Annotated in this window: 51 protein-coding genes and 1 other RNA gene (2 of these 52 cut by a window edge); 42 read left to right on the forward strand and 10 right to left on the reverse strand. The window is 64.7% G+C overall.

Annotation, left to right across the window (positions count from 1 at the left end; genetic code table 11):
- Positions 1–2,416, reverse strand: the beginning of a protein-coding gene (locus RJ527_11865) for a PAS domain S-box protein (protein WND74737.1). 2,714 nt of this gene lie to the left of the window's left edge; 2,416 of the gene's 5,130 nt are visible here — the first part of the coding sequence; it begins with the start codon at positions 2,414–2,416; its stop codon lies beyond the left edge, outside the window.
- A gap of 280 nt (positions 2,417–2,696) precedes the next feature.
- Between RJ527_11865 and phnC the strand changes: the two genes are divergently transcribed.
- From phnC to RJ527_11885, 4 genes are all read left to right on the forward strand, one after another.
- Positions 2,697–3,563, forward strand: a complete 867-nt coding sequence (gene phnC, locus RJ527_11870) for a phosphonate ABC transporter ATP-binding protein (protein WND74738.1) — start codon at positions 2,697–2,699, stop codon at positions 3,561–3,563.
- Between the two features lie 73 nt (positions 3,564–3,636).
- Positions 3,637–4,659: a phosphonate ABC transporter substrate-binding protein gene (gene phnD / locus RJ527_11875; GenBank protein WND74739.1), complete on the forward strand. Its 1,023-nt coding sequence runs from the start codon at positions 3,637–3,639 to the stop codon at positions 4,657–4,659.
- An 85-nt stretch (positions 4,660–4,744) separates the two neighbouring features.
- The gene (phnE, locus tag RJ527_11880; GenBank protein WND74740.1) at positions 4,745–5,560 is read left to right on the forward strand and encodes a phosphonate ABC transporter, permease protein PhnE; all 816 of its coding nucleotides are present in this window, start codon (positions 4,745–4,747) and stop codon (positions 5,558–5,560) included.
- Between the two features lie 168 nt (positions 5,561–5,728).
- Positions 5,729–6,061 (forward strand): methyl-accepting chemotaxis protein, encoded by a 333-nt coding sequence (locus RJ527_11885; GenBank protein WND74741.1) that lies wholly within the window; start codon positions 5,729–5,731, stop codon positions 6,059–6,061.
- Between the two features lie 78 nt (positions 6,062–6,139).
- Here the strand turns inward: RJ527_11885 and RJ527_11890 are convergent, their stop codons facing one another.
- On the reverse strand, positions 6,140–7,279 hold the full coding sequence (locus tag RJ527_11890; protein WND74742.1) for an alpha-D-ribose 1-methylphosphonate 5-triphosphate diphosphatase: 1,140 nt from the start codon (positions 7,277–7,279) through the stop codon (positions 6,140–6,142).
- A gap of 168 nt (positions 7,280–7,447) precedes the next feature.
- Positions 7,448–8,185 carry a phosphonate metabolism transcriptional regulator PhnF gene (gene phnF, locus RJ527_11895; GenBank protein WND74743.1) on the reverse strand — a complete coding sequence of 246 codons (738 nt, stop codon included), beginning with the start codon at positions 8,183–8,185 and terminating at the stop codon, positions 7,448–7,450.
- Positions 8,186–8,389: 204 nt separating this feature from the next.
- Here phnF and phnG point away from each other — a divergent pair, with 204 nt between their 5' ends.
- From phnG to RJ527_12000, 21 genes are all read left to right on the forward strand, one after another.
- Complete coding sequence (gene phnG / locus RJ527_11900; GenBank protein ID WND74744.1) at positions 8,390–8,893, forward strand: phosphonate C-P lyase system protein PhnG; 504 nt, start codon at positions 8,390–8,392, stop codon at positions 8,891–8,893.
- Positions 8,890–9,519 (forward strand): phosphonate C-P lyase system protein PhnH, encoded by a 630-nt coding sequence (gene phnH, locus RJ527_11905; GenBank protein ID WND74745.1) that lies wholly within the window; start codon positions 8,890–8,892, stop codon positions 9,517–9,519. The genes phnG and phnH overlap by 4 nt, the downstream gene beginning before the upstream one ends.
- A gap of 4 nt (positions 9,520–9,523) precedes the next feature.
- Positions 9,524–10,621 (forward strand): carbon-phosphorus lyase complex subunit PhnI, encoded by a 1,098-nt coding sequence (locus tag RJ527_11910; GenBank protein ID WND74746.1) that lies wholly within the window; start codon positions 9,524–9,526, stop codon positions 10,619–10,621.
- Positions 10,618–11,490 carry an alpha-D-ribose 1-methylphosphonate 5-phosphate C-P-lyase PhnJ gene (locus RJ527_11915; GenBank protein ID WND74747.1) on the forward strand — a complete coding sequence of 291 codons (873 nt, stop codon included), beginning with the start codon at positions 10,618–10,620 and terminating at the stop codon, positions 11,488–11,490. Before RJ527_11910 ends, RJ527_11915 begins: the two co-directional genes overlap by 4 nt.
- On the forward strand, positions 11,487–12,281 hold the full coding sequence (phnK, locus tag RJ527_11920) for a phosphonate C-P lyase system protein PhnK (GenBank protein ID WND74748.1): 795 nt from the start codon (positions 11,487–11,489) through the stop codon (positions 12,279–12,281). The genes RJ527_11915 and phnK overlap by 4 nt, the downstream gene beginning before the upstream one ends.
- The gene (gene phnL, locus RJ527_11925; protein ID WND74749.1) at positions 12,278–12,976 is read left to right on the forward strand and encodes a phosphonate C-P lyase system protein PhnL; all 699 of its coding nucleotides are present in this window, start codon (positions 12,278–12,280) and stop codon (positions 12,974–12,976) included. Before phnK ends, phnL begins: the two co-directional genes overlap by 4 nt.
- Before the next feature lie 21 nt (positions 12,977–12,997).
- Entirely contained in the window at positions 12,998–13,723 is a 726-nt protein-coding gene (locus tag RJ527_11930) for a DUF1045 domain-containing protein (GenBank protein WND74750.1), read from the forward strand.
- Positions 13,724–14,125: 402 nt separating this feature from the next.
- On the forward strand, positions 14,126–15,115 hold the full coding sequence (locus tag RJ527_11935; protein WND74751.1) for a tripartite tricarboxylate transporter substrate binding protein: 990 nt from the start codon (positions 14,126–14,128) through the stop codon (positions 15,113–15,115).
- A 48-nt stretch (positions 15,116–15,163) separates the two neighbouring features.
- Positions 15,164–15,661, forward strand: coding sequence for a tripartite tricarboxylate transporter TctB family protein (locus RJ527_11940; protein ID WND74752.1), 498 nt, complete (start codon positions 15,164–15,166; stop codon positions 15,659–15,661).
- A gap of 135 nt (positions 15,662–15,796) precedes the next feature.
- Positions 15,797–17,314, forward strand: coding sequence for a tripartite tricarboxylate transporter permease (locus tag RJ527_11945; GenBank protein ID WND74753.1), 1,518 nt, complete (start codon positions 15,797–15,799; stop codon positions 17,312–17,314).
- 204 nt (positions 17,315–17,518) lie between these two features.
- Positions 17,519–18,247, forward strand: a complete 729-nt coding sequence (locus RJ527_11950) for a GntR family transcriptional regulator (protein ID WND74754.1) — start codon at positions 17,519–17,521, stop codon at positions 18,245–18,247.
- 86 nt (positions 18,248–18,333) lie between these two features.
- Positions 18,334–20,073, forward strand: a complete 1,740-nt coding sequence (oxc, locus tag RJ527_11955) for an oxalyl-CoA decarboxylase (GenBank protein WND74755.1) — start codon at positions 18,334–18,336, stop codon at positions 20,071–20,073.
- 41 nt (positions 20,074–20,114) lie between these two features.
- Complete coding sequence (gene frc, locus RJ527_11960) at positions 20,115–21,359, forward strand: formyl-CoA transferase (protein ID WND74756.1); 1,245 nt, start codon at positions 20,115–20,117, stop codon at positions 21,357–21,359.
- A gap of 47 nt (positions 21,360–21,406) precedes the next feature.
- Positions 21,407–22,330 carry a methionyl-tRNA formyltransferase gene (locus RJ527_11965; protein ID WND74757.1) on the forward strand — a complete coding sequence of 308 codons (924 nt, stop codon included), beginning with the start codon at positions 21,407–21,409 and terminating at the stop codon, positions 22,328–22,330.
- A 74-nt stretch (positions 22,331–22,404) separates the two neighbouring features.
- Positions 22,405–24,078, forward strand: coding sequence for a formate--tetrahydrofolate ligase (locus RJ527_11970; GenBank protein WND74758.1), 1,674 nt, complete (start codon positions 22,405–22,407; stop codon positions 24,076–24,078).
- A gap of 78 nt (positions 24,079–24,156) precedes the next feature.
- The gene (locus RJ527_11975; protein WND74759.1) at positions 24,157–25,011 is read left to right on the forward strand and encodes a universal stress protein; all 855 of its coding nucleotides are present in this window, start codon (positions 24,157–24,159) and stop codon (positions 25,009–25,011) included.
- 201 nt (positions 25,012–25,212) lie between these two features.
- On the forward strand, positions 25,213–25,986 hold the full coding sequence (locus tag RJ527_11980; GenBank protein WND74760.1) for a fumarylacetoacetate hydrolase family protein: 774 nt from the start codon (positions 25,213–25,215) through the stop codon (positions 25,984–25,986).
- A 110-nt stretch (positions 25,987–26,096) separates the two neighbouring features.
- The gene (locus RJ527_11985; GenBank protein WND74761.1) at positions 26,097–27,116 is read left to right on the forward strand and encodes a 2-dehydropantoate 2-reductase; all 1,020 of its coding nucleotides are present in this window, start codon (positions 26,097–26,099) and stop codon (positions 27,114–27,116) included.
- A 117-nt stretch (positions 27,117–27,233) separates the two neighbouring features.
- Positions 27,234–27,986: a Crp/Fnr family transcriptional regulator gene (locus tag RJ527_11990; GenBank protein ID WND74762.1), complete on the forward strand. Its 753-nt coding sequence runs from the start codon at positions 27,234–27,236 to the stop codon at positions 27,984–27,986.
- A 73-nt stretch (positions 27,987–28,059) separates the two neighbouring features.
- Positions 28,060–28,344 carry a hypothetical protein gene (locus RJ527_11995; protein ID WND74763.1) on the forward strand — a complete coding sequence of 95 codons (285 nt, stop codon included), beginning with the start codon at positions 28,060–28,062 and terminating at the stop codon, positions 28,342–28,344.
- A gap of 53 nt (positions 28,345–28,397) precedes the next feature.
- Positions 28,398–28,706 (forward strand): hypothetical protein, encoded by a 309-nt coding sequence (locus RJ527_12000; GenBank protein WND74764.1) that lies wholly within the window; start codon positions 28,398–28,400, stop codon positions 28,704–28,706.
- A gap of 21 nt (positions 28,707–28,727) precedes the next feature.
- Here the strand turns inward: RJ527_12000 and RJ527_12005 are convergent, their stop codons facing one another.
- The 6 genes from RJ527_12005 to RJ527_12030 form a co-directional block, all read right to left on the reverse strand.
- The gene (locus RJ527_12005; GenBank protein WND74765.1) at positions 28,728–29,720 is read right to left on the reverse strand and encodes a threonine/serine dehydratase; all 993 of its coding nucleotides are present in this window, start codon (positions 29,718–29,720) and stop codon (positions 28,728–28,730) included.
- Positions 29,721–29,780: 60 nt separating this feature from the next.
- Positions 29,781–31,100 (reverse strand): TolC family outer membrane protein, encoded by a 1,320-nt coding sequence (locus RJ527_12010; protein ID WND74766.1) that lies wholly within the window; start codon positions 31,098–31,100, stop codon positions 29,781–29,783.
- Positions 31,101–31,254: 154 nt separating this feature from the next.
- A complete protein-coding gene (locus tag RJ527_12015) occupies positions 31,255–33,552 on the reverse strand; it encodes a TonB-dependent siderophore receptor (GenBank protein ID WND74767.1) in 2,298 nt (765 codons plus the stop codon).
- 286 nt (positions 33,553–33,838) lie between these two features.
- Entirely contained in the window at positions 33,839–34,741 is a 903-nt protein-coding gene (locus RJ527_12020) for a FecR domain-containing protein (GenBank protein ID WND74768.1), read from the reverse strand.
- 201 nt (positions 34,742–34,942) lie between these two features.
- Complete coding sequence (locus RJ527_12025; GenBank protein ID WND74769.1) at positions 34,943–35,461, reverse strand: RNA polymerase sigma factor; 519 nt, start codon at positions 35,459–35,461, stop codon at positions 34,943–34,945.
- Between the two features lie 147 nt (positions 35,462–35,608).
- The gene (locus tag RJ527_12030) at positions 35,609–39,223 is read right to left on the reverse strand and encodes a hydantoinase B/oxoprolinase family protein (GenBank protein WND74770.1); all 3,615 of its coding nucleotides are present in this window, start codon (positions 39,221–39,223) and stop codon (positions 35,609–35,611) included.
- 120 nt (positions 39,224–39,343) lie between these two features.
- On the opposite strand from RJ527_12030, the gene RJ527_12035 reads away from it, so the two are divergent.
- Positions 39,344–40,387, forward strand: a complete 1,044-nt coding sequence (locus tag RJ527_12035; GenBank protein WND74771.1) for a hydroxyacid dehydrogenase — start codon at positions 39,344–39,346, stop codon at positions 40,385–40,387.
- A gap of 21 nt (positions 40,388–40,408) precedes the next feature.
- On the opposite strand, the gene RJ527_12040 is transcribed toward RJ527_12035, so the two are convergent.
- Positions 40,409–41,536, reverse strand: coding sequence for an NAD(P)/FAD-dependent oxidoreductase (locus tag RJ527_12040; protein ID WND74772.1), 1,128 nt, complete (start codon positions 41,534–41,536; stop codon positions 40,409–40,411).
- 116 nt (positions 41,537–41,652) lie between these two features.
- Between RJ527_12040 and RJ527_12045 the strand changes: the two genes are divergently transcribed.
- From RJ527_12045 to murG, 16 genes are all read left to right on the forward strand, one after another.
- Positions 41,653–42,615, forward strand: coding sequence for a hypothetical protein (locus RJ527_12045; protein ID WND74773.1), 963 nt, complete (start codon positions 41,653–41,655; stop codon positions 42,613–42,615).
- Between the two features lie 31 nt (positions 42,616–42,646).
- Positions 42,647–43,396, forward strand: coding sequence for a DUF3750 domain-containing protein (locus RJ527_12050; protein WND74774.1), 750 nt, complete (start codon positions 42,647–42,649; stop codon positions 43,394–43,396).
- Between the two features lie 70 nt (positions 43,397–43,466).
- Positions 43,467–44,225: a TerB family tellurite resistance protein gene (locus tag RJ527_12055; protein ID WND74775.1), complete on the forward strand. Its 759-nt coding sequence runs from the start codon at positions 43,467–43,469 to the stop codon at positions 44,223–44,225.
- A 45-nt stretch (positions 44,226–44,270) separates the two neighbouring features.
- Positions 44,271–44,972, forward strand: a complete 702-nt coding sequence (locus tag RJ527_12060; GenBank protein WND74776.1) for an N-acetylmuramoyl-L-alanine amidase — start codon at positions 44,271–44,273, stop codon at positions 44,970–44,972.
- A gap of 27 nt (positions 44,973–44,999) precedes the next feature.
- An RNA gene (gene rnpB, locus RJ527_12065) (RNase P RNA component class A) lies at positions 45,000–45,396 on the forward strand.
- Positions 45,397–45,444: 48 nt separating this feature from the next.
- Positions 45,445–45,828 (forward strand): hypothetical protein, encoded by a 384-nt coding sequence (locus RJ527_12070; protein ID WND74777.1) that lies wholly within the window; start codon positions 45,445–45,447, stop codon positions 45,826–45,828.
- Between the two features lie 442 nt (positions 45,829–46,270).
- Entirely contained in the window at positions 46,271–46,828 is a 558-nt protein-coding gene (locus tag RJ527_12075; GenBank protein WND74778.1) for a division/cell wall cluster transcriptional repressor MraZ, read from the forward strand.
- Positions 46,821–47,795 carry a 16S rRNA (cytosine(1402)-N(4))-methyltransferase RsmH gene (gene rsmH / locus RJ527_12080; GenBank protein WND74779.1) on the forward strand — a complete coding sequence of 325 codons (975 nt, stop codon included), beginning with the start codon at positions 46,821–46,823 and terminating at the stop codon, positions 47,793–47,795. The genes RJ527_12075 and rsmH overlap by 8 nt, the downstream gene beginning before the upstream one ends.
- Positions 47,796–47,811: 16 nt before the next feature.
- Positions 47,812–48,246, forward strand: coding sequence for a hypothetical protein (locus tag RJ527_12085; protein WND74780.1), 435 nt, complete (start codon positions 47,812–47,814; stop codon positions 48,244–48,246).
- Positions 48,243–50,036 (forward strand): penicillin-binding protein 2, encoded by a 1,794-nt coding sequence (locus RJ527_12090; GenBank protein WND74781.1) that lies wholly within the window; start codon positions 48,243–48,245, stop codon positions 50,034–50,036. The genes RJ527_12085 and RJ527_12090 overlap by 4 nt, the downstream gene beginning before the upstream one ends.
- Positions 50,023–51,486, forward strand: coding sequence for a UDP-N-acetylmuramoyl-L-alanyl-D-glutamate--2,6-diaminopimelate ligase (locus RJ527_12095; protein ID WND74782.1), 1,464 nt, complete (start codon positions 50,023–50,025; stop codon positions 51,484–51,486). Before RJ527_12090 ends, RJ527_12095 begins: the two co-directional genes overlap by 14 nt.
- A 4-nt stretch (positions 51,487–51,490) precedes the next feature.
- Positions 51,491–52,960: a UDP-N-acetylmuramoylalanyl-D-glutamyl-2,6-diaminopimelate--D-alanyl-D-alanine ligase gene (locus RJ527_12100; protein WND74783.1), complete on the forward strand. Its 1,470-nt coding sequence runs from the start codon at positions 51,491–51,493 to the stop codon at positions 52,958–52,960.
- A 10-nt stretch (positions 52,961–52,970) separates the two neighbouring features.
- Positions 52,971–54,059, forward strand: a complete 1,089-nt coding sequence (mraY, locus tag RJ527_12105; GenBank protein ID WND74784.1) for a phospho-N-acetylmuramoyl-pentapeptide-transferase — start codon at positions 52,971–52,973, stop codon at positions 54,057–54,059.
- A 7-nt stretch (positions 54,060–54,066) separates the two neighbouring features.
- Positions 54,067–55,506, forward strand: a complete 1,440-nt coding sequence (gene murD, locus RJ527_12110; protein WND74785.1) for a UDP-N-acetylmuramoyl-L-alanine--D-glutamate ligase — start codon at positions 54,067–54,069, stop codon at positions 55,504–55,506.
- Complete coding sequence (locus RJ527_12115) at positions 55,507–56,631, forward strand: putative peptidoglycan glycosyltransferase FtsW (protein ID WND74786.1); 1,125 nt, start codon at positions 55,507–55,509, stop codon at positions 56,629–56,631. It abuts the gene before it with no gap.
- Positions 56,628–57,671: the 5' portion of an undecaprenyldiphospho-muramoylpentapeptide beta-N-acetylglucosaminyltransferase gene (murG, locus tag RJ527_12120; GenBank protein WND74787.1), read on the forward strand. It continues 96 nt past the right edge of the window; the window shows 1,044 of its 1,140 coding nt (coding positions 1–1,044); it begins with the start codon at positions 56,628–56,630; its stop codon lies beyond the right edge, outside the window. The genes RJ527_12115 and murG overlap by 4 nt, the downstream gene beginning before the upstream one ends.

The following is a 57,671-nucleotide window of genomic DNA, read 5'->3' on the forward strand; positions in this document are numbered from 1 at the left end:
CGTCGGCGTCGAAAAGGGCGAACCCTTCTTGCAGGCTTTCCAGGGCGCCGCGCAGTCTGGTCTCGCTCTCCTGCACCGCCAGTTCGGCGCGCCGGCGTTCCTCGACCTCGCGGGTCAGTTCCTGGGTGCGCTCCTCGACCCGCTTTTCCAGATCGTCACGGGCCTGACGCAGGGCGTTTTCCGTCCGCAGCCGCTCGCTGATGTCGCGGGAGTAGGCAAAGATGTATTCGTGACCGTCATGGTCGATGAAGGTCGAGGTGGTTTCGACGGGAAAGACCGTGCCGTCCTTGCGGCGGTGCTCGCCGAACGACACGCGGTGACCGTGGACCTTCAGATAATCCCAGCGTTCCCGCCATTTGCTGCCGGCGCGGGCCGGATTGATGTCGGACACGGTCATGGTCAACATCTCTTCGCGGCCATAGCCGAGAGCACGGCAGGACGCATCGTTGACGTAGATGAACCGTCCGTCCCGGTCGACGGCGAAGAAGGGGTCGTTGGCCTCCTGCATCGCCGATTCCAGAAGATAGAGCTGCTGCATCGCGTTGCGGCTTTTGGTCACGTCGAACAGCACGGTGCAGACCGCCGGCCCGTCGCCCCAGTCGATCAGGAACGATCGGTTGTTCAGCCAGACCTCGGTCCCGTCCTTGCGGATGCCCCGGTAGATATAGTCGCTTGGCGCGTTCTGGCCCTGCATGCGGGCCAGATCATAGCCGCGGATGCGGGCGACTTCCTCGGGCGCCAGGGTGATTTCCAGGCTGCCTTGCTGCAGGAATTCGTTATGGCTTTCGAAGCCGAAGATGTGAAGGAACGCGGGGTTGACGTAAAGCGGATAAAACCCGCGGTGAACGACGATCCCCTGGTTGGCCTCTTCGGTCAGGGTGCGGAACCGGCGTTCGCTTTCGATCAGCGCCTGTTCACGGGCCAGACGGCGGGAAATGTCCTGGGCGAAGGCGAACAGGAATTCCTCGCCGGCGTACTCCATGACCGTCGCCCGCACTTCGACCGGCACGGCGGAACCGTCCTTGCGCCGATGGCGGGTGTCGAAGCGGATCTGGCCGCCGCGTTTCAGTTCTTCCCAGAAGGTGTCCCAATCCTTGTCCGGCGGCGGGCCGTCGCTGAAATCGGCAAACGACATGCGCAGCAGTTCCTTCTGGGTATAGCCCAGGTGCCTGCAAGTGGCGTCGTTGACATACAGAATGCGTTGGTCGCGGCGCAGCCAGAACAGGGACTCGCCCGAGTGGGACAGGGAAAATTCCGTGAACTTCAGGGTTTCCTGCGCCGCTTCCTTGTCGGCGATTTCCCGTTGCAGTTCGTAAGTCCGCTCTTCGACCCGTTGTTCAAGCTCCGACTGGTGGCGTTCCAGGGCCTGCTCGAAGGCCGCCCGCTCGGTCAGAAGGTCGTTGATCTCGCGGCTGACCAGCGCGAATTCGTCCTGGCCGCTGGCCGGGATCGTCTTGGTCAGGTCGCCGGAGGCGCGAATGTCCAAAAGTTCGCGCTTCAGATTGGCAAAAGGATGCACGATCAACCGGCGCATCAGGAAAAGGATCACGGCGATGACGACCAATGACGCCAGAATTGCCATGATGCTTGCGGTGCGCACCGTGTCGGCGCCCAGCCCATGGATGGTCGACCACGCGGTGATGGAGTAAAGCGCGGCCGGGTATCCGAATAGGTCGCGTTGCACCAGAAGCGCGTTCCATGACCCGTCGGCCGATCGCTCGATGACCGGCTCATCCAGGGCGAGAATGTGGTTGACCGTCTCGCGTTGACCGGAGGACAGCCCCTGGGTGATCGGTGTCATTTCCAGGGCGTTGTTCATCTGCCCGGAAATACGCGACACCGCCGCCTTGTCCATCAGGCGCCCGATGATCACCGTGCCCGCCGCGGGCGGCGCGCCACGTTTGCCCAACAGCGGGGCGGCGGTCGTTAAAATCGGACCGTTATCCGTGGCGATGGTGCCGCGGATATGACCGACGCCCCGGTTATGGGCGAGCAGCGGATGGTCTTCGGGGAACTCGCTGTATTCCAGATTGTCCACATGGATGGCGCCGCCTGTCTGGCGGTTGCGGAAACGGCTTAACACCACCCGGCCGTGGCGGTCGACGACGATCACCATGTCGAGGGCGAGGGTGTCGAGAACGCTGTTCGACAGTTTCTGCTCGGCAAAGGCGGGGACGCCGGTCTGGGCAAACTCGGCAAGGTCGTCCCATTGCGCCCAGTTCGACGCGACGGGGTCCAGGCTTTTTACTTCGTCATCGACGATCGCCATGGTGCGCCCGATCTCGCGCCGGGTTTCTTGATTTTCAAGTTTGCGGAAACCTTCGAGAACGACACGGTCGAGCACGACCAAGTCGCCGAGCAATAACCCGCCCAGCACCACCACCAGAACAGTAATTATCTTGGTCTGGATCGACATTTTAGCGGCCTCTGAACCTTCTCCCTTCGGCCGGCCGCCGCTTCTGCGATGGCTTGCGACATTTTGGCATGAATTGGTGGAAGATCACAAACGCCGTGGGCGGCGGCGGTCACCAAACCGTCATAAATCCGCAAGAATTGGGTCACCGGCGGCCCCTTAGATACATACCAGATACGCACCGCTTGTCGTGCGGGCGCCCCCATTGTCGCGGCCCGGCGGGCTGACCCGCCTTGGCCGGCATTGGCAACCGCAGATCACAGTCGCAAAGACAGGGATGACCATGACGTTTGTAACCAAGCCCGCGATCCGTGTTCACAATCTATCGAAAACCTTCCGCAAGGGGTTCCAGATCACCCGGGCGCTCGACAACGTCAGCCTGACCATCGACGCCGGAGAAATGGTCGCCTTGATCGGCGCCTCGGGCTCGGGAAAGTCGACCCTGATGCGTCATATCTCGGGCCTCATGCTTGCGGACCGTGCCGGCGACGGCATGATCGAAGTGCTGGGGTATCCGGTTCAGGAAAACGGCCGTTTGGCGCGCGGGGTGCGCGCCGTGCGGGGCCGTGTCGGTGTTATCTTTCAGCAATTTAATCTGGTCGACCGGCTGTCCCTTCTGACAAATGTCGTGCTTGGCGTGCTGGGCCAGATCCCGGCCTGGCGCGGTTGGTTCGGCCTGTTTACCCGTGAGGAAAGGCTGCGCGCCCTGGAAGCGCTCCGGCGTGTCGGCATCGATCAATATGCGACGCAGCGCGCATCGACCTTGTCCGGCGGTCAGCAGCAGCGCGCCGCCATCGCCCGCGCCCTGGTCCAGCGGGCGGAGATCGTGTTGGCCGACGAACCCATCGCATCCCTCGATCCGGAATCGGCGCGCCGCGTGATGGAGAATTTGGCCCGCATCAACCGCGAGGACGGCATCACGGTCGTCGTGTCGCTGCATCAGGTCGATTTCGCGACCCGCTATTGCGCGCGCACGGTGGCGCTGCGCGACGGCGTGGTCGTCTATGACGGGCCCAGCGAAGCCCTGACCCATGATTTCCTGCGTGAACTTTACGGCGCCGCCGGGGAGGAGTTGATCCTGCCGGGTCCCATCACGGCCGGTCCCCGGCGAACGGCTGCCGCCCTACAGTTGCGCCCGGCTTCCGTGTAAGCGGCAGCGTCTTTCGTTTGTCCCGTCCAATCCCGCATTCCATACGTCCACTCAACTCAGGAGGAAGTCGAAAATGTTTAAAAAGGCCATGATCGCCGGCATCGCGCTGGCGGCCTTTGCTACGGTTCACGTTGCGTCGATCGGCGCGGCCCGGGCCGACATGCCGAACCCGCTGACCTTCGGCATCATTTCCACGGAATCGTCACAGGGTCTGAAGAAAAGCTTCACCCCGTTCCTGGAAGACATGGGCAAGCAGCTTGGCGTCGAGGTGAAGGCGTTCTTCGCATCCGATTACGCCGGGGTGATCGAGGCCATGCGTTTCAAGAAAGTCGACGTTGCCTGGTTCGGCAACAAATCGGCCATGGAAGCCGTCGACCGCGCCGACGGCGAAGTCTTCGTGCAGACGGTCGACGTCACCGGCAACCCGGGGTACTGGTCGCTGCTGCTGACGCAGAAGGATAACGACAAGCTCAACAAGCTTGAGGACGTCCTGAAGTGCGACAAGTCGCTGACCTTCGGCAACGGCGATCCGAATTCCACGTCCGGGTTCCTGGTGCCCAGCTTCTACGTGTTCGCCAAGAACGATGTCGATCCCAAGAAGTGCTACAAGTCGGTGCGCAACGCCAGCCACGAAACCAATGCGCTGTCCGTGGCCAACGGCCAGGTGGATTTCGCCACCAACAACACGGAATCCCTGTCGCGGCTGCAGAAGAACCACCCCGATGCCTATGCCAAGATCAAGGCGATCTGGAAATCTCCCCTGATCCCCAATGACCCCATCGTGTGGCGGTCCGACCTGGACAAGGGCACCAAGAGCCTCATCAAGGGCTTCTTCCTGTCCTACGGCCGTCTTGGGCCGAACGCCGAGGCGGAACGCAAGATCCTGTCCGGCGTCAGCTCGGGCTGGGCGCCCTTCGAGGATTCGTCGAACGCGCAGCTTTATCCGATCCGCCAACTTCAGCTGTTCAAGGACAAGCGCAAGCTGGCCGGTGACGAGCGCATGGACGCGGCCGAGAAGGCCAAGAAGATCGCCGAAATCGACCGCAAGCTCGATGTGCTGAAGGTTCTCAGCGAAAACCAGCTGGCCCTGCGTTAGGCCCGGCCTTTTCAGGGCGCCGCGTCCATCCCGGGCGCGGCGCCCCCCTTATTTCCCTCAACCCGCCTACAGGAACCGACGTCCCATGACCGTGATCGACAACACCGGCGCCGCCGCCCAACCGCTGACGTTGCCAGCAAGGGACGTCAAGCGTTCGACCATGAACATGCTGGGCTGGATGGTCGTCCTGGCGATCCTGGCCTGGGCCTGGGAAGGGTCGGAGATGAACCCCCTGGCCCTGGTCCAGTACGCCGACAACATGGCCGAGTTCGCCTCCGGGTTCTTTCCCCCGAACTTCCATGAATGGCCGACCATGCTGCGCGAGATGCTGATCACCGTGCAGGTCGCCATCTGGGGCACGGTGCTCGCGGTCGTCTGCTCGGTGCCTTTGGGCATTCTGTCGTCCCAGAACTTGGTGCCCTGGTGGGTCTACCAGCCGACACGCCGGCTCATGGACGCGGCCCGCGCCATCAATGAATTCGTGTTCGCCATGCTGTTTGTGGTCGCCGTTGGTCTGGGCCCCTTCGCGGGCGTCCTGGCCTTGTGGGTCCATACCACGGGCGTCCTGGCCAAGTTGTTCTCCGAAGCGGTCGAGGCCATCGACCCCAACCCGGTCGAAGGCATCCGTGCCACCGGCGCCGATGCCATTCACGAGGTCATCTTCGGCGTTATTCCGCAGGTCTTGCCGCTCTGGATTTCCTTCTCGCTTTATCGGTTCGAGAGCAATCTGCGCTCGGCGACGGTGATCGGTATTGTCGGCGCCGGCGGCATCGGCATGGTGCTGTGGGAATTCATCCGCGGGTTCTACTACGCGGAGACCGCGGCGGTAATGCTCATCATCATCGGCACGGTGACCCTGCTCGACATCGTTTCCCAGATCCTGCGCCAGCGTTTTACGTGATCTCTCATGCGGGGTGACCGCCTTGTGCATGCCCCCCATTACCCGCTTGGCCGGTTCGTGCGAATCGGCTACGGTTCCGGCCTGGGCCTCTTGGGGGGGCTGCCGCGCGGCCTGCGGGCCGGGCGGACATTCGATCGAGGACACAACAACAATGCGTAGGACGCAGGTATGAGCACCGAAGTTGCCACCGCCGCTGGGACGGCCGTGACAGGCGATGACCGCAACGCGGAAATTCGCGACGAAATCTCCAGCCTTCAAACGGAAATCGCCCAGGTCGGGAAGGTCGCCGAACAGATCGACGCCATCGCCAAGCAGACCAACCTGCTGGCTTTGAACGCGACCATCGAGGCCGCCCGTGCCGGCGATGCCGGCAAGGGTTTCGCCGTCGTCGCGGGCGAGGTCAAGAACCTGTCGGCGCAGACCGCGCGGGCGACCGCCGAAGTCGGCGAGGTTCTGGAAAACCTCCGCCGCCGCGTCGACCATCTGGCCAGCCTTCTCTAAAGCGAATTATCGGTTGCCCGATGCCCACCTGCTCAAAGCCGGGCGGGTGGCGTCGGCCGTTCTTGCCGGGGTGTCGGCTTAGGCGACCTGACGGCCGTGCCGCCATACCCCCATGATCGCCGGCAGGTCCCGGTAGGACTTCACCCGGACCAGATCGGCGGACTTGCCGGGGGCGATCTCGCCGCGGTCGGTCAGGCCGACCATGGCGGCAGGTTCGGCCGTCACCATGGCGACGGCGTCGGGCAGGGCGATCCCGTGGTCTTCGACCAGGATGAAGACCGAATGGATCATGGAAATCGGCACGTAGTCGGACGCCAAACCGTCCAATAGACCGGCCTCGGCCAACGCCGCGGCGGCGACGTTGCCCGAATGCGATCCGCCCTTCACGATATTGGGGCTGCCCATGATCGTTTTCATGCCGTGGGCATGGGCGGCGCGGGCGGCGTCCAGGGTGGTCGGAAATTCTGAAATCAGGATGCCTTCCTGGTGGCCCTGGGCCACGTGTTCGGCCGTGGTGTCGTCGTGGCTGGCCAGCGGAATGCCGCGCGCGCGGCATTCCTCGATGACCGCCTGGCGGTTCTGGGCGCTGTAGTTCTTCTGCCGTTCGATCAGGCCGTCGATCTGGGCGTCCAGTTCCGCCGAGGTGTAGACGCGGCTGTATACCTTTTTCCACTTGTCCAGGTCGCGCCATTGGCGCTGGCCCGGAGTGTGATCCATGACCGACACCAGGGCGACCAGGGGATGGTCGATGATGTCGGCAAGTTCGTTCATCACCGTGTCGGAGGCGACCTCGGCACGGATGTGCAGACGGTGATCGGCCTTCATCAGGTCGTCGGCGATCGAGTTCGTGAGGACGTCCTTGGCCAGTTCCAAAGCTCCCTGGCGGCCCGGTTTTCCCAGGTGCATGTCGCCGACGACCAGGGAATCGAAGACCGTCGTGACGCCGGCGGTGGCCAGCATGCGGTCGTGAACCTGAAAGGCCGCCAAACCCGGCCATCTCACGCCGGGGCGCGGTTCCAGGTGTTTTTCCAGATTGTCCGTGTGGATGTCGACCAGGCCGGGGATCAGGTAGTCGCCCTCGCAATCGACGGCATGGGGCAGGCCGCTGCGTCCCTCATCGACGTCGCGGATCACGCCGCCCGTGACCCGCAGCGTGCCGGTGAAGGCGCGTTCGCGGGTAACCACCGTGGCATTGGTGAAAATCAGTTCCGAAGCCATGGAACGACTATTTACCACGATGTTCATCATCCCGCGCACCTCTGTTCGTCGGCGGCATTGGGGCCGCCCGCCGGTATCGTTCCGATCCTCTTAGAGGCGGGGCGTGTCCGGACGGTGACCCTGGGATGACGTATGGATGACAGCGCGTCCCGCGGGGACCGGAAGGTCTCAGGTCGAGGGTTCGAACAGCAACTGCACGCGGTCGCCGGCGAACCGGGTCAGGCCGTATTCGATGGGCTTGCCGTCCGTGTCCACGTTGATGCTTTCGGCGACCAGTACCGGCCGGTTGGGCGGCTGGCTGAGAAGCTGAATCTCGTCGGCATCGGGCATGCGGGTGGTGACGCGGGTGATCTTGCGGAAGAAGTCGGTGACGCCGAACTGGGCAAGAACCTTGGAAATCGACCGTGATTCCTCGAACCCCTCGATCATGCTGGGGAAGCGCGTGGCGCAAAAATAATGGTCGGCGACGCTGATCGGCCGGCCGTCGGCCTCCCCGATCGTGCGGATCAGGGACACCAGCGCCCCTTCCTCAAGATCGAGGGCTTCGGCGACATCACCCGTGGCCTTGACCCGTTCGCTCAGCACGACCCATCCGCCGGGCTGGCGGCGCTGGGCCATGATGTTTTCCGTGAACCGGGTGCGGCGGCGCACGGGGTAGTCGATGACGTGCTCATGAACGAAGGTGCCGCGGCCCTGTTCAATGCGGATCAGGCCTTCCTGCTCCAACGCCTTCATGGCGCGGCGCACGGTATGGCGGTTGACGTTGAAGCGTTCGGCCAGATCGTGTTCCGTCGGCAGGCGGGACCCGGGTGCGATCATGCCGCTGGCGATGTCGTCGGAAATCTGTTCCTCGATCTGGCGCCACAGGGATACGCCCGATCCGCGTTTCACTCTCGTTGGGTCCATGACTTGGCCTCATTCCGTCCCATGATGATCCGCCGCCGGCGTGTCATCGAATCGTCACGACTTGCCGATTTACTTGCCGGGCAGGTCGGGTCATATTATCACGAAAGAAATAGACGTCTAGACAAATATTCAGTTTGTCTACTCATGCGACAAGGGCCGGCGCAGGTTCTGTGGCGCACAAGATCGGCGGAGATCTGAACGAAAATGAACCGTTTTTCCAAGCCCGAGGCCTCTGGCGAGATGACCGGCCCCGATGGCCGCGCGGAATGGATGGGCCTGCTGGCGCGCGCATCCGAAGCCGACCTGGAAGCCGCCTGGCGGGCGCAGGCGCCGGAACTGGCGGCCGTGGGATACGACGTCTTGCGGGCGCCGCAACAGGGCTTGGCGATGGTGCGGGGACGTGCTGGTGGTGACGGTCAGACCTTTAACCTGGGCGAAATGACGGTCACCCGCTGTTCCCTGCGCCTGGACGACGGCACTGTCGGGCATGGCTATGTCGCCGGCCGCTCGGCCCGGCATGCGGAACTGGCGGCCCTGTTCGACGGCCTGTTGCAGACGGACGTCTGGGCGGACCGGATCAGGGAACGTGTCATCGCGCCGCTGCGGGCATCGCGGGCCATGGCGCGGGCACGCACGGCGGCAAAGACCGCCGCGACCAGGGTCGAATTCTTCACCCTGGTCCGCGAACAAGCGGCGGGCCCCGAATGACCGCCCCGGCAAACATGGCGGCCGGCGGCCTGGCCGCCGGGCTTCCCGATCCCGTGCATGACGCGCAGGGGGTGTTCCGGGACGTCCTGCGCGCGATGTCACGACCGGGCGAGGTGCGGGAGACGGCGGTTCAAATCGATCCGCCGTTCCCCCTGACACCGGCGGCGGCGGCGGTGTGCCTGGCACTTTTGGATTTCGAAACGCCGTTGTGGATCGACGGCGGTGGCCGGGACACGGACGCGGCGGCGGCGTTTCTTGCCTTCCACACGGGTGCTCCCCGCGCGGCCGGCCCTGATCAGGCTGATTTCGTCCTGATCGCCGACGGACTGACCCTGCCCGCGCTCGACGGGTTTCGCCAAGGCACGGACGAGGCGCCGGAAAATTCGGCGACCCTAATCGTTCAAGTCGCGGACCTGGCGGCCGGGTTGCCCGGCGGCGAGGGCGTGTGGCGGCTCACCGGCCCCGGCATCGACGGCGATGCCGGGCTCCGCATCGCGGGCCTGCCCGAAGGGATCGTCGAACAGTTGGGCCGCAACGCGGACCGCTTTCCCCGTGGCGTCGATCTGATCCTTTGCGGGGGTCGGCGGATCGCGGCCCTGCCGCGCACGACGCGGGTGGAGGGCTGAGGCCATGTACGTCGCGGTCAAGGGCGGGGAAAAGGCCATCGACAATGCCCATGCGCTGCTGGCCGAGGAACGGCGCGGCGATCCGGGCGTGCCCGAGCTGACGCTGGACCAGATCAAGCAACAGATGTCGCTCGCCGTCGACCGGGTGATGGGCGAGGGCTCTCTCTACGATCCTGATCTGGCGGCGCTGGCCATCAAGCAGGCGCAGGGCGATCTGGTCGAGGCGGTGTTTCTTCTGCGCGCCTTCCGCACCACCTTGCCGCGTCTGGCCGTCACCACGCCGGTCGACACGGCGGCGATGACGGTCCGGCGGCGAATCTCGGCGACCTTCAAGGACCTGCCGGGCGGCCAGGTGCTGGGCCCGACCTACGACTACACCCACCGCCTGCTCGACTTCGCCCTGGCGGCGGGGGGCGAGGTGCCGCCCGCGCCCGAAGGCGAGCCGACGGCGATGGCGGACGCCATGCCCCGGGTCACGGATATTCTCGCCCATCAAGGCCTGATCGAACCGGATGCGGGGGACGGCGGGGACGACGGCAAGGTCGCCGACCTGACCCGCGAGCCGCTCGCCTTTCCCGCCGGGCGCGACCTGCGCCTGCAAAATCTGGCCCGCGCCGATGAGGGGTTTCTCCTGGCCTTGGGGTATTCGACGCAGCGCGGCTATGGCCGCACTCATCCGTTCGCCGGGGAAATCCGCATGGGCGAGGTCGCGGTCGAGATCGTGCCCGAGGAACTGGGCTTCGCGGTCGAGATCGGCGACATCACCGTCACGGAATGTCAGATGATCAATCAGTTCGCGGGCTCGGCGACGGAGCCGCCTCAGTTCACCCGAGGCTACGGCCTGGTGTTCGGCCGGTCCGAGCGCAAGGCCATGTCCATGGCCCTGGTCGACCGCAGCCTGCGCGCCCGCGAACTGGGCGAAGAGATCGAGGCTCCGGCCCAGGACGAGGAATTCGTGCTCTACCATTCCGACAACGTGGAGGCCCAGGGTTTCGTGCAGCACCTGAAGCTGCCCCATTACGTGGATTTCCAGAGCGAGCTGGTCCTGGTCCGCGCCCTCAGGCGCGAGGCCGAGGCCCGGCGCAACGAGGCCGCCGAATGACCCAGGCGCAGACATCGATTGAGGGCGGTTACAACTTCGCCTATCTGGACGAACAGACCAAACGCATGATCCGCCGCGCGATCCTCAAGGCCGTGGCGATTCCGGGCCATCAGGTGCCTTTCGGGTCGCGCGAAATGCCGCTGCCCTACGGTTGGGGCACCGGCGGTATTCAGGTCACGGCCTCGATCATCGGGCTGGCGGACGTATTGAAGGTGATCGACCAGGGGGCCGACGACACCACCAACGCCGTGTCCATCCGCCGTTTCTTCGCGCGTACGGCGGGGGTCGCCACGACCGAGGCGACGGCGGACGCCACGATCATCCAAACCCGCCACCGCATACCCGAAACGGTGCTCAGCGGCGACCAGATCATCGTCTATCAGGTGCCGATCCCGGAACCCTTGCGCTGGCTCGAGCCGCGCGAGGCCGAAACCCGCAAGATGCACGGGCTTGCCGATTACGGCGTCATGCATGTGAAGTTGTACGAGGACATCGCCACCTATGGCCATATCGAGACGTCCTACGATTACCCGGTACTGGTCAACGGCCGCTACCTGACCGCGCCGTCGCCGATTCCCAAGTTCGACAACCCCAAGATGCACGAAATGGCCGCCTTGCAGTTGTTCGGCGCCGGGCGGGAAAAGCGCATCTATGCGATCCCGCCCTATACCCGGGTCGAAAGCCTGGATTTCGAGGACCATCCTTTCGCGGTCCAGACATGGGAGGCCCGTTGCGCCATCTGCGGCGCCGGGGACAGTTTCCTCGACGAGGTCATCACCGACGATCACGGCGGGTCCATGTTCGTCTGTTCCGACACGGATCATTGCGGACGCCGCGTCGCCGACGGTCACCGGGGAGACGGCGAATGACGGACGCCGCCGCCTTTCAGGACGCCCCGCTGCTCAGCGCGCGGGAGATCACCCATTCCTACGGCGAGCGCATCGGCTGCCGCGACGTTACCTTCGACCTGTGGCCGGGCGAGGTGTTGGGCGTGGTCGGCGAAAGCGGATCCGGGAAGACGACGCTGTTGAACTGCCTGTCGGCGCAGATGATGCCGTCGTCGGGCAGTCTGACATACCGCCTGCGCGGGGGGGATCAGGCGGCTGTCTATGCCTTGACCGAGGCCGAGCGCCGCATGCTCATGCGCACGGACTGGGGCTTCGTGCATCAGAACCCGCGCGATGGCCTGCGCATGGGGGTCAGCGCCGGCGCCAACGTGGGCGAACGCCTGATGGCCGTGGGGGCGCGCCACTACGGCGCCATCCGCGCGCAGGTCACGGATTGGCTCGGCCGGGTGGAAATGGATATGGATCGCATCGACGACCTGCCGTCACGGTTTTCCGGCGGCATGCAGCAACGCGTTCAGATCGCGCGCAATCTGGTGTCGGGGCCACGCCTTGTGTTCATGGACGAACCCACGGGCGGGCTTGACGTTTCGGTGCAGGCGCGCCTGCTCGACCTGCTGCGCGGCCTGACCAACGACCTGGGCTTGTCCGCGGTGATCGTCACCCACGACCTGGCCGTGGCGCGCCTGTTGTCGCACCGCCTGATGGTCATGCGCCGGGGCGAGGTGGTGGAGCAGGGCCTGACCGATCAGGTTCTGGACGATCCGCAGCATGCTTATACCCAGCTTCTCGTATCCTCGGTGTTGCAGACATGAGCACGCTGGTGATCCGCATCGAGGGTCTGTCCAAGTCCTTTGTCCTGCACAATCAGGGCGGGGTCGAACTGCCCGTGTTCCGGAATATCGGCCTGGAGGTCTTCGCCGGCGAATGCCTGGCCCTGCACGGGCCGTCGGGCACGGGAAAAAGTTCGCTGATCCGCCTGATCTACGGCAACTATCTGTGCCCCCAGGGGCGCATCCTGGTCCGCCACGACGGACGCGTCACGGATGTCGCCCACGCCCAGCCGCATGAGATTCTCGAGCTGCGGCGCCGCACCATGGGTTACGTCAGTCAGTTTCTACGCGTCATTCCCCGGGTGCCGGCCTTGCAGGTGGTGGCCGAGCCGCTGCGCGCCCAGGGGATCGATGCGGCGGCGGCCGAGCAGGCGGCGGGCGCCATGCTGGCCCGCTTCAACATTCCCGAACGCCTGTGGCATTTGGCGCCGGCGACGTTTTCCGGCGGCGAGCAGCAGCGCGTCAACCTGGCCCGCGGTTTCATCGCCGACTACCCGATTCTGCTGGTCGACGAGCCGACGGCGTCTCTCGACAAGGCCAATCGCGACGTGGTGGTCGATGTGATCCGTCAAGCGACGGCGCGCGGTGCGGCGGTGGTCGGTATTTTCCATGACGCGCAGATGCGAGACGCCGTGGCGACCCGCGTCCTCGCCCTTGCCCCCGCCGGGGCGGCCTAGGTGTCCGGCGCCGGCGGCCCCATGAGCCAAACCGCGGAACGCTACGCTGTCTACTTCGTCCCCGGCCCGGATACGAGCCTATGGCAGACGGGCTGTCGTTGGCTTGGGCGGAATCCGGATGGAACCACGGGGGACGCGCCCCTGCCGCCGCAAGCGGCCGATGCGGGCATTTCCACAGAGGAGTGGGCGGAAGTGACGGCCGAGCCCCGGCGCTATGGTTTCCACGCGACCCTGAAGCCGCCCTTCCATCTGGCCGAGGGCTGCGACCTCGCGGACCTGGACGGGGCGCTGGCGCGTTTCGCCGCCGGGCGCGGGGCCTTTCGGACGACGGCGTTGTCGGTCACGCATCTTGCCGGATTTATCGCCCTTTGCCCCTCCGGGCCGGCGGCGGATCTGGCGGCCCTGGAGGCCCTGGCGGCCGATTGCCTGCGGGCCTTTGAGCCGTTCCGGCGCCCATCGGACGCGGCAACCCTGGCGCGGCGGCGGGCGCGGGGGCTCACGCCCCGGCAGGATGCTCTGCTGGAAACCTGGGGCTATCCCTTCGTGCTGGAGGAATTCCGCTTTCACATGACCTTGACGGGACGCCTTTCGGACGAGGCGGCGGCCCGCTATCTGCCGTTGCTGGACGGACTGTTCGCGGCGGCCTTGGCGGCCCCGCTTGCCGTGGACGGCGTCGCCCTGTTCCGCGAGCCGGCGCCCGGCGCCCCTTTCGAAACCGTCCGTCGATATCTTTTTTCCGCGCGGTAATGCGGGTCGGCTGAACGGCTGCTATATCGCGGAAACGTAATTTATTTTCAGATAATTAGGCCGGTTTCACCCGTGTGCTTCGAGGCCGTCGCAAGGCCCCCTGGGTGGCTTTCGAAGGGTGGTTATTCAAATGAGTCTCAAAAAAAACCATTGATCTTTCCTGGAGGGAATGATCTTATTTTGCCCGTGGTATACCAAATGCCAAAGAGCTCAAAAGAGCCAAAGCAGGGTGTATTGCAACGTTTGGGAAAACATCGACCAAGTGAATTGACAGGACCGTCTGATCCGACCGCCGGACAAAAACAATACAGGCGCAAGGGGAAGACATTTAACCGCCGTTCGACTTTGGCCTATACTGTGGCCGAGTGCGCTATGGCGCTATCAACAACTGGGAGGACACCCATGAAGACTTTTGTCAAGAAACTGCTGGGCGTCGGCGTTACCGTCGGCCTGGTTTCCGGTTTCACGGCCATTGCGGGCAAAACTGCCCTGGCCTGGGAGCCGGTTAAGCCGATTCAGTTCGTCGTGATGGCAGGCAAAGGCGGGGGCGCCGACAAGCTGGCGCGTCTGATGCAGTCGATCATCGAAAAGCATAAGCTGTCGCCGAAGCCTGTTACGCCGATCAACAAGCCCGGCGGTTCCGGTGCGGAAGCCCTTGTGTACATGAAGAACCACAAGGACCCCGACCATGCCATCATGGTCACCCTGAACAGCTTCTACACCACGCCGCTTCGCCAGCCGAAGCTGGAGGTTGATCCGCTGACCTTCGCGCCGATCGCGCGCATGGCCGAAGACACCTTCGTGCTGTGGGTCCACAAGGACGCCGGCATCAAGACCGTTGATGAATACGTGAAGGCCGCCAAGGCCGCCGGCAACCAGTGGATCATGGCCGGTACCGGCAAGGCGTCCGAAGACAACCTGCTCGCCGACTTCCTGAACGCGGCCTATGGCCTGAACATGAAGTACGTCCCCTACAAGGGCGGCGGCAAGGTCGCCAAGCAGCTGGCCGGCAAGCACGCCAACTCCACGGTCAACAACCCGTCGGAAGCCCTCGGCTTCTTCGAAGCCGGTACGGTCGTGCCGCTGGCGTCGTTCACCGACGAGCGTCTGCCGCTGTTCAAGGACACGCCGACCTTCAAGGAACTGGGTCAGGACTTCGTCTACTACATGCAGCGCTCCGTCGTCGGCGCGCCGGGCATGAGCAAGGAAGCCCAGGCGTTCTATCAGGAGGTCTTCAAGAAGGCTTATGCCACCGAAGATTGGCAGAAGTACATGAAGTCCAAGAGCCTGCAGGGCGACCTGCTCCAGGGCGACGCGCTCGTCACCTACTGGAAGCGTGAAAACGAAGTGCATCGCAAGATGCTGGTCAAGATGGGCGCCATCAAAGGCTAAGTCCGTCTGATATCCGAAGAAACGATATATAGGGGAGGTTCCGTCGTCATGCGTCGTGCTGAAATCATCACTGCTGTCCTGATGGCGGGCCTCTCCATATATCTAATGGTGAAGAGCGCCGAACTGCCCATCGGCTGGATCCCCGGCGAGGGCCCCGGCGGCGGCTTCTGGCCCTTCTGGCTGGCCGCGTTCATGCTCGGTTCCATTATTTGGGTGATCGTCAACTGGTTTCGCCGGACGAGCCCGCCGTCCAAGTCGGAAGATCCTTTTCTCGACGCCTACGGCATGAAGATGTTCTTGGTCGTTGGCGGTGGCGTGACCGGCATGATCGCGCTCGTCGACATCATCGGCATGCACTTCGCCGCCATGGTTTTCATGATCTACTACATCCGCTTTCTGGGCGGGCATTCGTGGAGAGTCACCCTGGGCATCGCCTTGCCGACACCCGTGGTCCTCTTCATGTTCTTCGACATCGCCTTGCGGAACTTCCTGCCCACGGGGTTCATGGACCCCCTGTACATCCCGCTCTACAACTTCTTCCTCTGAACCTGCGCTGACGGGTCGCCCCGGCATATGGGGCAGGAGCGGAAAATTCTCTGGTCTACAAAAGACCAGGAACCACGAAACACGACGGCCCGCCGGCAACGTCCGGCCCCGTCCGGGGAAACGAAGTAAAGAACAATGGAACTTATCGGTCTTCTGTCAGACGGTTTTCTGGTCGCTTTCGAGCCACTGAACCTCGGCCTGATCGTGCTGGGCGTGATCGTCGGCCTGTTCGTGGGCGCCATGCCCGGGTTGGGCTCCGTCAACGGCGTTGCCATCTTGCTGCCGATGACCTTCCTGGTGCCGCCCGCATCCGCCATCATCTTCCTGGCCGCGCTCTACTACGGGGCCATGTACGGCGGCGCCATATCCTCAATCACGCTGGGCATTCCCGGCGCCTCGACAGCCGTTGCGACGACTTTCGACGGGCGCCCGCTGGCCATGAAGGGCGAGGCCGACAAGGCCCTGATCGCGGCGGCTTTGGCGTCGTTCGCCGGGGGCACGATCTCGGTCATCCTGTTCACTCTGTTCGCGCCGCCCTTGGCCTCCGTCGCCCTGGATTTCGGTGATCCGGAAATCTTCGCGCTGATGATCCTGGCCTTCGCGACGTTCGTCGGCCTGTCCGGCGACGACATCGCGAAGACGATCTTCTCGATCTGCATCGGCATGGTGATGTCGGCCATCGGTTTCGACATCATCTCGGGCGAACCGCGCCTGGTTCTGTTCGACCTGATCGGCTTCCAGTCCAAGATCAACTTCCTGGTGCTGGCCATCGGCATCTACGGCATCGGCGAAATGATGTGGACCATCGAGGTCAGCCGCGGCGAAACCATGATGTCCAAGGTCACGATGTCGGTCGAACGCGTGATGAGCAACCTCAAGATCATCTGGGGCACCTGGAAAGCCTGGCTGATGGGCTCGTCCCTCGGCTTCTTCGTCGGCATCCTGCCGGCGGCGGGCGCCACGCCGGGTTCTCTCATGGCTTACGGTGTCGCGAAGATGACGTCGCGCGAGCCGCATATGTTCGGCAAGGGCGCGGTCGAGGGCGTGGTTGCGCCGGAAGCCGCCAACAACGCGGCCTCCACGGGCTCCCTGCTGCCCATGTTGACGCTCGGCATTCCCGGTTCGCCGACAACGGCGGTGCTGCTGGGCGGCATGGTCATCTGGGGCCTGCAGCCGGGCCCCCGCCTGTTCGTCACGGAAACGGAATTCGTGTGGGGTCTGATCGCCTCGCTCTATGCCGCGAACCTGTTCGCGGTCATCATCAACATCGCCTTCATTCCGCTGTTCCTGTGGTTCCTCAAGACGCCGTTCACCATTTTGGCGCCGCTGATCTTCGTCCTGTCGATGGTCGGCGGATACGCCGCGACGGAACGCATGTTCGACGTCTGGCTGATGCTGATCCTGGGTGTCGGCGGCTATCTGATGCGCAAGCTGGACTACCCGGTCGCCCCCGCGGTGCTCGCCATCGTGCTGGGCCCCATCGCCGAACCGGCGTTGCGCCAGTCTCTGTTGATTTCCGGGGGTGACGTCTTGGTGTTCTTCAATCGGCCGATCGCCGGCCCGATCACGATCATCGCGTTGGTGCTTCTGTTCCTGCCGGCTTTCCAGATCGTGTGGCGGCGCATCCGCGGCAAGAAGCCGGTGGCGGGATAAATTGCAGCCGTAAACGGCGGGGCCGCGGGGCGGCTCCGCCAGACGGCGCGGGAGGTGACTTTAAGGGCGGAAAGTGCTGGCTTCTGGTTTCTGGTGTATTGTATACCACAGCGAAAGCGGCTATACCCTCGACCAAGCTGGCAGAGGGCAAGTGGGAACCCGCCGGCAACACGATCAACTTAGGGGACTCCCCGGGACAAAACCATGGAAAGAGAAGCCGAAAACATCGCCGATACGGAAGCGACGGGGTCGTCCGGACTGGTCGTTCAGCCGATCGACGCGAACTTCTCGCTCAAGGACCGGATCTACGATTCCTTGAGGCGGGCGATCACCTCAATGAACATCTATGCCGAGGACGCCGAACTTCGGCTCGACGAACGGAAACTTTCCGAACAGCTTGAGATCAGCCGCACGCCGATCCGCGAAGCCTTGGCCCGCCTGGAGCAGGAGGGCCTGGTTCATATCGTTCCGCGCAAGGGTGTGTTCATCGTGCGCAAGACCAAGCGCGAGGTTCTGGAACTGATCACCGTTTGGGCGGCGCTGGAAAGCATGGCCGCGCGGCTGGCGACCGAGGTCGCGTCCGACGAGGACATCGCCGAACTGCGGACCATGTTCGCGGACGTCGAAAGCGAAGAGGCCAAGGCCGCCATCGACGAATATTCATCCAAGAACATCCGTTTCCATCAGGCGATCCTGAAGCTCGGCGGTTGCAAGCTGATCCAGGACATGTCCGACAATCTGTTTATCCATATGCGTTCGATCCGCGCCCGCACCATTTCCGAAGGCGACCGCGCCAAGCGGTCGGTGATCGACCATATGCATATCATTGAGGCGCTCGAACAACGGGACGCGGAGCTGGCTGAACGGCTGGTCCGGGAGCATTCCATGAACCTGGCCCGGCATATCGAACAATACGTGGATTATTTGGACTAGGGACAATCCGTCGGGCATTCCGGTCCGCCATCGGCAGACGGGGGCCTGACTTCGGTCCAGCAGAGACCGCAAGGGAGAATAAAGAAATGGCAAATACGGCAACCGATACCCAGGCGCAGGAGGCCCCCGAGGCCGGCACGCTTACGGACGGTTTTCACCTCGTCATCGACGCGCTGAAGCTGAACGGCATCACCAACATCTATAACGTGCCGGGGATTCCGATCACCGACCTGGGCCGCTTCATGCAGGCCGAGGGCATGCGCGTTCTGTCGTTCCGCCATGAACAGCATGCCGGCTATGCGGCCGCCATCGCCGGCTATCTGACCCAGAAGCCGGGTGTCTGCCTGACCGTTTCCGCGCCGGGCTTTCTCAACGGCCTGACCTCGTTGGCCCATGCCACGACCAACTGTTATCCGATGATCCTGATCTCGGGCTCGTCCGAACGGGAAATCGTCGATCTGATGCAGGGCGATTACGAGGAAATGGACCAGCTCGCCATCGCCAAGCCGCTGTGCAAGGCCGCCTACCGCGTGCTGCACGCCGAGGACATCGGCATCGCCGTCGCCCGCGCCATCCGTGCCGCCGTGTCGGGCCGCCCGGGCGGGGTTTATCTCGACCTTCCGGCCGCCCTTTTGGGCCAGACCATGGACGCCTTGAAGGGGCAGCAGTCGCTGGTCAAGGTCATCGACCCGGCCCCGGCGCAACTGCCGGCGCCCGAGGCGGTCACCCGCGCTCTCGATGTCCTGAAGGCGGCCAAGAAGCCGCTGATCATCCTGGGCAAGGGCGCCGCCTATTCCCAGGCCGACGACAAGATCCGCGAACTCGTCGAAAAATCCGGCATTCCCTACATCGCCATGAGCATGGCCAAGGGCCTGCTGCCGGACGATCATGACCTTTACGCGGGTGCCGCGCGCTCGCTGGTCCTGAAGGAATCGGACACGGTCATGCTGATCGGCGCCCGGCTCAACTGGCTGCTCAGCCACGGCAAGGGCAAGCAGTGGGGCGACGCGCCGAAGAAATTCGTGCACATCGACATCGACCCCAAGGAAATGGATTCCAACGTCGAGATCGCGGCCCCGATGGTCGGCGACATCGCGTCCTGCGTCGGGTTGCTGCTCGACGGCATGGGCGGCGACTGGAAGACCCCGCCGGCCGACTGGATCAACGCGGTCAAGGCCAAGCGTGACGCCAACGTCGAAAAGATGGCGCCCCGCCTGCAGAACAACAACGTGCCCATGGACTTCCACGGTGCGCTCGGCGTTCTCAAACGCATCGTCGCCGCCAACCCGGACATGGTCCTGGTCAACGAAGGGGCCAACACCCTCGATTTCGCGCGCTCCATCATCGATATGTTCAAGCCGCGCAAGCGCCTGGATGTCGGCACCTGGGGCGTCATGGGCATCGGCATGGGCCAGGCCATCGCGGCCGCGGTCGAAACCGGCGAACAGGTGCTTTGCATCGAGGGTGACTCGGCGTTCGGCTTCTCCGGCATGGAGATCGAAACCATCTGCCGATACAACCTGCCGGTCTGCGTGGTGGTGTTCAACAACGGCGGCATCTACCGCGGCACCGACAAGAACCCGACGGGCGGTTCCGACGTGGCGCCGACCGTGTTCGTCAAGGATGCCCGCTACGACAAGATGATGGAGGCCTTCGGCGGCCTCGGCTTCTACGCGACGTCTCCGGACGAACTGAACCAGGCGGTGACCGAGGCCATCAAGGCCGGCCGGCCGGCGCTGGTCAACGCGGTCATCGACGAAAACGCCGGCACCGAAAGCGGTCGCATCGGCAATCTGAACCCGCAGAGCGTCGTCGCGAAGAAGTAACGCAGCTCTATCCGATCAAAACTGAATAACGGGAACGAACAATGAAAGCTCTCGAAGGCGTCAAAATTCTGGACATGACCCATGTGCAGTCGGGCCCCACCTGTACCCAGCTTCTCGCCTGGTTCGGGGCCGACGTGATCAAGGTGGAACGTCCGGGCGTCGGTGACGCAACCCGCAAGCAGTTGGTCGACGTGCCCGGCGCCGACTCGCTCTACTTCACCATGCTGAACCACAACAAGCGCTCGGTGACGCTGAACACCAAGTCCGACGAGGGCAAGGCGATCTTCACCAAGCTGATCCAGCATTGCGACGTGATGGTCGAGAACTTCGCGCCCGGCGCGCTCGACCGCATGGGCTTTTCCTGGGAAAAGATCCAGGAAATCAACCCGCGCATGATCTATGCCTCGGTCAAGGGTTTCGGCCCCGGCCCATACGCCGAATGCAAGGTCTATGAGAACGTCGCGCAATGCGCCGGCGGCTCGGCCTCCACGACCGGCATGCTGGGCGATATCCCCATGGTTACCGGGGCGCAGATCGGCGACAGCGGCACGGGCCTGCACCTGGCCCTCGGCATCGTCACGGCGCTGTATCAGCGGACCCATTCCGGCAAGGGCCAGCGCGTCGAATGCGCCATGCAGGATTCGGTGTTGAACCTGTGCCGCGTGAAACTGCGCGACCAGCAGCGCCTGAAGGCCGGTCCGCTGACCGAGTATTCCCAGTTCGGCGAAGGCATCCCCTTCGGCGACGCGACGCCGCGCGCGGGCAACGATTCCGGCGGCGGCCAGCCGGGCCGCATCCTGAAGTGCAAGGGCTGGGAAACCGATCCCAACGCCTATACCTACTTCATCACCCAGGCTGCGGTGTGGGAGAAGATCTGCGACGTCATCGGCAAGCCGGAATGGAAAACGGAAGAGGATTTCGCCACGCCGAAGGCGCGGCTGCCGCATCTCAATCAGATTTTCGAGGCCATCGAGGCCTGGACCATGACCAAGACCAAGTTCGAGGTCATGGAAATCTGCAACCCGCTGGACATCCCCGTCGGCCCGATCCTGTCGATGAAGGAAATCGCCGAGGAACAGAGCCTGCGCGACACCGGCACGGTGGTCGAGGTCGACCATCCGGAACGCGGCGCCTACCTCACGGTCGGCAACCCGATCAAGTTGTCCGATTGCCCGGCCGATGTGAAGCGCTCGCCGCTTCTGGGCGAGCACACGGACGAGATCCTGGCGGAAATCGGCCTGAATCCGGACGAAATCGAAGCTGCGAAATCCGGGGGCGCGGTCTAACCGCCCCCGTTCCAGCGAACCAAAAATATCCCCAAGGGAGGACCCTCATGCGATTGATCCTTAACGGCCAGCAGGCCTTCGGCAAGGCCACGTTGGAAGCGATCCTGGAAAAGGGCGAAGACGAAATCGTCGGCGTGTTCTGTGCGCCGGACAAGGAAGGCAAGCCCGCGGACCCGGTGAAGGAATTCGCCCTGGAAAAGGGTCTGCCGCTGTTCCAGCCGCCCAACTACACGGACAAGGAAGTGCTGGACCACATGAGGTCCCTGAAGGCCGACCTGATGGTCATGGCCTACATGATCATCTTCGTGCCGGAAGAAGCCCGCGACATCCCGACCCACGGGTCGATCTGCTTTCATCCGTCCCTGCTGCCCAAGCATCGCGGCCCGTCGTCCATCAACTGGCCGATCATCGGTGGTGCCACGGAAACGGGGATCACCATCTTCTGGCCCGACGACGGCCTGGACGAAGGCTTCATCCTGCATCAGGACAAGGTCGCGATCGGCCCCGACGATACGCTGGGCGATATCTACTTCGGCAAGATCTTCGACCGCGGCGTGGCGATGATGCTGGAAGCCATCGACATGGTGAAAGCCGGCAACCCGCCGAAAATCCCCCAGAACGAAGACGAAGCGACTTACGAATCCTGGTGCCGCAAGAAGGACATGCAGATCGATTGGTCGAAGCCCGTTGCCGAGGTCTACAACCAGATCCGCGGCTGCAACCCCCAGCCGGGTGCCTGGACCACCATCGACGGCAACGAACTGTCGATCTTTGATTCCCGCAAGGTCGACGGCGACACCGGCGGCAAGCCGGGTGAGGTCGTCGGCATCGAAGACGATCACATCCTGGTCGCGGCCCCCGGCGGCGCCGTCAAGGTGATGCGCCTGCGCCCCCACGACGACAAGAAGATCACCGCAGCTGAATACGTGGCCAAAGTCGGCCTGCAAAAAGGGAAGGTGCTGGGCGCCTGATCGGCGGCCGCCATCGACCCAGAGGAAACAACCCAGGCTCCAGAGATCCCGAAAGAGGGACGCGAGAGGAAACCATGCCCAAAAGTGATATCGAAATCGCCCGCGAAGCCACCATGAAGCCGATCGCCGATGTCGGCGCCGAGAAGCTGGGCATTCCCGGCGACGCGCTTCTGCAGTACGGCCCGCACAAGGCCAAGGTCGACATGAACTACCTGAAGTCGTTGGAAGGAAACCCCGACGGCAAGCTGATCCTGGTCACCGCCGTGACCCCGACCCCCGCCGGCGAAGGCAAGACCACGACCACCGTGGGCCTGGGCGACGGTCTGAACAAGATCGGCAAGAAGGCCATGATCTGCATCCGCGAACCTTCCCTCGGCCCCTGCTTCGGCATGAAGGGCGGGGCCGCCGGCGGCGGCTATGCCCAGGTCGTGCCGATGGAAGACATCAACCTGCATTTCACCGGCGACTTCCACGCCATCGGCATCGCCCACAACCTGCTGGCGGCGCTGATCGACAACCACATCTACTGGGGCCTGGAGCCGGCCATCGACAGCCGCCGCGTCGCCTTCAAGCGCGTGGTGGACATGAACGACCGGGCGCTGCGTCAGATCACCAACTCGCTCGGCGGCGTCGCCAACGGCTTCCCCCGGGAAGACGGCTTCGACATCGTCGTGGCGTCGGAAATCATGGCGATCTTCTGCCTGGCCACCAGCCTGCAGGATTTGACGGAGCGGATCGGTAACATCGTGATCGGCCAGAACCGCAACCGCGAGCCGATCTACGCCCGCGACGTCAAGGGCCCGGGCCCGATGTCCGTGCTGCTCAAGGAAGCCATCGCGCCGAACCTGGTGCAGACGCTGGAAAACAACCCGGCCTTCATCCACGGCGGTCCGTTCGCCAACATCGCGCATGGCTGCAACTCGGTCATCGCGACCAAGTCGGCGCTCAAGCTTGCCGACTACGTCGTGACGGAGGCCGGCTTCGGCGCCGACCTGGGCGCCGAGAAGTTCTTCGACATCAAGTGCCGCAAGGCGGGCCTCAAGCCGGCGGCGGCGGTCATCGTCGCCACCGTGCGCGCGCTGAAGATGCATGGCGGGGTGGCCAAGGCCGACCTGGGCACGGAGAACGTGGACGCGGTCAAGAAGGGTTGCGACAACCTGGTCCGCCACATCCGCAACACCAAGCAGTTCGGTGTGCCGGTGACCGTTTCCATCAACAACTTCATCACCGACACGGATGCCGAACTTCAGGCCGTGAAGGCGGCGGCCGAAGCCGAAGGCGTGAAAGCCTTCATCGCCACCCATTGGGCGGACGGCGGTGCCGGCACGGAAGACCTGGCCAAGCATGTTGTCGAACTCGCCGATTCCGGCGTCGCCGACTTCAAGCCGCTGTACCCGGACGACATGCCGCTGCGCGACAAGGTCGAAACCATCGTCAAGAAGATCTACGGCGGCGACGGCATCACCTGCGACGGCGCGATCGAAAAGCAGTTCGCCGATTTGCAGAAAAACTATGGGCATTTCCCGGTCTGCATGGCGAAAACGCAGTACAGCTTCTCGACCGATCCGGACGCCAAGGGCGCGCCGACGGGCTTCACCGTGCCGATCCGCGAACTGCGGTTGTCGGCGGGGGCGGAATTCATCGTCGCCGTGACCGGCGCCATCATGACGATGCCGGGTCTGCCCAAGGTGCCGTCGGCGAACAACATCTATCTCAACGACCAAGGTCAAATCGAGGGTCTGTTCTAGACGCTAGAGTGATCTGACCAATTCCGGCAGCCCCGGCCGTTTTGGCCGGGGCGGTCCGGCCATAAGGGGAGGACGACCATGAGCATCCGAAATATTCTTGTTCCCGTGCGTGGTGATGGTAAGGGCGAACTGGTCCTGAACGCCGCAGTGGCGCTTGCGAAGAAATTCGATGCCCATATCGACGTCGTCCATGCCCGAATGGGTTCTCAAGACATGTTGGCCTACGGCGCGACCTTGGCCGGCGTGCGTGATGTGGTGAACGAAATCGCGGAAACCCATGCGGCCGAGGAAGAGGCCCGGGTCAAAAAGCTGTACGTGGATTATTGCGAACGCCACGGCATCGCCGACATCACCGAGCCACGCAATGGCGCAAAGGGCGTATCCGCCTCGTGGCACGAGGAAAAGGGCCGCCAGGCCAACGTCGTCGCCCGCCGCGGCCGTCTGACCGATGTGATCTTCGTCGCCCAGCCCGATGGACAGTTGGGCATCAACACCTTCGAAGCGGCCCTCATGGAAACCGGCAAGCCCGTGATCTGCGTCCCGCCCCGGGACATCAAGGAGATCGGCCGGAACATCGCCATCGCCTGGAACGGCAGCGCCGAGATCGCGGCCGCCGTCACGTCGTCCCGGCCGATCGTCGAAGGGGCGGAAAAACTGCTGATCCTGTCGGCGCCGGAGACTCATGGCGATGAACTTCCCGCGTCGGACCTTGCCGAATACCTGCGTTGGCATGGCAAGAAAAGCGAGACCCGAATTCTCGATTGCGACCCGCACGAGGTCGGCCAGACGCTACTGAAGGCTTGCGCCGACAACGGCATCGATCTGTTGCTGATGGGTGGCTATGCCCATGCCCGCCGCCACGACTTTAAAATCGGCGGCGTTACCCAATACGTGGTCGAAAAGGCCGAAATTCCGGTTCTCTTCCACCACTAAATTCCGATCCGGCGGCATTTTTCCCCGCCATTTCCACGATCAGGAATAATCCCCGCTTTCGCTGCACTGCGTCATCGCGTTCTGTTGCCATGCGCGGCGCGGCCTGTTTAATGTCGCCCCCCGTTGAAACGTATACAATCCGTCAGCAATCGGGGCGGCCCAGGCCGCGACATAAGCAGCAATTCGTGGGGAAACAGAAGAATGACTTTGTGGATCAGGTACGCACGCCAGGGTGCGGAAGGTTTCGGCACGCTCGACGGCGATGTCATCAGCGTGCATTCCGGAGACATGTTCCAAGGTGCGAAGGCGACCGGCGAGACCGTTAATCTGGCGGACGTCACGGTTTTGGCGCCGGTGCGGCCGGGCAAGATCGTCGCCCTTTGGAACAACTACAACACCATGCGCGAGAAAATGAACGGCGTGCGCCCGGAAGAACCGCTGTGGTTCATCAAGACCAACAATTCGGTCATCGGCACGGGTGCGGCCATCGAACGGCCCGCCAGCTATGACGGCAAGGTCGTTTACGAAGGCGAACTGGGCATCGTCATCGGCCGCCGTGCCAAGAACGTGTCGGAAGCGGACGCGCTCGGCTACGTGTTCGGCTATACCTGCGTCAACGACGTCACGGCCATCGACATCCTGAAGCGGGACGAAACCTTCGCCCAATGGACCCGTTGCAAGAGCTTCGACACCTTCGGCCCGATGGGGCCGGTCGTCGCCACGGGTCTGGACCCGATGAAGCTGACCGTGAAGACGATCCTCAACGGTGCTGAACGGCAGAACTATCCGGTTTCGGACATGCTGCGCACACCGGCCAAGTTGATCAGTGAAATTTCCCACGATGTGACGCTGGAGCCGGGTGACGTCATCGCCTGCGGCACCAATGTCGGCGTCGGCACCATGAAGGAGCCGTCCAACACGGTGGAGATTGTCATTGATGGAATCGGCACGCTAAGCAACACTTTCGATAACTAGACCACCAGCACCGGACGGGTCCGCTTCGCAACCGGATCCGACGCAGGGAACACCGTGCGGGCGCGTGACGTGCCCGCCGCAGGGAAACAGAGAAAAGCAGGGAGAACATCATGCGAGTATGCGTGATCGGCGCCGGCGCCATCGGCGGCCTCATGGGCGCCAAACTGGCCTTGGCCGGAAACGACGTCAGTGTCATCGATATGGGACCGCACCTTCAGGCGATCCGTCAGAACGGGTTGAAACTGATCTGGGAAGACGGATCGGAACATGTCGCCCAGGTGAAGGCGTTTGAAAAATGCGCCGATGCGGGTGAACAGGACCTGGTCATCCTGGGGCTCAAGGCCCACTATCTGGAACTGGTGGCCAAGGACATGGGTGCGCTCATGGGTCCCAACACCATGATCATGACCGTGCAGAACGGCATTCCGTGGTGGTATTTCCACAACCACGGCGGCCCGCACAACGGCAAGCAGCTGGAAAGTCTGGACCCCGACGGCGTGTTGACCAAGCACATCGACGGTGACCGTATCATCGGCTGTGTCGTCTATCCTGCCGCCGCCGTGACCGAGCCGGGCGTCATCAAGCACGTCGAAGGCGACCGCTTCCCCATCGGCGAGTTGGACGGATCGATCAGCCCGCGGGTGGAAGGCCTGAAAGAGCTGCTCGAAGGAGCCGGATTCCGTTCCCGCGTGCTCGAGGACATCCGCTCGGAAATCTGGCTCAAGGCCTGGGGCAACCTCAGCTTCAATCCTATCAGCGCGCTGACCCACGCGACCCTGGTCGACATCTGCCAGTTCCCGGAAACCCGGCTTCTGGCCCAGAAGATGATGGAGGAAGCCCAGATCGTCGCGGAAAAGCTCGGCATTACCTTCCGCCACACCATCGAAAAACGCATCGACGGGGCCGAAAGCGTCGGCGCCCACAAGACCTCCATGTTGCAGGATGTCGAGGCGGGCCGCTCGCTCGAAACCGAAGCCCTGATCGGCGCCGTCCTGGAACTGGCCAAGCTGACGGAAACACCTTGTCCGCATACCTTCGCGGTCTATTCCTGCGTCAAGCTGCTGAACAAGGTGATGGTCACCCAGCACGCGGGCGTCATCGTGCAGACCGCGAACCAGGCGGCCGAATAAGCGCGAATCGCGGGGGAACACGATCTGGAATTGCGTGAACCCCGGGCTGCTCTATAATACACTCCGGCGGGGGGAAATGGGTTTGTCCCCGCCGGAAGCAGCCTTGGGTAAGGATCAATGGCATTAGTTAGCGCCAAGGTAGTCGGCCTGTGTGACGCCGCCCGGGAACACGACCATCTGCCGCAGGAGTGCGCCAGTTGCGTCGCCCGCCATTTGGCCATGTGTGCCGGTCTGAAGACGGATGAACTTTCCCATCTCGCGCAACACGTAAGCCGCCGCAAGCTGGCGGCCGGTCAGACCCTGTTCCGGGAAGCCGACCCGGCGGGCGATGTTTTTACCGTCACCTCGGGCCTGTTCAAGCAATACAAGCTTCTCGCCGACGGACGCTGCCAGGTCACCGGGTTCTACTTCTCGGGCGACCTGATCGGTCTGCCCGACAGCCTCGATTATCCCGTCACGGCCGAGGCCCTGACGGCGGCGACCGTCTGCGCCTTTCCGCGCGCGCGCATCGTGGAACTGGTCGACCGCTATCCGTCGCTGGCCAAGGCGGTGATCCTGAAACTGCAGGGCGAAATCACCACCGCCCAGGGGCAGATGCTGTCGCTCGGCCGTCTGACCGCCGAGGAACGCATCGCGGTCTTCCTGCTGACTCTGATGGACAAGGCCCACGATTGCGTCAACGACGACGGGTCGCTGCGCCTGAACATGCGCCGCGCCGATATCGCCGACTATCTGGGTCTGACCGTGGAAACGGTCAGCCGGTCGTTCACCAAGCTGCGCAACGCCGGGGTGATCGGCGCAGAGCGGGGCGGGGCGGTCGAAATCCTGTCCCGTGACGGGCTGGAAGACATCGCCCAGGGGCCGGGATAAACCGTCCACCGGACTTGCGGGCATGGTGGTTGCCGGCCATATGTGAAGGACCATCGCCCGCGGAGATATTGCCATGCGCAATCTCAAAGCCACCCATCGCACCGAAGATGCGGCCATGCCGAGCCCACGTTGGCAGGAATTGCAGGACCGTCTGCGGGCGGCCAAGCGGCCGATCTTTCAGGAACTTCGCGATTATCCGCCCCAGGTCGCCGGCTGCGATCTGCATTTCAAGGCGCTTGCCGAAAAGCGCGACGCCGTGTGCCGGGAGTTGGACCGCCTGGATACCCTGCGGGGGGCCACGGCGCAGGAATTGGACGCATTCGCGGCGTCCTCCGTCTTTCTGAACAAGGACGGTTGAACCCGTCACAGATTTGGGGACCACAGGGGGCCCGCCACAGGAGAGCCACTACCATGCCATCCGTTACGTCATCGACCCTTCGCCGTGGTTCGGCCGCCGCCCTTGCATTGATGCTGGCGGCCGCCCCCATGGCCGCCGCCCAGGCGCAATCCCAGCCGACGGATCCGGAAATGCTGCTGGAGGAGGGGACGAAGAAGATTCTGCGCGCCTTCGAGTTGTTCATCATGACCATTCCTCAGTACGAGATGCCCGAGGTTCTGCCCAACGGCGACATCATCATCCGGCGCAAGAACCCGCCGGGCCAGGAACGCAAGGATGGGCCCGGCGGCGTCGAGCCGCCGGTGCCCGGGGAAAAGACCTAAGCCCGGCCCCATACAGCCGATTCAGTCGGCGGCCATGTCGAGAAGCTTGAGCACCGTTTCCTGGGTCAAATTTCCGCCCGTCAGCGCGGCCACGGTCTTCAGTGACGTATCGACCTTGCCCGACAGGAACCCGGCCGCCGCCGTGACGCCGGCCGGCTCGCCCAGCATCTTGGTACGGGTCAGGATGGTCTTGAAGGCGCGGGCGATGTCCTGTTCCGAGACCAGCACGATGTCGTCGAGAAACGCTTCCAGATGCATGAACGGATATTCGCCGGGGCGCCGGGCACTCAGCCCGTCGGCGATGCTGTCCCAATAATCGATGGCCGTGGGCGTACCCGCCTGGCGCGACACATAGGCCGCGTTGGCGCCTTCCGGCTGGATACCCACGACCTTCACGTTCGGATTGATCAGCTTGACCGCCGCCGCGATGCCGCCGGCAACCCCGCCGGACGACACGGGGACCAGGACCTGCTGGGCGTCGGGGCATTGTTCCATGATCTCGAAGCCGATGGTGCCGTGACCGGCGATGATCGGCGGGTCTTCCCAGGTGTCGATGGCGGTCATGCCGCGCTCAAGCGCCAGGCGCTCGACCGTGGGCTGGCGGGCGAGGGCATCCGTGCCGCACAGATAGACCTCGGCGCCATAGCCTTCCGTACCCTGGATCTTGTAGGGGCTGGTCGCGTCCAGCATCACGACGGTGATGGGAACGCCCAGTGTCTTGCCGGCGAAGGCGAAACCCTGGGCGAAGTTGCCGGAGGAGGCCAGAACGACTCCCTTGGCCTTCTGTTCGGGGGTCAGATAATGCATCACGTTGAACACGGCGCGTACCTTGAACGCGCCCGTGACCTGCAAATTCTCGCACTTCAGGAACAGGGTTTCGCGCCCCACTTCCGCGCTATCCCTGGCCACGGGCACGATGGGCGTGCGCCGGATGGCGTGGGGCATGTTGGCGCGCGCGGCGCGGACGGCGTCGAGGGTGACCAGCCGGTCACGGGAAAACAGGGAACCTTCCATGGCGGGGCAACTCCGTTGTGCCGGCCGTCCAGGGGTATCCACGTCGGCCTGATCTAAGGTTTACTGCACCACGAGGTTCAGGCTCAAGGGATCAAGGCGGCCGAGGGCGAGGAGAAGTTGATAGGCGGCGGTCTTTTCGTCGTAGGACGCGGTGGTGAAGTTGATCTGCGCGTTGTTGACCTCGTTTTCGGCGTCCAACACGTTGATCACCGTTTCCTTACCGGCGGCGCGCAGTTTGCGCCGGCTCTGCGCCACTTCCGACGCGATGTTGACCGCGTTTTCCAGAAGGATCACGCGTTCGCGGGCCGTTTCCAGGGCCTGCCAGGCCAGGCGAACCTGCTCTTCCACCGTGCGCGCGGCGGCCTGTAGCTTGTTGCGGTTGGCGGCTGTGTCATAGGCGGCGCGCAGGGTCGATGAGCGGGTCGAAAAGCCGGAAAACAGTTCCCAATCGGCCTGGAATCCGATGGTGTAATCGCGCCGGGTGCCGAGCACGCCGCCGTTGTTCTGTTCCATGTTGAACTCGCCCTCCAGGTCGATGGTCGGATACAGCCCGGATTTGGCCTCGACCTCGCGCTGGCGGGTGATGTCGATGCTGGTGCCGGCCTCGCGGACGGCGGGGTTTTCGACCAGCGCGATGGCAAGTGCCCGGTCAAGCTCGCTGGGTACGGCATTGACCGGCGGGCGCGGGTCGTACATGTCTTCCAGATTGGGGGGGAAGCCGAATACCTGCTGATAGCGCGACATGGCGTCGCGCAATTGACCCTCGAAGCCGACGCGCCGTTCCTTGGCGACCTGTAGGCGCGATTTGGCCTGCAGCACGTCAACGGCGATCCCCGATCCGCGGCGCACGCGTTCGTCTTCCAGGTTGAGCTGGCGTTGAATGCGGCCTTCGCTTTCGATGGTGATGCCGAGCAGGCGCATCTGGCGCAGCACCGTGATATAGGCGCGCACGCCCTGGAACAGGGTGTTCTGCCGTGTACCCTCCAGCGTGATGCGGGCCAGATGCTCGTTCAGTTCGGCGATATGGATGGCCGTCCGCGTCGCATAGCCGTCGAACAGGTTCTGCGACAGGGTGAAGGTGGCGACGTTCTTGTTCTCGACGCTTTTGGCGCCGGACGCGCGCGTCGACGGGCTGTCGATGAATTCGCGCCCCGCGTCGCCGGTCATGCTCAGGGTCGGCAGGCGTTTGGCCTTGGCGACGTCGATGCCTTGGCGGTTGCTTTCCAGAGTGTTCTCGGCGGCCAGGATATTGGGATGGTTGGTGATCAGGCGGGCAAGTTCGATCTCAAGCGGGGCCGCGCGCGCGGCCTGGGGGGCGCAAAATGCCGCCGCCAGCAGCCACCCAGCAATCGTCGTTCCGGCAATCGGCCGTCTGCGCACGCGGTGAAACTCCCTTTCCTGGCGTCATCCCGGCGAGTCTATGCCCTTGGCCCGGTGGCGGTCAAACCCGCCGGCCCAGCCCGGGGCGACTCGCAGCCGCCCTTATAGGATTTCAGGGTTAAAGGCTCGTTAAGGGGCGCCGGCCGTTCCGCCGTCACCAGCGATAGGTCAAGGATCCGGTCACCGTGCGGGCATCACCGTAGAAGCAGCCGTAGGTGCAGGCGGCGATATAGGTGTTATCGAGAATGTTGCTGACGTTGAGCGCCATTTTCAGGTCGCCGACCTCATAGGATACCATGGCATCGGCGACGAAGTAGTAGGGGACCACCGCCGTGCTGCTCAAGTTCACCGTGTTGCCGACGAAACGGACACCACCGCCGATGACGAGGCCTTTCAGCATGCCTGCCTGCGGCGCATATTCGCCCCACATGGATGCCTGATGATAGGGGGTGTTGGTCGGCCGGTTGCCGAGGTCGGTACCGTTGCTCTTCGTCACCTTGGCCTGGGTATAGGCGTAGCCAGCCAGCAGGGTGACGTCCGGCGTCAGGTTGGCCTTCGCCTCGATCTCGATGCCGCGTGACCGGATTTCCCCCGTCTGGACCTGGAAGCCGCTGTTGTCTGGGTCGGTGGTCAGGACGTTCTGGCGCGTCAGTTCATAGGCTGACAGGGTCACCAAGGCATCGGTGCCCTTCGGCTGGAACTTGATCCCCATCTCGTACTGCTGGCCGGTTGTCGGGTCGAAAGCCTTGCTGCTGGCGTCGGTGCCGGTCTGCGGCTGGAAGGATTCCGTGTAGCTGGCATAGGGGGACAGACCGTTGTCGAACAGGTAGACGGCGCCGACCCGGCCGGTGAAGGCCGATTGCGTCGTCGTTGTCGTCGCCCCTGTGCGGTAGTTTTCCGTTGCGGTCTTGGCGCGGTCGTTGCGGCCGCCCAGCAGCAGCCGCCAATGATCGCCGATCGCCATCTGGTCCTGCAGGTAGAAGCCAACCTGGTCGATCGTCTGGAAGGAATCGGTCGCCGTGGTGGTGTTGAGGGTGACCGCCGATCCATAGGAGGGGTTGTAGAGGTTCAGGGCGCCGACCGTGCCGTTGTACTGCACCCGTCGGAAGGTGCCGTGGGTATAGTCGAAGCCGCCGACCAGGGTGTGCTCGAGTGGGCCTGTGGAAATTTCGGCGTGAGCCTGGTTGTCGATCGTCAAGGTCCGGGAATGATCGTTCCGGGCGTAGGGCGCGCGTGTAACCGACTGGTTGCCGGTTTGATAGCTGCTGTAATAGATGTCCGCATACTCGTTGTCGAAGTCCGAATAGCGGAAATTCTGCTTCAGCTTCACCCGGTCGGTGACGCGATGTTCGAGTTCGTACCCGCCACTGAAAACCTCGCGCTCGAACTTGTTGAAGTCCGGTTCGCCGATGAAACGGCTGCGGTCGATCCGGCCGTTTTCGTTGGGTTTGATCGTGCCGACCTCGGGAAACCCGTAGTAGTACATGGTCGAGACCTTCTGGTAGACGGCCTGTACGGTCAATGATGTGTCGTCGTCGGGTCGCCAGGTCAGCGACGGCGCGGCCACGACCTTGTCGTCGGGGATGTAGTCAACCATTGTGTCGCTGTCGCGGACCAGCGCGGTGATGCGGTAGGTCAGGCGCCCCTCGGCGTCGAGCCGGCCGCCGTGGTCGGCGGACACCTGCTTGCGGGCGAAGAAGCCGCCGTCGGCCACCACCTCGTTGATCGGGTCCGCCGTCGGCTTCTTGGTGACCATGTTGATGACGCCACCGGGAGATGCCTGCCCGTACAGCACCGAGGCCGGACCGCGCAGGACCTCGACCCGTTCCAGCAGGTAAGGCTCCGCCATCGAATCGTAGACGTTGGTCGTCCCGCGCAGGCCGTCCACGTACATGGACTCCGAACTTCCCTGGAAGCCGCGCATGTAGAAGCCGTCATCCGTGCGGTTGAACCCTTGGGCCTTCAGGATGCCGGGGGTGTAGCGCAGGGCTTCCCCCAGGGTCTGTGTCTTCTGCCGTTCCATCTGTGTCGCGCCGACGACGGAAATGGATTGCGGCACCTCGGCGATCGGCGTGTCCGTCTTGGTGCCGGACGCACTGCGCCCCGCGATCAGCCCCGGCACTGGACCGAAGGCGCTTTCGCGCCGCCCTTCGACGGAAACGGTGCCGAGCGTCAGCCGGCTGGCGGTGTCGGAGCGGCTGAGTGCGACCGTGCGTTCGCCGGTGAATTCGAAGATGATGCCGGTGCCGGACAACAGGCGCGTCAACGCGTCGGACGGCGTAAGGGAGCCGGTGACGCCGGGCGATTGAATGCCGGAGAAGTCGCCGGTCTTGTAGGCGAAGGAAACGCCGGTGACGTCCGAATAGCGCGCCAGCGCCTGGGCCAGGGGTTGGGCGGGGATGGCGAACGCCGTGACCTTGGTGACTTGCGCCAAGTCCACCGCAGGGGACAAGAGGTGATTTTTCCCTGTCGCCGCGTTGGCCGGCGGGGAGGACAGTGCCGTCGTCGCCAGAAGCAGTGCCGCAAAGGCGGCTGTTTTATTGCGCACCATAAAATTGGTCAGGTTCGTCATCGTATTTCCCCAAAAGACAATTCATTAATGGTTTTTAACAAATGCGATTAAGTCGCACTTGCTTGACTTCCTCATGAGGTTGACGAGTGGAGATATGGAACCCGGTGCCGGTTTCGCAGATTTTTTGTGCGCGTGTAATCCCGTACCCGGCCCGTGCGGGTGCGGATCAGCGGATGATCATCAGATAGCGCGTCACCTGCGTCACCTTCAGCCCATGGGTGGCGGCCAACGCGCGGATCCCGCCGTCCAGCGATGTGATGGCCAGCCGCGCGGTCACGGGCTGCAGTTTCGCCGCGTCGGCCAGCAAAAGGATGCGCCCCGGCAGATAGCGGTCGATCTCGGCAAAGGCCTGATCCAATGGCGCGCCGTCGAGGACGATCACGCCGCGCCGCCAAGCCAACGCACTCGTCTCGCCGCCGTGTATGCGTTGGACCGTCCCCGGCGCGCCGCCGCGGCGGTAGGATACCCGCTCACCGGGGGTGAGGATGACTTCACCGTGCGCTCCATCGCGCATCGGTGACGTGACGCGCACCGTGCCCTCGGTCACCGTGACCCGGGCGCTGTCGTCCATGTCACGCACGGCATAGGCCGTGCCGACGGCCCGCGCGCGGCCGCCCACCGCTTCCACATCGAAGGGGCGGGCGGGGTTCTTGGCAACCTGGAAAAAGGCCTCGCCCTTCAGCAGGGTCACCCGGCGGTCGGGTCCGCTGAAATCGACAGCGATGGCTGTATCCGTATTCAGGAAGGCGACGGTGCCGTCGGATAGGGTTACCTCTGCCTGCTCACCTGCGGCGGTAATGCGGTCGGCCCGCAGGCGTAATGGCAGGTCCCAGGCCGCACCCACCATGAACAACGCCAGGCAGGCGGCGATCAGGCTGCCCAGAACTCGATGCCGGGTTCGGTTGTCGTTTGCCGAGCGCGGCGAATGCCATCCGGCCTGGGGTGGAGAAAGGGCGGGATCGAGAGGGGCCAGTTCACGCCATAGCGCGGCGACCTCGTCATAGGCCAGGCGGTGCCGGGGGGCGACGGCCAACCATGCGTCGAAGGCTTGGCGGTCAGCCTCCGTCACGCCGTCCTCACGCAAGCGCAAGAACCAATCATGTGCCGCGTCATCGACGCCATCATTTATCGGCGCGGACGAAGGGGGCAGAGGGCGTCGGTCTGTCATGTCGCTTCTGTCGGGGCCTTCATTGGTGGCCGGTCCGGTTGCCGGACCTGTCCTTTCCTATAAGACGAGTAGAGGAACGTGGATCGGTGCTCAAGGCACCCATCATCCGGTCAGGTCATCGTGGAACCGGCGGCGGGCTTCGATCAGGGTGTTAAGAGCGGTTTTCAGGTCTTTGTAGACCGTGGTCACGCCGATCCCCAGTTCCGCCGCGATCTGAGGTTGAGAAAGGTCGTCGAAGCGGGCCAAAAGGAACACCCGGCGGCAGCGATCGGGAAGGGAGGCAATCGCGGCCTCCATATGGGTCAGTTCGGCCCGGGCGAGCGCATGGCGTTCGGGAGTCAAATCCTCGGTCTGGCGCCAGACGGCGCCGTCGGACTCGGTCAAAATCTCGCCCCGCCGTTTCTCGACCCGAACATGGTCCGTCGCCAGATTGGCGGCCATGGTGAACAAATAGGCGCGCCGATTGTGCACGGGCGGTTCATCGTCGGCGCGCAGAAGCTTTACATAAAGGTCATGAGCGATGTCAGACGCAAGTGAACGGGATCCCAGCCGCCGGCCGAGGAAGCGCAGCAATTCCCATTCGTGTTCATGATAGGCGCGCAGTAGCAGCGACTCGTTCATGGCTGTCCTTGTCCGCCTTGGCAGATGACGTCCGTCCCACCGGGCATTGGTCGAGCAACATAGTAATTTTGAGAATGATTCTCAATTACAAAAATGCACGAAGGGTGAAGCGAGGTGTGCGGGGCAGAGAGGATGCCGAGACCCGACCTAAGCCGCGCCGAAACCGCCGCCGCCCGGCGTTTCGATGATGAACACGTCGCCGGGTTTCAGCTCGCGGCGGTCCGTGCCGGTCAGCTCCTCCACCCCGCCGCCGGCCCGTTCCACGGCGTTGCGGCCGACCGCGCCGGGGCCGCCGCCGTCGATCCCGTGGGGCGGCACGCGGCGATGGCTGGACAGGATCGCCGCCGTCATGTCCTCGAGGAAGCGGATGCGCCGCACCACGCCGTCGCCGCCCCGGTGGGCCCCGGCGCCGCCCGAGCCCCGGCGGATCGCGAAGCGCTCGACCATGACCGGGAAGCGCCATTCCAGGACTTCCGGGTCGGTCAGGCGGGTATTGGTCATGTGGGTGTGCACCGCGTTCGTGCCGTCGAAATCAGGCCCCGCGCCGGACCCGCCGCAGATGGTTTCGTAGTACTGATGGCGGTCGTTGCCGAAGGTGAAGTTGTTGCAGGTCCCCTGGCTGGAGGCGAGGGCCCCCAGGGCGCCGAACAGCGCGTCGGTGACGATCATGCTGGTTTCCACGTTGCCCGCGACCACGGCGGCGGGATATTCGGGCGACAGCATGGATTTCTTGGGGATCACCAGCTTGAGCGGCTTCAGGCAGCCGGCGTTGAGGGGAATGTCGTCGTCGATCAGCGTGCGGAAGGTGTAGAGCACCGCCGCGTGGCAGACGGCGGTGGGCGCGTTGAAGTTGCTGTCCAGCTGCGCGGACGAGCCCGAGAAATCCAAGGTCGCCTCGCGCTTCTTATGGTTGACCTTGATCTTCACGTCGATCACGGCGCCGTTGTCCATCTCGCAGGTGAACTGCCCGTCGGTCAGCACGTCGAGCACCCGGCGCACGCTTTCCTCGGCGTTGTCCTGGACATGGTCCATATAGGCCCAGACCGTTTTCAGGCCGAAGTGATCGACCATCTTGCGCAGTTCCTGCGCACCCTTTTCGTTGGCCGCGATCTGGGCCGCCAGATCAGCCAAATTTTGATCAAAATTCCGCACGGGGTAGGGGCCGCCGCACAGCAATTCACGCAGGGCGTCCTCGCGCAGATTGCCCTGATCGACCAGCAGGAAGTTGTCGATCAAAACACCTTCTTCCTCGACCGTCTTCGAGTCAGGCGGCATGGAGCCGGGCGTGATGCCGCCGATGTCGGCGTGATGGCCGCGCGAGCCGACGTAGAACAGGATGTCCTCGCCCTTGTCGTCGAACACGGGCGTGATGACCGTGACGTCCGGCAGGTGGGTGCCGCCGTTGTAGGGGGCGTTCAGGGCATAGACGTTGCCGGGTTTTATCCGGCCTGCGTTGTCCCGCATCACGGCGCGGATGCTTTCGCCCATGGACCCCAGATGCACCGGGATATGCGGCGCGTTGGCGATCAATTCGCCCTTGCGGTCGAACACGGCGCAGGAGAAATCGAGCCGTTCCTTGATGTTCACGGAATAGCTGGTGTTGGCCAGGGTCGTGCCCATCTGTTCGGCGATCGACATGAACAGGTTGTTGAAGATTTCCAGCATCACCGGATCGGCCTGGGTGCCGATGGCGTGGACTTCCGGGCGCGGCTCGGCGCGGGTCAGGATCAGGTGACCCTTGCGGGTCATCTCCGCGGCCCAACCCGGCTCGACCACGATGGTCGAGGTGTTCTCGACCAGGATCGTGGGTCCGGCCAGACGGTCGCCCGGCAGCAGCGCCTCGGTCCTATAGACGGGCGTCTCGTACGTTCTGCCGCCCGAGGTCATGGGCACCAGGGTCATGGGGCGCAGGGCCGCCACGCCGGGGATGTCGGCGATGTCCGGGTCTTCCGCCATGCCGGCGCGGCCGACGACCTCGACCGACACGGCCTCGATGATGTGCCCGCGGCCGGGGGCGGTGAAGCCGTAGCGTTGGCGGTGCAGGGTCTCGAACTCGTCGATCATCTTGTTGCGGTCGCCGAAGGGCACGATCAGGGCCGTGTCCGTGCCCTTGTAGCGAAGATGGGCGCGGCGGAAGGTTTCGATGTTGTCCTTGGCGATGCCCTGGCCGTCGATCTCGGCGCGGGCCTCCTTTTCCAGCCCTTCGATGAGTTCCATCAGGGGCGCGGTCAGACCGGCGGCCAGCGGCGCCTCCACCGCCTTCTCGCGGATCGCCCGCACGTCGGCCAGCCCCATGCCGTAGGCCGACAGAACGCCCGCGAAGGGATGCAGGAACACCGTGTTCATGCCGAGCGCGTCGGCGACCAGGCAGGCATGCTGCCCCGCCGCGCCGCCGAAGCAGTTGAGCACGTAGCCGGTCACGTCGTGGCCGCGCTGCACGGAAATCTTCTTGATGGCGTTGGCCATGTTTTCAACGGCGATCTTGAGGAAGCCCTCGGCGACCTCTTCCGGCGCGCGGTCGTCGCCGGTCTGTTCGTGGATGGTCTGGGCCATGTCCTCAAACTTGCGGCGCACGGCGCGGTCGTCCAGCGGCTGATCGGCGTCGGGGCCGAACACGGCGGGGAAGTATTGGGGCTGCACCTTGCCCAGCATGACGTTGCAGTCGGTGACGGTCAGCGGCCCGCCCCGGCGGTAGCACGCCGGGCCCGGATCGGCGCCGGCGCTGTCGGGACCGACCCGGTATCTGGCCCCGTCGAAATGCAGGATCGATCCGCCGCCGGCGGCGACCGTGTGGATGTTCATCATCGGGGCCCGCATGCGCACGCCCGCGACCAGGGTCTCGAAGGTGCGCTCGTACTCTCCGTCATAGTGCGACACGTCCGTGGAGGTGCCGCCCATGTCGAAGCCGATGACCTTGGCGAAGCCCGCCATGCGCGCCGTCTCGACCATCCCAACCACGCCGCCGGCGGGGCCGGACAGGATCGAATCCTTGCCCTGGAACAGGCGCGCGTCGGTCAGTCCGCCGTTGGACTGCATGAACTGAAGCGGCGTGTCGCCCAGGTCCGCCGCCACCCGGTCGACATAGCGGCGCAGGATCGGCGACAGATAGGCGTCGACCACCGTGGTGTCGCCGCGGCTGACCAGTTTCATCAGGGGGCTGACCTGGTGGCTGACGGAGACCTGGGTGAAGCCGATGTCGCGGGCGATCCGGGCGGCGCGGCGTTCGTGGTCCGGATAGCGGTAGCCGTGCATGAACACGATGGCGGCGGCGCGGATGCCGGCGTCGAAGGCGTCCTGCAACCCGGCGCGAAGGCGGTTTTCGTCAAGCGGTGTCAGAACCTCGCCCTGGGCGTTCAGGCGCTCGCCGACCTCGACCACGCGTTCATAGAGCATTTCCGGCAGTTCGATATGGCGGGCGAAGATGTTCGGGCGGGCCTGATAACCGATGCGCAGCGCGTCGCTGAAGCCGTCGGTGATGGCCAACACCGTGCGGTCGCCCTTGCGCTCCAGCAGCGCATTGGTGGCCACGGTGGTGCCCATCTTGACGATGCTGACCGCATCCCGGGGGATCGCTTCCCCGGCGGCCAGACCCAGGATGTCGCGGATGCCCTGCAGGGCCGCGTCTTCGTACTGGTCCGGGTTTTCCGACAGCAGCTTATGGGTGACCAGCCGCCCGTCCGGTGCCCGCGCGACCAGATCCGTGAAGGTGCCGCCCCGGTCGATCCAGACGTGCCAGCCCGATGATTGTGTTTGGTCCGCCATGTGGTCGGTCGCCGGTCCTCTCAAGCCCCCGTAGGCCCCGGTTTTTCTTGTCGGCTTTATGACAGACCGGATAGAACAGCCTCACAAGCAAAAACACAAGCCCAGAGGACATCCCTCCCCATGTCGCGCACTCTCGCCTACTTCAACAAATTCGTCGATCCCATCGCCATGGACATCCTGGCCGCCGCGCCGGAGATCACGCCTCAGCGCATCGCCTTCGAAGACGATGCCGACCACAATTGGAACCTTCTTGCCCAAGTCCACGGCATTCAGTTCATGCCGACCAACGAAACCCCGAAAGCCTGGTATCCGAACCGGGCGTTCCTGGAACGCTGCCCCAATCTTCTGGCCGTGTCCTCGACCGGGGCTGGTTACGATATGATCGACGTCGATGCGTGCAACGATCTGGGCATCATGGTGGTCAACAATTCGGGCGCCAATTCGGTGTCTGTGGCGCAGCATGTGCTGGGTCTGGCGCTGACGCTGTCCAAGCAGATCGCGCAGACCGACAAGGCGATCCGCGCCAACCCGAGGATCGATCGTCAGAACTTCATCGGCTCGGAGTTGACCGGCAAGACGGTGGGCATCGTCGGCCTGGGCAACATCGGCCGGCTGGTCGCGGGCTATGTGAAGGTGTTCGGCGCCAAGGCGATTGCCTATGACCCTTATATCAGCGACGCCGATTTTGCCGAACGCGGGGCGGAAAAGGTCGATTTCGAAACCCTGTTCCGGGAAGCCGACATCGTGTCCATCAACTGTCCGCTGAACGCCGAGACCCGCGGCATGGTCGATGCCCGCGCTTTCGCGTTCATGAAGCCCACGGCTTATTTCATCACCACGGCGCGGGGTGGTATCGCCAACGAGGACGCGCTGGTCGCGGCGCTGCGTGAAAAACGTATCCAGGGGGCCGGGCTCGACGTGTTCGAGATCGAACCCACGGGCAATGCCGACAACCGATTTGTCGAATTCGATAACGTGCTGCTGTCGCCCCACAACGCGGGCGTCACTTATGAGTGCAACTACAACATGGCGAAGGCGGCGGCCGAGCAATGGGTCGCGATCCTGCGCGGTGAAAAGCCGCCGCGCCTGAAGAACCCGGAGGTCTGGGGCCGCTATACCGAACGGTTCACGCAGGTCTTCGGCCAGGGCGTCGCCGCGGAATAACCGCGGCGCGCCTGTCGGCGGCTAGGACGGAACCAGCGCCGTGACCCGTTTGGCGATCGCGAGTGACGAGGTCAGCCCCGGGCTTTCGATGCCGTAAAGGCCGACGTAATTGGCCAGCCCGTGTACGTCCGCGCCCTGGATGACGAAGTCGGCGGCGTATTTGTCGTTGCTGTTGGTCAACTTGGGCCGTACGCCGGTGTAACCCGGTGACAGCGCGCCGTCGGCCAGCCCCGGCCAGTAACGGCGGATGGCGGTGTAGAAGCTGTCGACCCGGCTTTCGTCCACCTTGTAGTCGATCTGGTCCGGATGGGTGACGTCGAGCCATTCCACGTCGGGCCCGAACTTGGTGCCGCCGCCGAGATCGAGGGTCGAATGGGTGCCGAGCCCGCCCGGCACGGGGGCCGGATAGATCAGGTGGTTGAAGGGGCTTTTGCCGGCGATGGTGAAATAGTGGCCCTTGGCGTAGAAAATTCCGGGGATGCTGTCCGCCGGGATGCCGTCGATGGCGCGGGCGATGTGCTGGGCGTAAAGCCCGCCCGCGTTGACCACCAGGGAACAGTCCAGTTCCATGGGGGCGTCACCGCCGGCGCGGATGCGGATGCGCCCGTCGGCCAGCACCTCGCCGCCTTCCACCGGGGTGTTGAAGGCGATCATGCCGCCCCGGTCTTCCAGTTCGCCCTGCAACGACAGCATGTAGCCGTGGCTTTCAACGATGCCGGTGGAGGGCGACAGCAGGCCCGCCGCCGCCGTCACGTTGGGCTCCATCTCCTTCATCTGCCTGGCGTCCAGCCAGGTCAGGTCGTGAACGCCGTTGGCCTCGCCCTTGGCCTTCAGTTCCTCCAGCTTGGAAACCTCGTCCTCGGTGATGGCGACGATGATTTTGCCGATCCGGTTGTGCTCGACCCCGTGGCTTGCGCAATATTCGTAGAGCATTTGCTTGCCCTCGACACAGCACAGCGCCTTCAGCGAATCCTTGGGATAATAGATGCCGCCGTGGATGACCTCGGAATTGCGGGAACTGGTGCCGGTGCCGATATCGTCGGCCTTTTCCAGCAGGATGACGTCGCGCCCGGCCTGGGCCAGGGTGCGCGCGCAGGCCAGGCCCACGACGCCCGCGCCGATGACTACCGTATCAACCTGTTCGGCCATGGATGCTCCTTGGGGATTGGGATTTCTTGATCGGATTGTATACATCTGGGTTTGCCCCATAATCGATTTCCGCGCAAGTGCCCGGATGCCGCCCGCTCCACCTCAGGACCGATCCAATGAACCCCGCCGCCTTGATCGTCTCCGGCCTCGCTTTTCTCGGCCGCCACGCCACCACCATGATGGCCGTGGGCGTGTTTTCCGGCCTGGCTTTCCCCGGCGTGACGGTGCATCTGCAACCCTGGCTGACGGAAATGGTCTGGGTCCTGATGTTCGTGTCCATGGTCCATATCGACTGGGCCGACGTGAGGGGCCATATCCGCCGGCCGTTCCTTTTGGGCATCACGTTGGTCTGGATGCTGGCGGTAACACCGATCGTCACCTGGCTGCTGGTCAAGGATACGGGACTGTCGCCGGGCCTGATCGCGGCCATGGTGTTGACGGCGGCCAGCTGCCCGCTGATGTCCACGCCCGCCGTCGGGATGGTCATCGGGCTCGACGGCGCGTTCCTGCTGCTGGTGCTGATCGCCGAAACCTTCCTGGTGCCGCTGACCTTGCCCGTGGTCTCGTCGGCCCTGGTGGATATTCCCCTGTCGACGCTCGATCTCATGGGGCGGCTGGCGGCGCTGGTCGCTTCGACCTTCGCCGCCGCGGTGATCGCGCAGCGGGTTCTCGGCCGCGCGCGGATCGACGGCTGGCGCCAGCCCCTGCACGGGATATCGGTGATTTTGCTGGTCGGTTTCGCCGCCGGTCTGATGGCGGGCGTGCCGCAGGCGTTCCGCGACAATCCGGACCACGTGATTTTCGTCACGATCCTCAGCTTCGCCGTCTATGCGGGCCTTCAGCTTGCCGGGGCGGGGGTCTTCGTGGCGGTCGGGCGCGTGCTGGGCCGCGACTGGGACCGGGTCAAGGTGCTGTCGGCGTCCTTCGCGTCCGGTAACCGCAACCTCGCCATCCTGATCGCGGTTTTGCTGCCGGCCATCGACCCGGATACCATGCTTTACTTCGTGGTCGGCCAGTTCCCCATCTATCTTATGCCCGCGGTATGGCGGCAACTGGCGAAACGGCTGCTGCCTGCCTAAGTAGTAAGGCGTTGGATTTATCTGGATCATCATGTTGAAAACCAAAACATTGCGGACCGTGGCGAAGGGGCTGTTTGTGCTTCTGGTCGTCGGCGCGGCCGCCGGCATTGGAAAGCACACGGTCATGGCGGATTGGCGCACGGCCAGCCGGGAGCCCACGGGCATCGCGCCCGACCCGGCGGTGACCCGGGAAGCGATCGTTCAGGTCTATGCGGCGCGCGCCTTTTCCTGGCGCGGCATCTTCGGCGTCCATACCTGGATCGCGGCCAAGCCGACCGACGCGGCGGCGTTCACGGTCTACGAGATCATCGGCTGGCGCGCGCGCCATGGCGGATCGGCCCTGGTCATCACGGAAAAGGCGCCGGACCAGCGTTGGTTCGGGGCCGAGCCGGAAATCCTCGCGGACAAGCGGGGGGCGGGCGTCGACGACATGATCGCGCGCATCGACGCCGCCGCCCGCGCCTATCCCCATGCCAGGACCTATACGGTCTGGCCTGGGCCCAATTCCAACACCTTCACCGCCCATGTCGCCCGCGCCGTGCCGGAACTGGCCCTTGACCTGCCGCCCACGGCGATCGGCAAGGACTATCTTCCGGGTGGCGGTTTCGCCGCCAAAACGCCGAGCGGCACCGGTTATCAGTTGTCCCTGTTCGGGCTGCTGGGCGTGATGGCCGGGGTCGAGGAGGGGGTCGAGATCAATATTCTGGGCCTGACCTTCGGCATTGACCCCAAGGATCTCGCCGTCAAACTGCCCCTGGCGGGACGGCTCGGACCATCCTAAATTGCGGCCCGAGGAAATGCGCCGCCGGCGCCGTCAACAAGCCGCCAAGGGCGGGGGAAGTCAATCGACCATGAGCATCTGGGGTAAAGTCGTCGGCGGGGTTGCCGGGTTCGCCATGGGCGGCCCGCTGGGTGCGCTCATCGGCGGCATCGCGGGCCATATGTACGATCAGAAAAAGGCCGAGGAAGAGGCCCTTCTGTCCGGCGGCCATGCCGGCGCCGACGCACAGAACGAAGCCCGTCAGGTCGCCTTCACCCAGGCCGTCATCGTGCTGGCCGCCAAGATGGCGAAATCGGACGGGGCGGTGTCGAAGGACGAAATCCTCGCCTTCCGCCGCATGTTCCATGTCCCGCCCGAGGACGAGGCCGCCGTCGGCAAGCTGTTCAACGAGGCGCGCAAGGACGCCACCGGCTACGAGCCCTATGCCGAACAGATCGCCATGATGTTCGCGCGCGAGCCGGCGGTGCTGGAAGAATTGCTCGCGGCCCTGTTCCACATCGCCAAGGCCGACGGCGCCGTGCATCCCGGCGAGATGGAGTTCCTGCGCCGCACGTCCCTGATCTTCGGCTTCACGCCCCAGGGGTTCGAGCGCCTGAAGGCCATGCACCTGAACGAGCCCAAGAAGGCCGACCCTTACGAAATTCTGGGCGTGAAGCGCACGGATTCGGACGCCGACATCAAAAAGGCCTACCGCCAGCTGATCCGCGAGAACCACCCGGACAAGCTGATGGCCGACGGCATGCCCCAGGAATTCATCGACCTCGCCAACGACAAGATGGCGGCCATCAACGCGGCCTACGATCAGGTCAAGAAGGAACGCGGGCTTTAGGGTATAATTGGCGCGGGCCTTTCCAATCCCATGGGGGGAATTTCCATGCCCGAGATCGTCATCGACCCCAGCCCGAACTGCGACGAGCGCGGCCCGGGTTTCACCGTGGACATGCTGGTGCTGCACTACACCGGCATGGAAACGGCGGCGGCGGCGCTCGACCGCCTGAAAGACCCCAAGGCCGAGGTCTCGGCCCATTACCTGATCGACGAGGACGGCACGGTCCACCGCCTGGTGGACGAGAAAATGCGCGCCTGGCACGCGGGCGTCGCCCATTGGCGCGGCCGCACGGATATCAACGCGCGGTCCATCGGGATCGAACTGGTCAACCCGGGCCACGAATGGGGCTACCGCGAGTTCCCCGAGGCGCAGATCAGGGAGCTTGAGGCCGTGTGTTTCGGCGTCCTCACCCGCCATCCCATTCCGGCCCGCAACGTGGTCGGCCATTCCGACGTGGCGCCCACGCGCAAGACCGACCCGGGTGAACTGTTCCCGTGGCAACGGCTGGCCGGGAAGGGCATCGGCCTGTGGCCGGGCGAAGCGGACAATCTGATGATGGACCGGCCCGTGCTGGCCGATGCGCTTCGGGAAATCGGCTACGACGTCACGGACTTCAATGCAGCCTTGAAGGCCTTTCAGCGCCATTTCCGCCCGGACCGGGTGACGGGGCGCATCGACCCCGAGACGGCGCGGCGCATTCTGGGGCTGGTCGAGGTCCTGCGCCGGGACGAGGACGCTGTTTCCTGACCGCAAATAGGCTATAACGCCCCCGGACCAGACGGCTGGACGGCTGCCTCTTGCTACGGCGAAAGCTGCAAGGGGAGGAAAGTCCGGGCTCCACGGAAACACGGTGCCGGGTAACCCCCGGCGGGCGCGAGCCTAGGGAAAGTGCCACAGAAAGCAAACCGCCCGGCTTTCGAGCCGGGTAAGGGTGAAAGGGTGCGGTAAGAGCGCACCGCGTCCTTGGCAACAAGGACGGCACGGTAAACCCCACCGGGAGCAAAACCGAATAGGAAGGGCCGGCGGCTTCGGACCGCGGATGCGTTTCCGCATCGTCCTTCGGGTAGGTTGCGCGAGGCGGGCGGCGACGTCCGTCCCAGATGAATGGCCGTCCATCGGGCCGCCGCGAGGCGCCCGGGGACAGAACCCGGCTTACAGGCCGTCTGGTCCTAATTACTCTACCTACGATACGATGTACGAAGGCGAAGAGGGGGCCCGGATGGGGTTCTACATTTACTTATTCGGGCCGATTGTCGTGTCTTCTGTCCTCGGCATCGCATTTGGTGTCATCTACAGGCGCAAGGCCGATCGGAATTACAAGGCCGCTCAGCTTGGCCTCGCCAAGTTAATGCAGGATCAGCGGCCAACCGATGCGTCGGTCGTTCGCCTGTTCGAAGATCATGAGCACCGGTTGATCGAGAGTAATGGTCGGGAATTGGTGTTTTCGCCCAGGCCCTTCGAAACATGGTCGACCGCAGCCTTGTTAGGCTGGTCGCTCATTCTGTGCGGTGGCCCGATCATCTTTGTAGGTCTTATGTATTTAACCGGTCGCCCTGATCAGCGTGTCATCGTTGATCTCGCTGCTCTTTTGGCCAACGGGTAACGCCGCCCGGATTCCCCCGATCCGCCCCAAAAATGCCCCCATGCCCGCAAAATTAGGCCCGCTTCGGGGGCTTTAATCGTCCCATATCGGAACTTTTTTGACCCGGCCCCGGATGCCGGCGGCCCGTGGCGGCTGTGCGCGCCGGGCCGGGAAGCGGGGAAATCATGGTTTCATCTTCGTTAACGGCCGCGCTGTGGCCCGCCGAGGCCCATGGAATCCCAGGCCAATTCCATTGACGCCCATGATATCCCATGATATCCCAAACATGCCCAAAGTGCGTGAATGGCGCAGTGTTTTCGGACGCCGGGCCGCACCTTGTCCTTACGGGCGGGGCGGTTATCGGGGGCCGGGGGCGGCGCCACTGAGGAATTCCGGGAGGGAATCACGGAATTCTTTTCGGTCGGAGGACCGGCGGACGCGGGTGCGGGGACGACGTCCGGAGTTGGGCGCGATCATCCCCGCCGAGCGGGAATCGGGCGAAAGCCCTAAGGGGGTAGCGGTGGCGCTGCTGGTCGGACGGCACGTCAACAGGATCGACAAGAAGGGACGGGTCAGCGTACCCAAGCCCTTCCGCGCGGCCCTGTCGCGCGGCCAGTCTGATGCCGACGCCTTTTCCGGCCTCTATGCCTTTCCGTCCTTCAAGTATCCGGCGCTCGAAGCCTGCGACGAGGCTTTCATGATGCGCCTCGCCGAAGGGCTCGAGAATCTCGATGTGTTCTCCGACGACCAGGACGATCTGGCCGCCGTGATCCTGGAAAACGCCCGCGAGCTGCCGATGGACCCGGAAGGCCGCATCGTCCTGACCGACGATCTCCGCGATTACGCCAACATCAAGAACGAGGTCCTGTTCGTCGGCCGCGGCACCCGCATGATGATGTGGGAGCCGGTCGCCTACGAAGCCCAGCGCGGCGGCGCCTTCGAGCGCGCCAAATCGCGCGGCATGACATTGAAATTACCGAAACGGCCAGGCGCATCGGCCGGGGAGGACGGCGATGGCTGATAAATCCCGTCACTCCCCGGTCATGCTTGCCGAAGTTCTCCGCGCCCTGGAGCCCCGGGACGGCGGCGTCTATGTCGACGCCACCTTCGGCGCCGGGGGATATTCCCGCGGTTTGCTGGAGGCCGCCGACTGCACGGTCTGGGGCATCGACCGCGACCCCCTGGCGCAAACCATCGGCGCCGAACTGGGCCAGGAATTTCCGGGCCGCCTGACGGTGCTGGCCGGGCGCTTCGGCGACATGAAGGAACTGCTGTCCTCCGTCGGGGTGGGGCGGATCGACGGCGTGGCGCTCGACCTCGGCGTGTCCTCCATGCAGTTGGACGACCCGGCGCGGGGGTTTTCCTTCCGCGCCGACGGGCCCTTGGACATGCGCATGGATTCCGACAGCCGCCTGGGCCACGACATGGCGACCGCCGCCGACGTGGTCAATTCCATGGCCGAACAGGAACTGGCCGACCTTATCTATAAGTACGGCGAGGAACGGGCGTCGCGCCGCGTTGCGCGCGCCATCGTCGAACTGCGGGAAAAGGCGCCGATCACCCGCACCGAGGAACTGGCCGACCTGATCCGCGGCGTCGTCAAGAAATCCAAGGACGGCATCGATCCCGCGACCCGCACGTTCCAGGCGCTGCGCATCTTCGTCAACGACGAACTGGGCGAACTGGCCCGCGGCCTTGCCGGGGCCGAGGCGATACTGGCGCCGGGCGGCCGGTTGGCCGTCGTGTCCTTCCATTCGCTGGAGGACCGGGTGGTAAAGGAATTCCTGCGCGAACGCTCCGGCGCCGGGCCGCGCCCGTCACGCCATCTGCCGGACCTGCCCGTCAGCACCCACAAGCCGACCTTCACCCTGATCACCCGCGGCACGGTCAAGCCGGGCGCGGCCGAGACCCGGTCCAACCCGCGCGCCCGTTCGGCCCGCCTGCGCTGGGCCGTGCGCACGGACGCCCCCGCCCGGGCGGCGGCATGATGAGGAGGGATCGCACATGAGCAAGCGCACGACCTTCCTCGCCCTTGTTCTCGCCGCCGTCATGTCGCTCGGCCTGTTCATGGTCAGCTACCAGGTCCAGGACCTGGAGGATCAGCTTGACGCCCTCAACCGCGGCATCGCCCGCGACAACCGCGCCGTCCACGTGCTGCAGGCGGAATGGGCGCATCTCAACGACCCGCAACGTCTGCGGATGTTGTCTGAACGCTATCTGGGGCTGGAACCCATCGCGACCAAACAGCTTGGCACGGTCGAGGACATTCCCTGGCGGCCCACCGTCGAGGTCGCCGACCGCACGGTTGAACCAAGGGCCGAAGCGGCCCCCGCGCCCGCCGTCACATCTTCCCGCGACAAGGCGGTCGAGGATGCCCTGCCGGCGATCCGCCGGGCCCTCGGCCTCGCCCCCCTGCCGGTGAAGGAGGGCGGACGATGATCGCGTCCCTCATGCAGGGTGATTTGTTCGATTTCGCGCGTTACCGGGGCGGCCCCACGGGCCGCACGGCCGAAGCCCTGGAAACCGGGCGCTCGCGCCTTATCGTCACCGGGCTGGTCATCACCATGGCCTTCATGGCGTTGGGCTGGCGGGTGGTCGACCTGACCCTGTTCGCCGACCGGGCCGAGCCGCGCCTGGCGCGCAGCGTCAATCCCCTGGCTCCGGTTCAGGAACGGGCGGACATCGTTGACCGCAACGGCATCGTCGTCGCGACCTCGCTGCCGGCCGTCTCTCTTTACGTCGATCCCAAGCATGTGATGGATGTGCAGGAAACCGCCGACAAGCTGATCCGCGTGCTGCCGGACCTGGACCGCGAGAAGCTGGAAAAGCGCCTCGCCTCGCGCGGGCGGTTCGTCTACCTGAAACGCAACCTGACGCCGGAACAGCATTACGCGGTCAACCGCCTGGGCCTGCCGGGCATTCAGTTCGAGCGCGGCGAGCGCCGGGTCTACCCCCAGGGTCGCCTGCTGGCCCATGTGCTGGGCGTCACCGACATCGACGGCCGCGGCACGGCCGGGATCGAACGCCATTTCGAAAGCAAACTGACGGGTGGGGGAGCTCCCCTGCAACTGTCCATCGATCTACGTATCCAGGCCATCGCCCATGAGGTGCTGACCAACACGGTGCAGGAATATTCCGCCCTTGGCGGCACGGCCATCGTGATGGACGCCAATACGTCCGAACTGGTGGCCATGGTCTCCCTGCCCGATTTCGACCCCAACCGCCCGGTGGAAATGCTGGGCGAGGCCGGTTTCAACCGCGCCACCAAGGGCGTCTATGAAATGGGTTCGACCTTCAAGCTGTTGACCGCCGCCATGGCGCTGGATTCCGGCGTGGTCGCCATTTCCGGCGGCTATGACGCATCCAAGCCGATGCGCGTGGCGCGCTTCGCGATCACCGATTACCACGCCAAGAACCGCTGGCTCAGCGTGCCGGAGATCCTGATTTTTTCATCGAATATCGGGGCAGCCAAAATGGCCCTCGATGTGGGCACCAAAGCCCAACAGACCTACCTCGGGCGGCTCGGCCTCCTGCGTCCGTCCCCCGTTGAGTTGCCTGAGGTAGGTCACCCTCTTGTCCCGTCGCCGTGGCGCGAAATCAGCACCGTGACGGTTTCTTACGGCCACGGCATTTCGGTTTCGCCGGTGCAGCTCGCCAATGCCATCGCGACCACGGTCAACGGCGGCATCCGCCGGCCGACCACGTTGATTAAGCAGCAGGCGCCGGAAGGCATTCCGGGGGCGCGCGTGTTCTCGCCGGACACCTCGGCCAAGATGCGCGGCCTGATGCGCCTGGTCGTCAGCCGCGGCACCGGCAAGAACGCGGAGAAGGAAGCCGACGGCTACCTGATCGGCGGTAAGACCGGCACGGCGGAAAAGATCAAGGCCGGCGGCTATTCCGACAAGGCCAACATCGCGTCCTTCGTCGGCGCGTTCCCGATCCACGCGCCGCGCTATGTGGTCTGCGTCGTCGTGGACGAGCCCAAGGGCACCAAGGAATCCTTCGGTTACGCCACGGGCGGCTGGGTCGCGGCACCGGCGGTCGGCCGCATCGTGCAGCGCACGGCCGGGATCATGGGCATTTCGCCTGAATACGGCATGCCGCATCTGGCGGCGGTCCGCGACCTTCCGGGCGAAGCGGAAGGGGCCGCGCCCGCGCTGAAGCCGGCGGCTCTTCGCGAACTCGAAAGCATTTCCCGTCAACCGGAGCAGGTGCGTGCGGCTGAGTGACATGTGGATGGACGAGATGAACAGCGGCCAGACGGCCGGGGCGAGGGCTCCGGAGATCACGGGCGTGACCTGTGACTCGCGCCGCGTCGCGCCCGGTTTCCTGTTCGCCGCCATTCCCGGCACCGCCAACGACGGCCGCGACTACATCCCCGATGCCCTGGCGCGCGGGGCGGCGGCGATCCTGGCGCCGCCCGGCACCCGGTTGCCCGACGGATACGAGACCACGCCGCTCCTTGATACGGACAACCCACGCCGCCGCTATGCCCTGCTGGCGGCGCGGTTCTATCCGCATCAGCCGGAAACCGTCGCCGCCGTCACCGGCACCAACGGCAAGACCTCGGTTGCCAGCTTCCTGCGTCAGATCTGGAAACAGGCGGGCCTTAAGGCCGCCAGCGCCGGGACCCTGGGCATTCAGTCGGACGTGTTCTCGCGCGACGAAGGGCTGACCACGCCCGATCCGGCGGACCTGCACGCGGACCTGTCGCATCTGGCGGATCTGGGTGTCGATCATCTGGCGCTTGAGGCGTCGAGCCATGGTCTCGACCAATGCCGGCTCGACGGTGTGCGCATCGCCGCCGGCGCCTTCACCAATCTGACCCGCGACCACCTGGATTATCACGGCAGCACCGATACCTATTTCAAGGCCAAGCGCCGCCTGTTCGATACCCTGGTCGTGGATGGCGGGGCCGCTGTCATCAACGCCGACGATGCCCATGGCGCCGACGTGATCGCCGCCGCCCAGGCCCGCCATCTGCGGGTTCGCACCTACGGCGAACGCGGTGTCGACTACAAGCTTCTGTCATCCCGGCCCGAAGCCCGCGGCCAGCACCTCGGCTTGATGGCCGAGGGTGTTGAGCGCGATTTGTTTCTGCCCCTGGCCGGACGCTTCCAAGCCATGAACGCGCTCTGCGCCCTGGGCCTGGCCCGGGTCACGGGGGTTGCGGCGGAAACCGCCCTGGCGGCGTTGGAAAGCCTGTCGGGCGCCCCCGGGCGCATGGAATGGATCGGCGAAAAGCCCACGGGCGGCGCCGTCTATGTGGATTACGCTCATACGCCGGATGCCTTGGAAAACGTGCTGACGGCGCTACGTCCCCATGCGGCGGGTGCGCTCGCCGTGGTGTTCGGCTGCGGCGGCGACCGGGACCGTGGCAAGCGCCCGGAAATGGGCCGCATCGCCGGCGATCTGGCCGACCGGGTCATCGTCACCGACGACAATCCGCGCAGCGAGGACCCCGATCAAATCCGTGCCGAAATCCTGGCAGCCGCCCCCGGCGCCTCGGAAATCGCCGACCGGGGCGAGGCGATCGCGACCGCCGTCGCCGACCTGTCGGCGGGCGAGATTCTGGTCATCGCCGGCAAGGGCCATGAGCGGGGCCAGATCGTCGGCTCCCGCATCCTGCCTTTCGACGACCGCGAGGCGGCCCGCGCCGCCCTGGCGGAGGAGGGGTAAGGCCATGGGCATGACCAAAGCGCCCTACGTGCTGTGGAACGCCGGTGCCGCCGCCGCCGCGACGGAAGGCGATGCCGTCGGTGACTGGCAAGCCACGGGCGTGTCCATCGATACCCGCAGCCTCATGCCCGGCGACCTGTTCGTCGCCATCAAGGGGGTTGCGTCCGACGGCCACGACCATGCCCGGGCGGCCCTGGAAAAGGGTGCCGCCGGCGTCGTCGTGCGGCGCGGGTTCACGGACATTCCCACCGACGCCCCTGGCGTGCGGGTCGACGATACCACGCAGGCCCTGGAAGGCCTGGGCCGCGCCGCCCGCGACCGTTCCCGGGCCAAGATCTGCGCCGTCACCGGCAGTGTCGGCAAGACCGGCAGCAAGGATGCCCTGGCCATGATCCTGGCGCGCAAGGGCGAGGTTCATGCGTCGAAGGGCAACCTGAACAACCATTGGGGTTTGCCCCTCAGCCTGGCCCGCCTGCCGATCGAAGCGACCTCCGCCGTGTTCGAAATGGGCATGAACCATCCGGGCGAAATCCGCCCGCTGTCGCAGATGGCGCGCCCCCATGTCGCGCTGATCACCACGGTCGAACTGGTCCACAGCGAATACTTCCGGTCGGTGGAGGAAATCGCCGACGCCAAGGCGGAAATCTTCGACGGCCTGATCGCCGGCGGCACGGCCGTGCTCAACCGCGACAATCCCATGTTCGACCGCCTGTCCGCCGCTGCCCGCAACGCCGGCGCGGGGCAGGTCATATCCTTCGGCCTGCACGAGGCGGCCGACGTGCGGGCCACGGAAACACGCCCCGACGCGCTGGGCACGGGCGTGCTGGCGGATGTCGCCGGGACGGCGTTGCGCTACCGCGTCGGCGTGCCGGGCCGCCACTGGGTTCTCAACACGTTGGGTGTCCTTGCCGCCGCCAAGGCCATGGGGGCGGACCCGGTCGTGGCCGCCGCCATGCTGGCGCGTCTGGCGCCGCCCAAGGGCCGGGGCAACCGTCTGGCCATTCCGTTTGCAGGAGGGGAATTGACCCTGATCGACGAAAGCTACAACGCCAGCCCCGTCGCCGTGACCGCGGCCATCGAGGTTCTGGGCATGAGCGAGCCGGCCAAGGACGGACGGCGTATCGCCGTTCTGGGCGACATGTTGGAACTGGGCGACACGTCCGACGACATGCATCGCGCGCTGGCGGCCCCGCTGGCCCAGCGCCGCATCGACGCCGTGTTCACCGCCGGCCCGGGGATGGGCTGTCTGTTCGACGAACTGCCTCGCGAGATGCGCGGCGGCCATGCGGAGACGTCCGACAAACTGGCGCCCCTGGTCGCCTCCGCCGTGCGGCCCGGTGACGTCATTCTGGTCAAGGGGTCGTTCGGATCGCGCATGGGCGCGGTGGTCGATGCCCTGACGGCATTGGCTGATAAGCATTCGGACCATGAACACGGCAACGGCGGTCGCGGCCGCGCCGTCAACGGGGAATAGGGGACGGACAATGCTGTATGAAATCCTGTTCCCCATGGCCGGTGAGTTCGCGGTCCTTAACGTGTTCCGCTACCTGACCTTCCGCACGGGCGGCGCCGTCATCACCGCCTTGATCATCAGCTTCATGGTCGGCCCCGTGCTGATCGAGGTTTTGAAGGCGAAGCAGAGGGGCGGTCAGCCGATCCGCGACGACGGCCCGGAAAGCCACCTGATCACCAAGCAGGGCACGCCGACCATGGGCGGGCTTTTGATCCTGGTTGCCTCCGTCGTGGCGACCCTGTTGTGGATGGACCTGGAAAGCGGCTTCGTGTGGACGGCGCTTGGCGTGACCATCGGTTACGGTGTGATCGGCTTCCTCGACGACTACCTGAAGGTGAGCAAGCGCAATTCCAAGGGCCTGCCTGGCAAGCTGAAGCTGATCCTGCAAATTTCGATCGCGGGGGTCGCCGCGTTCTGGGTTTCGGCACACCTGCCGGATCCCCTGGCAACGACCCTGGCCTTGCCGTTCTTCAAGAACGTTCTGATCGACCTGGGCTGGATGTTCATCGTGTTCGCCTGCTTCGTGATGGTCGGCGCGAGCAATTCCGTGAACCTCACGGACGGGCTGGACGGGCTTGCCATCGTGCCGGTGATGATCGCCGCCGGGGTGTTCGCGCTGATCGCCTATCTGGTCGGCAACACCGTGTTCGCCAACTATCTGCAACTTCATTACGTGCCCGGGTCGGGCGAGCTGGCCGTGTTCATGGGCTCGCTGGTGGGGGCCGCTCTCGGGTTCCTTTGGTATAACGCGCCGCCGGCCAAGGTCTTCATGGGCGATACGGGGTCTTTGGCGTTGGGCGGGGCGCTTGGCGCCGTCGCCGTCATCACCAAGCATGAACTGGTGCTGGCCATCGTCGGCGGCCTGTTTGTGCTGGAAACCGTGTCGGTCATCGTGCAGGTGATTTCGTTCAAGTTGACCGGCCGCCGCGTGTTCCGCATGGCGCCCCTGCATCATCATTTCGAACAGAAGGGATGGGCCGAGGCCACCATCGTCATCCGATTCTGGATCATCGCGACCATCCTGGCCCTTGCGGGCCTCGCCACCCTGAAGCTGCGGTGAGGGGGCGATGATCGATCTTTTCTACTTCTACAAAATGCCGGTCGCGGTCCTCGGCCTTGGCCGTTCGGGCCTGGCGACCTGCAAGGCGCTGATCGACAGCGAGGCCGAGGTCTGGGCCTGGGACGACAACGAGGACAGCCGGCAGCGCGCCCGCGAAATGGATATCCCCCTGGTCGATCTCTACACCTGCAACTGGCGGGAACTGACGACCCTGGTGCTCAGCCCCGGCATTCCGTTCCATTATCCCGAACCGCATCCCGTGGTGAACCTGGCCAAGGCCGCCGGCTGCGAGGTCGTCAGCGACATCGAGCTTCTGGCCCGTGCCCAGCGCGACGCCGCCTACATCGGCATCACCGGCACCAACGGCAAGTCAACCACCACGTCATTGATCGGCCACATCATGCAGTTGGCTGGGCGCGAAACCGACATCGGCGGCAACCTGGGCCCACCCGCTCTGTCGCTAGAGCCCTTGGGCGAGGGCGGAAACTACATTCTCGAGATGTCGTCCTATCAGCTCGACCTGACGCTCTCCATCACCTGGGACATCGCGGTGCTGCTGAACATCAGCCCCGATCACCTGGACCGGCACGGTGACATGGACGGCTACGTCGCGGCCAAGCGCCAGATATTCCACCGTCAGACCGACCCCAAGTCGGCGATCATCGGCGTCGACGATGCATACTGCGAAGCGATCTACGAGGACCTGGCCGACGCCGGTGAACAGATCGTGGTGCCGATCTCGGGCGAGCGGCGCATCCATGGCGGCGTCTACGTGGTCAACGGCGTTTTGGTCGACGACATGGACGGCCAGGAAGTTCCGGTCACCGATCTCAAGGACATTCCCGCCCTGCAAGGCCCGCACAACTGGCAGAACGCGGCGGCGGCCTATGCCGCCTGCCGGCGTGCCGGGGTCGAGGGTCGGGTCATCATGGCCTGCCTGCAAAGCTTTCCCGGCCTGGTCCATCGCCAGGAGCCGGTCGAGGTCGTCGACGGCGTCGCCTTCGTCAACGATTCCAAGGCGACCAACGCCGCCGCCGCCGCCAAGGCGCTGGCCTGTTACGACACCATTTACTGGATCGCCGGCGGCCGTCCCAAGGAAGGCGGCATCACGGGCCTTGCCGACTATTTCCCGCGCATCCGCCATGCCTATCTGGTCGGCGAGGCGGCGCTGGGCTTCGGCCAGGTGTTGGACGGCAAGGTGCCTTTCACCATTTCCGGCGAGGTCACGAAGGCGGTCGGTCAGGCCTTTGCTCAGGCCAAGAAGGACAAGGCGGAAAAGCCCGTGGTCCTGCTGTCGCCGGCCTGTGCGTCGTTCGACCAGTTCGCCAGCTTCGAGGACCGGGGCGATGCCTTCAAGGATGCGGTCGAGGCCCTGCCGGGCAAGCATCTCGACCCGACCGAGGCACCCGATGCCTTCAAGTCAGAGATCTCGGGGGAGGTTGCCTAGATGAGCACGCTCGCCCGCACCGACAATTCGATCCTGGCCCGCTGGTGGTGGACGGTCGATCGCTGGAACCTGGCCGCCGTCGCCGTGCTGGCCATGACCGGGGCGGTGCTGGCCTTGGCGGCCTCGCCGCCGGTGGCCTTGCGCCTGGGTCTCGATACCTATTATTTCGCGGGGCGTCAGGTGCTCTACCTGGGGCTCGGCCTGTTCATCCTCGTCTGCACCTCGCTGTTGTCACCCAAGGGCGTGCGTCGTCTGGCCATGGCCGTGCTGGCCGGGTCCATGGTGCTGATGGTGGCGGTGCTGGCCGTGGGGCCGGAAATCAAGGGGGCGACGCGCTGGCTCAGTTTCGGTGCCCTGTCCTTGCAGCCGTCGGAATTCGTCAAACCGGCCCTTGCCGTGACCGCGGCCTGGTTCTTCGCCCAGGCCCGGCTACAGGAAGGCTACCCCGGTAATCTGGTCGCCACGGGCCTGTTCCTGATGGTCGCGGCATTGCTGCTGATGCAGCCGGACGTGGGCATGACCATGGTCGTCGCCGCGGTCTGGGCCGTGCAGTTCTTCCTGGCGGGGCTGCCGATCGTCATGGTCATGGGCATCGGCCTCGCTTTCCTGGCCGCCAGCGTCGGTGCCTATTTCACCTTTGGCCATGTGCGGGCGCGGGTCGACCGTTTCTTCGATCCCTCGGCGGGCGAGGGCTATCAGGTCATGCGGTCGCTCGACGCCTTCCACAACGGCGGTCTGACCGGGCGCGGCCCGGGCGAGGGACGGGTCAAGGAAGTGCTGCCCGACGCCCATACGGATTTCATCTTCGCCGTCGCCGGCGAGGAATTCGGCATGCTGGTCTGTGTCGCCATCGTCGGCCTGTTTGCCTTCGTGGTGATCCGCGGCCTGACCCGCGCCTACAAGGACGACAATTTGTTTGTGTTGTTGGCCTCGGCCGGCCTGCTGGTCCAATTCGCGGTCCAGGCCATGATCAATCTGGCTTCGACCCTGCACCTGATCCCGCCCAAGGGCATGACCCTGCCGTTCGTGTCCTATGGCGGGTCGTCCACGGTCGCCATTGCGCTGGGTTTCGGCATGATGCTGGCGTTGACCCGCCTGCGCCCGGGCGAAGGGGGCGTGCGATGACGGACAAGATGACCGGACATCTGGCCGTTCTCGCCGCCGGCGGCACCGGCGGGCATGTGTTCCCGGCGGAGGCGCTTGCCGCCGAGTTGGGCGCGCGGGGCTACCGCCTGGCGTTGATCACCGACCGGCGGGGCGGCGGCTTCGGCGGCGCGCTCGCCAATCTGGAAACCCATCATATCCGGGCCGGCGGCATCGCCGGCAAGCGGTTCACGGCGCGCATCGAAAGCGTGTTCGAACTCGGCCTCGGCATGTTGCAGGCGCGCAAGCTTTTGGCCAGGTTGAAGCCCGACGCGGTCATCGGCTTCGGCGGTTATGCCTCGGTGCCGACCATGATGGCGGCGACCTGGGCCGGGCTGGCCACGGCGATCCACGAACAGAACGCGGTGCTGGGCCGCGCCAATCGCCTGCTGGCGACCCGGGTGCGGCGCATCGCGACCTCCATCGACGGCACGCAGATGGTGCCGGAGGCCGCCAAGTCCAAGGTCCACCTGACCGGCATGCCCGTGCGCCCGGCGGTCCTGGCGGCGCGCGAGACGGCCTATGACGAAATCACCGACCGCGGGCCGCTCAACCTGCTGGTCACCGGCGGTTCGCAAGGGGCCCGGGTTTTGTCCGACGTGGTGCCGGCGGCTTTGGCGTCGCTGCCCGACGCTCTGAAGAAGCGCCTGAACGTGACCCAGCAATGCCGGGCCGAGGACCTGGACCGCGTGGCCACGGTCTATGCCCAGGCCGGGGTCAAAGCCGATCTGAAAAACTTCTTCGACGATGTTCCCCAGCGCCTTGCGGCGGCGCATCTGCTGATCGCGCGGGCCGGGGCCTCCACCGTCGCCGAGATGACGGCGATCGGCCGCCCGGCGATCCTGGTGCCCTATCCCCATGCCATCGACAACCACCAGTTCGCCAACGCCCAGGCCGTGGACGAGGCCGGGGCCGGCTGGCTGATGGCGGAGGACGTGTTCACGGCCGAGCGCCTGGCCGGGCGGTTGACCAGTCTGTTCGAAAGCCCGCGTCACCTGGCCCATGCGGCCCGCGCGTCCCGT

It is taken from the genome of Thalassospiraceae bacterium LMO-SO8, from assembly GCA_031655335.1.
Taxonomy (GTDB): Bacteria; Pseudomonadota; Alphaproteobacteria; order Rhodospirillales; family Casp-alpha2; genus UBA1479.

Bases quoted from the DNA above. Each gene is read 5' to 3' on its own strand.
- phnC (WND74738.1), top strand. From the start codon at position 2,697: ATGACGTTTGTAACCAAGCCCGCGATCCGTGTTCACAATCTATCGAAA.
- phnD (WND74739.1), top strand. From the start codon at position 3,637: ATGTTTAAAAAGGCCATGATCGCCGGCATCGCGCTGGCGGCCTTTGCT.
- phnE (WND74740.1), top strand. From the start codon at position 4,745: ATGACCGTGATCGACAACACCGGCGCCGCCGCCCAACCGCTGACGTTG.
- RJ527_11885 (WND74741.1), top strand. From the start codon at position 5,729: ATGAGCACCGAAGTTGCCACCGCCGCTGGGACGGCCGTGACAGGCGAT.
- RJ527_11890 (WND74742.1), bottom strand. From the start codon at position 7,279: ATGGCTTCGGAACTGATTTTCACCAATGCCACGGTGGTTACCCGCGAA.
- phnF (WND74743.1), bottom strand. From the start codon at position 8,185: ATGGACCCAACGAGAGTGAAACGCGGATCGGGCGTATCCCTGTGGCGC.
- phnG (WND74744.1), top strand. From the start codon at position 8,390: ATGAACCGTTTTTCCAAGCCCGAGGCCTCTGGCGAGATGACCGGCCCC.
- phnH (WND74745.1), top strand. From the start codon at position 8,890: ATGACCGCCCCGGCAAACATGGCGGCCGGCGGCCTGGCCGCCGGGCTT.
- RJ527_11910 (WND74746.1), top strand. From the start codon at position 9,524: ATGTACGTCGCGGTCAAGGGCGGGGAAAAGGCCATCGACAATGCCCAT.
- RJ527_11915 (WND74747.1), top strand. From the start codon at position 10,618: ATGACCCAGGCGCAGACATCGATTGAGGGCGGTTACAACTTCGCCTAT.
- phnK (WND74748.1), top strand. From the start codon at position 11,487: ATGACGGACGCCGCCGCCTTTCAGGACGCCCCGCTGCTCAGCGCGCGG.
- phnL (WND74749.1), top strand. From the start codon at position 12,278: ATGAGCACGCTGGTGATCCGCATCGAGGGTCTGTCCAAGTCCTTTGTC.
- RJ527_11930 (WND74750.1), top strand. From the start codon at position 12,998: ATGAGCCAAACCGCGGAACGCTACGCTGTCTACTTCGTCCCCGGCCCG.
- RJ527_11935 (WND74751.1), top strand. From the start codon at position 14,126: ATGAAGACTTTTGTCAAGAAACTGCTGGGCGTCGGCGTTACCGTCGGC.
- RJ527_11940 (WND74752.1), top strand. From the start codon at position 15,164: ATGCGTCGTGCTGAAATCATCACTGCTGTCCTGATGGCGGGCCTCTCC.
- RJ527_11945 (WND74753.1), top strand. From the start codon at position 15,797: ATGGAACTTATCGGTCTTCTGTCAGACGGTTTTCTGGTCGCTTTCGAG.
- RJ527_11950 (WND74754.1), top strand. From the start codon at position 17,519: ATGGAAAGAGAAGCCGAAAACATCGCCGATACGGAAGCGACGGGGTCG.
- oxc (WND74755.1), top strand. From the start codon at position 18,334: ATGGCAAATACGGCAACCGATACCCAGGCGCAGGAGGCCCCCGAGGCC.
- frc (WND74756.1), top strand. From the start codon at position 20,115: ATGAAAGCTCTCGAAGGCGTCAAAATTCTGGACATGACCCATGTGCAG.
- RJ527_11965 (WND74757.1), top strand. From the start codon at position 21,407: ATGCGATTGATCCTTAACGGCCAGCAGGCCTTCGGCAAGGCCACGTTG.
- RJ527_11970 (WND74758.1), top strand. From the start codon at position 22,405: ATGCCCAAAAGTGATATCGAAATCGCCCGCGAAGCCACCATGAAGCCG.
- RJ527_11975 (WND74759.1), top strand. From the start codon at position 24,157: ATGAGCATCCGAAATATTCTTGTTCCCGTGCGTGGTGATGGTAAGGGC.
- RJ527_11980 (WND74760.1), top strand. From the start codon at position 25,213: ATGACTTTGTGGATCAGGTACGCACGCCAGGGTGCGGAAGGTTTCGGC.
- RJ527_11985 (WND74761.1), top strand. From the start codon at position 26,097: ATGCGAGTATGCGTGATCGGCGCCGGCGCCATCGGCGGCCTCATGGGC.
- RJ527_11990 (WND74762.1), top strand. From the start codon at position 27,234: ATGGCATTAGTTAGCGCCAAGGTAGTCGGCCTGTGTGACGCCGCCCGG.
- RJ527_11995 (WND74763.1), top strand. From the start codon at position 28,060: ATGCGCAATCTCAAAGCCACCCATCGCACCGAAGATGCGGCCATGCCG.
- RJ527_12000 (WND74764.1), top strand. From the start codon at position 28,398: ATGCCATCCGTTACGTCATCGACCCTTCGCCGTGGTTCGGCCGCCGCC.
- RJ527_12005 (WND74765.1), bottom strand. From the start codon at position 29,720: ATGGAAGGTTCCCTGTTTTCCCGTGACCGGCTGGTCACCCTCGACGCC.
- RJ527_12025 (WND74769.1), bottom strand. From the start codon at position 35,461: ATGAACGAGTCGCTGCTACTGCGCGCCTATCATGAACACGAATGGGAA.
- RJ527_12030 (WND74770.1), bottom strand. From the start codon at position 39,223: ATGGCGGACCAAACACAATCATCGGGCTGGCACGTCTGGATCGACCGG.
- RJ527_12035 (WND74771.1), top strand. From the start codon at position 39,344: ATGTCGCGCACTCTCGCCTACTTCAACAAATTCGTCGATCCCATCGCC.
- RJ527_12040 (WND74772.1), bottom strand. From the start codon at position 41,536: ATGGCCGAACAGGTTGATACGGTAGTCATCGGCGCGGGCGTCGTGGGC.
- RJ527_12045 (WND74773.1), top strand. From the start codon at position 41,653: ATGAACCCCGCCGCCTTGATCGTCTCCGGCCTCGCTTTTCTCGGCCGC.
- RJ527_12050 (WND74774.1), top strand. From the start codon at position 42,647: ATGTTGAAAACCAAAACATTGCGGACCGTGGCGAAGGGGCTGTTTGTG.
- RJ527_12055 (WND74775.1), top strand. From the start codon at position 43,467: ATGAGCATCTGGGGTAAAGTCGTCGGCGGGGTTGCCGGGTTCGCCATG.
- RJ527_12060 (WND74776.1), top strand. From the start codon at position 44,271: ATGCCCGAGATCGTCATCGACCCCAGCCCGAACTGCGACGAGCGCGGC.
- RJ527_12070 (WND74777.1), top strand. From the start codon at position 45,445: ATGGGGTTCTACATTTACTTATTCGGGCCGATTGTCGTGTCTTCTGTC.
- rsmH (WND74779.1), top strand. From the start codon at position 46,821: ATGGCTGATAAATCCCGTCACTCCCCGGTCATGCTTGCCGAAGTTCTC.
- RJ527_12085 (WND74780.1), top strand. From the start codon at position 47,812: ATGAGCAAGCGCACGACCTTCCTCGCCCTTGTTCTCGCCGCCGTCATG.
- RJ527_12090 (WND74781.1), top strand. From the start codon at position 48,243: ATGATCGCGTCCCTCATGCAGGGTGATTTGTTCGATTTCGCGCGTTAC.
- RJ527_12100 (WND74783.1), top strand. From the start codon at position 51,491: ATGGGCATGACCAAAGCGCCCTACGTGCTGTGGAACGCCGGTGCCGCC.
- mraY (WND74784.1), top strand. From the start codon at position 52,971: ATGCTGTATGAAATCCTGTTCCCCATGGCCGGTGAGTTCGCGGTCCTT.
- murD (WND74785.1), top strand. From the start codon at position 54,067: ATGATCGATCTTTTCTACTTCTACAAAATGCCGGTCGCGGTCCTCGGC.
- RJ527_12115 (WND74786.1), top strand. From the start codon at position 55,507: ATGAGCACGCTCGCCCGCACCGACAATTCGATCCTGGCCCGCTGGTGG.